We start from the raw sequence: 55,606 nt of genomic DNA, 5'->3' as shown, positions 1-55,606 counted from the left end.
CATGCAATGGTCAACCGATCATCAAGCACTGTGCCCGGCGCACCATTGCCCTCGCCCAACGTGGAGCGCTGCAATTTTACACGTTCAACCTCGCCATTGATTTCCATTTCGCACCACGCACCCGGAAACGGCGACAAACCGCGAATGGTATTGTGCACGTGCGCAGCTGGCTTCGACCAGTCGATGCGCGCTTCGGCCTTGTCGATCTTGGCGGCATAGGTCACGCCTTCTTCGGCCTGCGGCTGAAGTGTCAGACTTTCGCGTTCAAGCGCTCCCAGCGCACGCACCATCAAATCGGCACCAATCATGCTCAATCGATCATGCAATTCACCCGCCGACATATCCGGCGTGATCGCGATCTTTTCAGCCATGGCAACAGGGCCTGTATCAAGCCCCACATCCATCTTCATGATCATCATGCCGGTCTCGGTGTCGCCCGACATGATCGCGCGCTGAATAGGCGCCGCTCCGCGCCAGCGCGGCAGAAGCGAGGCATGGCCATTGTAGCAACCAAGACGCGGTGCATCGAGAATGGCTTGCGGCAACAACAGGCCATAGGCCACAACAATCGCAACATCGGCTTCGAGGCTTGCGAAAACATCCTGCTCTTCGGCACCCTTAAGGCTTTTGGGCGTGAAAACCGGAATGCCGAATTCCTCAGCCTTTTCATGAACAGGCGACTTGGTCAGTTCGAGTCCGCGACGACCTGCCGGGCGCGGCGGCTGTGTATAGACCGCCACCACTTCATAGCCATGCCCTATAATAGCAGTCAGAATCGGCACCGAGAAATCCGGCGTCCCCATAAATACGATACGCATCACAACGCCCTGTTTGACGCGCGCTGGCTGGCGAGCTTCTTGAACTTCTTGATGACCATATCGCGTTTCAGCTTGGAAATATGATCAATGAACAGCACACCATTGAGATGGTCGATCTCATGCTGCAAGCAGGTTGCCATCAGGCCATCGGCATCCATCGATTGCGGTTTGCCGTCGGCATCAAAATAATTGACCTTGATCGTCGCAGGCCGTTCAACTTCCGCATAATAATCCGGGATTGACAGACAGCCTTCCTCATAAACGCTGCGCTCGTCAGACGAAGCAACAATCTCAGGGTTTATAAAGACGTGCGGGGCCTTCGCCTCATCTTCCTTGGCAAGGTCGATGACCAGCATGCGCAAAGGTTCGCCCACCTGAATGGCGGCAAGACCAATGCCCGGCGCGTCATACATCGTGTCGAACATGTCGCCGGCAAATTTGCGCAATTGATCATCAAAGCGCTCGACGGGCTTGGACAGTTCACGAAGAACGGGATCAGGAAGAATAATAAGCGGTTTTATAGACATGAGTTTCACGTAATCGCTCGCAAAAGAATCGTCAATTGTAACTTGTAAAATGTTCCCGTTTTGATCTCACCTTTGCATGACGAATCAGCTAAGCTGGACGCATGGAAAATCAGAATCTATTGAATGAGCCGCTCCTGCAGCTCGGTGCTTCTTCGTTCTCGCTCGGAGATATTCTTCTGGCGGGCATTGTTGTGCTCATAGTTTGCCTGGCTATTTTCCTCATTGCGGCAGCGCGCTCAGCCCGTCTTCGGGCGGTGGCCGAAGCGCAGGCAGAAGATCGTGCCCGTGATGCGGAATATCGCATGGCCGAGATTCTGAAAGCACAGTCCGAGATGCAAGGCCGCATGCAGACCATGGCCGAAGTGTTTGGTTCGCGGCAGGCAGAACTTAATCAATCCATCCGCGAGCGTCTTGACGGCATGACGCACCGCATCGGCCAGACCATGACCGAACAGACACGCTCAACCCATGAGAATCTTGCCAAATTGCAGGAGCGCCTGGCCGTCATCGACACCGCGCAAAACAATATCCAGTCGCTCGCAGGGCAAGTGGTACAGTTGCAGGCGATCCTCGCCAACAAACAGACACGCGGCGCATTCGGCCAGTCGCGCATGGAAGCGATCATTGCCGATGGTCTGCCTCAGGGTGCCTATGAGTTTCAGGCGACACTGACCAATGGCACGCGCCCTGACTGTCTGGTACGCATGCCAAACAATTCACCATCGCTGGTGATCGACGCAAAATTCCCGCTTGAAGCGTGGAATTCCATGCGCGAAACGGAAAACCCGGAGGCACGCAAGGCCGCCGTTGCACAGTTCCGCCGCGACATGGAAGTGCATATCAAGGATGTGTCCGACAAATATCTCATTACCGGCGAAACGCAGGATACCGCGTTCCTGTTCGTGCCATCGGAATCGATCTTCGCGGACATTCACGAGCATTTTGAAGCGCTGATCCATCGTGCACACCGGGCGCGGATCGTTATTGTTTCACCGTCGCTGCTCATGCTGTCTATTCAGGTTATCCAATCGATCCTTAAGGACGCCCGCATGCGCGAGCAAGCCCATGTCATTCAGGGTGAAGTGGTGCGGCTGATGGAAGATGTGGGTCGTCTTGATGAGCGTGTGCGCAAGCTGCAAACCCACTTCCTGCAGGCCAATAAGGATATCGACGATATTCTGGTGTCCTCGAACAAAGTGACAAAGCGCGGTGCAAAAATCGAAGCGCTTGAATTTGGACCAGCGCCGACTGAGGAGGCCCAGCGCCCCACCCGCCAGCCAGAAACCGCCCCCACCCAAATGCGGCTGCGCGTGGTGGACGAAGACTAACAGCCCATCCAAACAAAGAAGCCCGCAAACTGCGGGCTTTTTCTATTCTGGTTTCGGCTTGCTATCTGAATGCCCAAGATCGCGATCTGGCCAGACGATATCCCGCAGGCGTTGCTTCAGAACCTTGGCTTCTGGAAAACCACCGTCACGCTTGCGTTCCCAGATAAGCTCTTCATTGCTATCGGTCATATGAACGCAAATTTCAAACACGCCACCTGTTCCGGGCCGCAGTGCCACTTCCGCCAGATCCTGCCCGAAAGTCTGCAAAAGCTCCTGCGCCAGCCACGCCGCCCGCAGCATCCAGTTGCATTGCGTGCAGTAGGTGATGGAGATGCGGGGACGTATCGACATGAACTTAACCTTTTGAACCACGGCAGGCCTTCAAGCAATTGCCCGACTTGTTAGGGTGGCGCACTTCGAGCAATATCTAGCTTCCAAAGATACGCGGGGGCAAGTCATGGAAGCAACGATTTACATTCTCAAATGTGCGGATGGTTCGTATTATACGGGCCTAACCAAGCAGGATATTGAGGCTCGGATTTGGGAGCATAACCAAGGCATCTATGAAGGCTATACCAAGAAGCGACGGCCGGTGGAGTTAGTTTTCACAGAGACTTATGACCGGATCCTTGATGCAATTGCACGCGAACACCAGATCAAAGGATGGTCGCGCGCCAAGAATGAAGTGCTTATCGCCCTCAATTACGAAGCGTAGCCTCGAAGGACAAGGGATGGCAGGGATACACCGTAGAAGCTTACTCAAAAATATTCGGCTTTTGGCGACTTCCCCCCGTCCTTCGAGACGCCGTTTTCAACGGCTCCTCAGGATGCGGGAAAGCGGTAGCGCTATCAAAATAAATATCCCAAAAGAAAAGGGACGCTAACGCGCCCCTATTTCATACAATAATCTTTCAACAGCATCGGATTGGAACAGCATCGAAAGAAGACACTTCATCCGGTGCATAGGCAAAACGTTTGATCGTCCATAGCTAATCGAAAGACCAAAAGATCAATCATCGCCCATCTTGAGAGCCTGAATGAAGGCCTCTTGTGGGATTTCCACCTTGCCGAACTGGCGCATGCGCTTCTTGCCTTCCTTCTGCTTGTCCAGAAGTTTGCGCTTACGCGAAATATCGCCGCCGTAGCACTTGGCCGTCACGTCCTTACGCAGAGCCGAGATCGTCTCACGCGCAACGATGCGCCCGCCAATGGCTGCCTGAATCGGGATCTTGAACATGTGCTGCGGGATCAGCTCCTTGAGCTTTTCGCAAAGCACACGACCGCGCTTCTCTGCAGCCGAACGGTGAACCAGCATCGACAACGCATCCACCGGTTCTTCGTTGACCAGGATCGACATCTTGACCAGATCACCTTCACGATAATCCGACAGATTATAGTCGAACGAGGCATAGCCCTTGGAGATCGACTTCAGACGATCATAGAAATCGAACACAACTTCATTGAGCGGCAGATCATAGGTGATCATGGCGCGCGGGCCGACATAGGTCAAATCGATCTGGAGACCGCGACGCTCCTGACAGAGCTTCATGATCGTGCCAAGATAATCATCTGGCGTCATGATGGTGGCGCGGATCCACGGCTCTTCAATCGCTTCGATCTTCACCACATCCGGCATATCGGCCGGGTTATGCAGCTCTTTCTGCGAGCCGTCCTGCATGTTCAGGCGATACACAACCGAAGGAGCTGTCGTGATCAGGTCGAGATCGAACTCGCGCTCAAGGCGTTCCTGAATGATTTCAAGATGCAGAAGCCCAAGGAAGCCACAGCGGAAGCCGAAACCGAGTGCCGCAGAGGTTTCCATTTCAAAGGAGAACGACGCATCGTTGAGACGCAGCTTGCCCATGGCAGCGCGCAAGTCTTCAAAGTCTGCCGCATCAACCGGGAACAGTCCACAGAACACGACCGGCTGCGCAGGTTTAAAGCCCGTCAGGGGCTTTTCGGTCGGGCGGCGATCTTCAGTGATGGTATCACCGACGCGGGTATCAGCGACTTCTTTAATGGAAGCAGTAATAAATCCCAGTTCGCCCGGACCAAGATCTTCGACCTGCACCATTTTCGGTGTGAACACACCGGTACGTTCGACCGGGTATTTTGCGCCCGTACCCATCATGCGGATGGTCTGGCCTTTTTTCAGCACACCATCGATAACACGCACCAGAACGATAACGCCGAGATAGCTGTCATACCAGCTGTCGACCAGCATGGCTTTCAGCGGCGCATTGCGGTCGCCCTCTTTCGGCGGCGGCAGCTGCTCGACGATAGCTTCAAGCACGTCAGGAATGCCAAGGCCAGTTTTGGCAGAGATCATCACGGCTTTACTGGCGTCAATGCCGATTACTTCTTCAATCTGGCTTTGAACCCGCTCTGGTTCGGCTGCCGGAAGATCAACCTTGTTCAGCACCACCACGATATCGTGATTGTTGTCGATGGCCTGATAAACATTGGCCAGCGTCTGCGCTTCAACACCCTGTGAGGCATCCACCACCAGGAGCGAGCCTTCGCACGCAGCCAGCGAACGCGAGACTTCGTAGGCGAAGTCGACATGTCCGGGGGTGTCGATGAGGTTCAGCACATAGTCCTCGCCGTTCTTCGCCTTGTAGTTAAGACGAACGGTCTGGGCTTTGATGGTGATGCCGCGCTCGCGCTCGATATCCATCGAGTCGAGGACCTGGTCCTTCATCTCACGCGTGTCCAGCCCGCCCGTCAATTGAATGAGGCGGTCGGCCAGCGTCGATTTGCCGTGGTCGATATGGGCGACGATCGAAAAATTGCGAATATGGTCAAGTGGTGTGCTCATGCGCGCGATTTACCAGTAAGCCGCGAAATCTCAAAGCGGTATTGCGCGTTTAATGCTGGAAAAGCGGTCAGTTTCGACATCGTGACAACAAGTCCCCTTTGCGTTGTTGCCAAAAGGCGATAAATCACCGCGATAAAAGCATGCCGCAATCATATCGTCTGGCGGTATAATCAGGCTTTCATGCAGGAGTTTAGGATGAAGACCGAACCGAACGAAGTCCACAACAGGCCAAAACTGGTCACCGTTTTCGGCGGCTCTGGCTTTGTCGGGCGCGCGGTTGTAGCAAGCCTCACCAAGCGCGGCTATCGCGTGCGCGTTGCCGTGCGCAAGCCGGAAGTTGCTTATTATATGGCACCCCTTGGCAATGTCGGCCAGATCCAGATGGTACAGGCCAATGTCCGCCATCGCTGGTCGGTCGAGCGCGCCATCATGGGTGCTGATCACGTCATCAATCTTGTCGGCATTCTTTCGGAAAGCGGCAAGCAACGTTTCAACAGCGTTCAGGTGCTGGGCGCCAAGAACATTGCGGAGGCCGCAAAAGCTGCTGGCGTTCCGATGACGCATCTCTCGTCGCTCGCAGCCGATGCCAATTCGAAGTCTGACTATGCCCGCACCAAGGCAGAAGGCGAAAAGGCGGTGCTTTCGGTTCTGCCGGACACCGTTATCCTGCGTCCGTCGATCATTTTTGGCCATGAAGATCGCTTCTTCAACCGCTTTGCCAATCTGGCACGTTTTTCGCCATTCCTGCCGGTCATCGGTGGTGGCGAAACAAAGCTCCAGCCGGTCTATGTCGGTGACGTCGCAGAGGCCATTGCCCACGCAGTTGATGGCAAGCTAAAGTCAGGCAGCGTTTATGAACTGGGCGGCCCGGACGCACAGTCATTCAAGCATTGGATGAAAGATATGCTCGGCGTCATCGCCCGCAAGCGCATCATCATTTCCATGCCATGGTGGGTTGCTCGTCTGCAGGCATCGGTTCTTGGCCTTTTGCCGAACCCATTGCTCACCAACGATCAGGTGACGTTACTCAAATACGATAATGTCGTGTCGGAACAGGCTGCTAAGGAAGGCCGCACGCTTCAGGGCATGGGCATTACGCCTGAAGCCGTGGATGCAATCCTTCCAGCCTATCTCTGGCGTTATCGTGTTGCGGGTCAGTACACAAAGACCGGACTGGCCTGAGTATAGTGTGAGACCAAAAACAAGGGGCCGAAAGGCCCCTTTTCTTTTACGCTTTACAGCGGTTCCGATTAATATTGAATCGTTGGAACCGCTGTAACTATTTGTTTTACGCATTTCCGAACGCAAAACCGGTTCCCATTTTTGCTGGAAACGCTTTAAATTCGACTTACCCCCAGATTAGCAGAGCAGCCATTCCAAGCGAGCCAACAATCAAACGCCACCAGGCGAACAGCTTGAAGCCATGGCGGGAAACATAGTCGAGCAGATGGCGCACGACGAACACGCCTGAAATAAATGCCATCACAAAGCCAACGATGATCAGCGCTCCGTCATTCATCGACAACATGCTGTGGCTCTTATAGAGGTCATAGGCAAAAGCGCCGGCCATAGTTGGCATGGCAAGGAAGAACGAAAATTCTGCTGCCGAACGCTTGTCTGCACCAAGTAAAAGGGCGCCAACAATCGTTGAACCAGAGCGCGATACGCCCGGGATCATGGCAAGACACTGGATAAAGCCAATGGCCAGACAGATCGGCAACGGATAATCCATTACATCGCGATAACGCGGCTTCAGCTCCAGCTGATCGACCCATAGAAGAATAAAACCACCGAGGATCAGCATAGCGCAGACCAGCATTGGCGTTTCAAAAAGCACGCTCTTGATAAAGCCATGGGCCATCGCGCCGATGACCGCTGCGGGCAGAAACGCCACGAGAATGCCGAGAACGAACCGACGCGTCCGCGCATCGCGCGGAAAATCGGTGAGAATTTTGATGAGCTTTGCCGAATAGACCGTCAGGATCGCAAGGATCGCGCCGAGCTGAATGAGCACCTCAAAGGTCTTGCCCGTCGATTCAAAGCCCAGAAAATGACCGACCAGCAATAAATGGCCTGTGGAGGAAACGGGGATGAATTCCGTCAAACCTTCGATGAGACCAAGAAAAGCGGCTTCCAGAAGATTATAAATTTCCATGAAGTCAGTACCTTAGGGAGGTGATCAGGATGAAAATGGCGTGTCTTGACGAGCTGTTAAGCATGAAAATGCAAGAATAGGCACTTAAGCGATTGCTTGTCTCCCGCAGGCATAGCCCTTATAGACTAAACATTCCGTTGAGGTGGTTCGAATCGCCTGACTGCAGAAATAACCTGCTGTCAGCGCAAATGCCAGCCGCTGGGCCTCTACGGGTATCAATTAAAGCTTGTCAGTCGAGAGTACCGCGTCGATTATGCTTACGCTTTTTCATCATCCCATGTCTTCAGGCTCGCGCTATGTGCGGCTTATCCTCGGCGAATATGATGTGGAAGCCGAACTGATTGAGGAGCGACCATGGTCGCGGCGTAAAGAATTTCTAGCGCTCAACCCGGCCGCAACATTGCCCGTTCTGCTCGCAGAACGCGACCTGCCGGTTGTCGGTGCGACAGTCATTGCAGAATATCTCGACGAGACGCGTGGCGCATTGAAGCGCAGTCGCCGCCTGCTGCCTGAAAGTCCGATGGAGCGCGCAGAAGTGCGCCGCCTTGTCGACTGGTTCCTGCTGAAATTTGAAAACGAAGTCACGCGACATATTGCACGCGAACGTGTGTTCAAGCTTCAAATGGCCGACGAAATGGGCGGTAGTGCACCTGACTCAACGGCTATTCGCGCAGCCCGTACCAATATCCGTCAGCACATGAAATATATCGATTGGCTTGCTGCAACACGGGACTGGCTTGCTGGTGGTCATCCGAGTTATGCTGACATGGCAGCAGCAGCATCAATCTCCGTGCTCGACTATCTCGGCGAAATCGAGTGGAGCGAAACCAAGGCCGCACGCGACTGGTATGCACGTATGAAATCGCGCCCAGCCTTCCGTCCTCTGCTCTCCGATCGTGTGCGCGGACTAGCACCAGTGGCCCATTATGGCGACCTCGACTTCTGAGACAAAACAGGTTTCTGGACAGGTTTCGGAGAAGGATCTCAAGCTCAAGCGCTTTCTCATTGAGGAAGCGAAAGCTGTAGGTTTCGACGCGGTCGCTTTCACTACACCCGACACTATCCCACAAGCACCGCAACGACTTCGGCAATATATCGCCGACGGCCATCACGCGGACATGCTCTGGATGGAGGAAACGGAAGACCGCCGTGCCAATCCAAGTGTATTGTGGCCGGAAGTCCGCTCGATCATGATCCTTGCCATGAATTATGGTCCGGACAGCAATCCGCTCAGCATTCTTGAACATAAAGACCGAGCGGCAATTTCGGTCTATGCGCAGAACCGCGATTACCACGACATCATCAAGGGTAAACTCAAGCATGTGGCGAGCCGTTTTGCGGCCCGCGCTGGTCAGGATGTCAAGGTCTTCGTCGACACCGCACCCGTTATGGAAAAGCCATTGGCGGAAGCTGCCGGTATTGGCTGGCAAGGCAAACACACCAATCTAGTGAGCCGCGAACACGGCTCGTGGCTTTTTCTCGGCTCAATTTTTACGACCGCAGAAATTCCACCCGATAAGCCTGACCGCGATCATTGCGGTTCCTGCCGTGCCTGTCTTGATGCCTGTCCGACGAATGCGTTTCCCTCGCCCTATCGGATCGATGCGCGACGCTGCATTTCCTATCTCACCATTGAGAATAAGGGCCCGATCCCACCCGAGTTCCGCAAATCGATGGGCAATCGCATCTATGGTTGTGACGACTGCCTGTCGGTATGTCCCTGGAATAAATTCGCTCAAGCAACCAGCGAAATGAAGCTGAAAGCCCGTGACGATCTCAAAGCCCCTCGTCTTGCCGATTTTCTGGTTCTTGACGACCCGGCTTTTCGCACGCTGTTTTCTGGCTCTCCAGTCAAACGGATTGGACGCGACCGCTTCTTACGCAATGTGCTGATCGCAGCGGGCAATTCGCAAGATCCGTCGCTACTGGCTCAGGTCGAAAATCTGCTTGGAGACACCTCCCCCGTTGTACGTGGTGCAGCAGTCTGGGCATTCAAGCAGCTCGCCACCACAGAACGTTTCACAATTTTGCAGAAACGTCTGGCCTCAAGCGAAGAGGATGATACGGTGCGCGAAGAATGGATATTGGAGGACAGCTGACATGCGCATTTTTCTGTTTGGAGCCGGTTATTCTGCTCAGGCTTTTTCCCGCCTGATGACCGGAGAGGCAGAACGCATCGATGGCACCACCCGTAACGAGCAAAACTTCCCAACGCTGGAAAAAGCAGGCATCGCGCCGATTATTTTTGATGGTGAAGGCGCCTCCCCAGAACTGATCGACCGACTTGCGAAAGCAACACACGTTGTTATCTCGATCTCGCCTCGCGAAAGCGGCGATCCTTCTTTAGCAATCGTCGAAGAAGCGCTTCGTCGTCCTGACAACACGATCCGCTGGATCGGCTATCTTTCTACCGTCGGTGTGTATGGCAATCAGGATGGCAACTGGATCGATGAAACCGCCCCACGCGGACCCACTTCGCGCCGGTCGCTTGAGCGCGTTGAAGCAGAAGATGCATGGGATGCTTTAAGCGAACGGCACGGGACACCGGTCGCACTTTTGCGTCTGTCCGGCATTTACGGTCCGGGACGCAATGCCTTTGTTAATCTGGAGCGCGGTACGGCACGACGGATCATCAAGGAAGATCAGGTCTTCAACCGTATCCATGTCGATGACATTGCCGGAACGCTACGTTTTCTGGCAGGCACCAATACAGGTGGCGCTTTCAACATCACCGATAATGAGCCTGCACCGCCACAGGATGTGGTGGTCTACGCAGCCGAGTTGATGGGCGTTGCACCTCCGCCAGAAGTTCCATTTGAGGAAGCGGACATGACGCCGATGGCGCGCTCTTTCTATGGTGAAAACAAGCGCATTTCCAACCAGCGCATCAAAGATCTCGGCTATGATTTCATCCATCCCGATTATAAAGCCGCTTTTTCCGCCATGTGGCGAGACAATAATTGGCGCTAACGCATGTCTCCCCAAAATGGGCGTCGGTTTTGGCGTGAAGACATGGGTAAAATGAGTAGTTGATTGCCGTTTTGACGAACGCAAAGCATAATCCGGCCCATCCGCTCGAATGATTCGAGCAAAAGTTTTTATGGGAAATTGCCCATGGCAAAGAGATCCAGCTCGAAATTCTGGCCGCGTCTTGTTCTGGCAACCTGTCTTGCGGCAATGATCGCCCCGGACTTTGTAACGCAGGCCTTAGCTCAGGACGCCCCTGCCAAGCAGGCATTCGGCAGCAAACAGCTGCCGGTTCTGGCGCAATCACCGCAATCCATCGGCTTTTATGCCAAGGGCTGTCTTTCCGGTGGTGTTGCCCTCCCTATCGATGGCCCCAACTGGCAGGTCATGCGGCTTTCTCGCAATCGCAACTGGGGACACCCGCGCACAATTGGCCTGCTGGAAAAACTATCCCGCGACGCAGCAAAAGACGGCTGGCCCGGTCTTCTGGTCGGCGACATTTCACAGCCGCGTGGCGGCCCAATGCTGACAGGCCATGCTTCGCATCAGGTCGGACTTGATGCGGATATCTGGTTGACGCCGATGCCAAAGAAACGCTTCACCGATGCAGAACGTGAAAGTGTGTCCGCTGTGTCCATGCTGAAAAAGGATTCGCTATACGTCGATCCGCAGAAATGGACCCCTGCCCGCACGGCACTCATCAGGCACGCAGCCAGCTATCCGGAAGTCGAGCGCATCTTCGTCCACCCCGGCATCAAGAAGCAGCTTTGCGATACAGTGACAGGCGACCGTAGCTGGCTTGGCAAAGTCCGTCCCTATTGGGGGCATTTCTATCATTTTCATGTGAGATTGCATTGTCAGCCCGGATCGCCCGACTGCAAGCCACAGCCCAAGGTGGCGGCAGGTGATGGTTGCGACAAATCGCTGGCGTGGTGGTTTACCGACGAGCCTTGGAAGCCTGCAAAGCCATCCAAAGAACCTCCGAAGAAGCCAAAGCCGGTTATGGTTTCAGACTTGCCAAAAGCCTGTGCCGCAGTGCTCAATGGTCCGTCACCAGATTCGATTGCGGACGTGATTTATGGTGCGAATTAAAGCAGTTCTCAAAAAATAGAAAACATGCTTTTCACTTAATCATGGCTTCGCTATAGGGTTTAAACGATTTAAAGTTCAAATGACAAGGTTATCAATCTCATGACAGAACGTCTGCGCATTGCTTTGATCGCTCATGACCTGAAGAAAGACGAGATGGTCGCGTTTGCGCGTACGCATGAGAAAGCCTTGTCACACTACGATATCGTTGCGACCGGAACGACAGGCGGCCTCATCCAAGAGGCCTGCCCTTCGCTCAATATCCATCGTGTCAAAAGCGGACCGCTTGGCGGCGATCAGCAGATCGGCGCAATGATTGCCGAAGGAACGGTGCAGGCATTGATCTTCTTCATCGACCCGCTATCGCCACTTCCACATGATGTCGACGTGAAAGCGCTGACACGCCTCGGCAGTGTTTATGACATCCCAATGGCGCTTAATCCCGCAACCGCTGAAAAGCTGGTAAGAGTGCTGGATTAACCAGCATATTCAGATAAGCCCGCAAACAATAAGAACAGACGAAGCAGCAAGGCAGACCATGATTGACGCTGACCAGAGTTTCAAGTTTCCCGTCCTCGTCGGCGATATCGGTGGAACCAATGCGCGCTTTGCGCTCCTGGTTGATGCCCATGCGGAACCCAAAGAGTTCCCCGTGGTCCAGACAGCTGATTATGCAACGATTGACGATGCAATCGAGAAAACGGTCCTCTATCACACGTCCTTACGCCCCCGCTCAACTATTCTGGCTGTTGCAGGCCCTGTCGATGGTGATGAAATCGACTTGACCAATTGCGACTGGGTGGTTCGCCCCAAACAATTGATCGCAAACTTAGGCTTTGAGGACGTCACCGTTCTCAATGACTTTGAAGCTCAGGCGCTCGCTGTCGTTTCGATCGGCAAGGAATATCTGCACCAGATCGGCGGTCACGACGGAGAGCTCGTCGCCACACGCGTAGTGCTTGGTCCAGGAACCGGTCTTGGCGTTGCTGGCCTTGTGCGCACTGGCAAGGCCTGGGTTCCAGTTCCCGGCGAAGGTGGACATATCGATATCGGCCCCCGCAGCGAGCGCGATTATCAGGTTTTCCCGCATATTGAACCAATCGAAGGCCGCATCGCTGCAGAGCAAATTCTTTGCGGACGCGGTCTGCGCAATCTCTATCTCGCAATCTGCGCCGCAGATATGGTAACGCCAGTTCTCGACACACCGCCGGATATCACGGCCGCAGGTCTTGATGGTAGCAATGCACAGGCAGTCGAAACACTTGATCTTTTCGTGACCTATCTCGGCAGACTGGCAGGCGACCTTGCACTGATCTACAAGGCGCATGGCGGCGTTTATCTGTCTGGCGGCATCCCGCAGCGCATTCTGCCTGCTTTGCAAGCTGGCTCGTTCCGAGCAGCCTTTGAAGACAAAGCCCCTCATACACATTTTATGTGGGATATTCCGGTTCGCGTCGTTGTGCATCCGCTTGCAGCACTGAGCGGACTTTCTGCATTTGCGCGTGCACCGTCCCGATTTGAGGTTTCCACCGATGGTCGCCGCTGGCGTATCAGCTAAGCGGCTTCGCTATCGCAGGCATGGTCAAGCGACAAAGATAACGCTATAGAAGCGCTGCAATGAAAACACTCATTGCAGCCTTTTGTCGTTTCCAGTCCAAAGAGACACGCGAAAATGCAAGATCAACGACAGCCAACGGCTGCTAGATAAAAAGCACTTTGCCCGTGAGCCTATTCAAAAAGAAAAAGAAGAAGATCGATCCGAGCGAAGCGACGCGTGTCATTCGCCGCATGCTGTCGGAAAATGCGCATCAGTATAAAACAAGCTATGCCATAGCTATTGCCGCCTCTCTTATCGTCGGCGTTTCAAATGGTGCGCTCGCCTATCTTATGAAGCCGATGATCGACAAGATTTTCTACGAACAGAAAATCGGTCTCATCTGGGTCATCTGTGGCGCGATCCTCGGCATTTTCGTGCTGCGCGGCCTTTCCAGCTATATTCAGGCGGTCGAGCTTGCAAAGATCGGTAACAATCTGGTCGCGCGCTATCAGAAGCGCATCTTCGATCACTTGCTCAGGCTTGGATTGGATTTTTACAACGACACGCGTTCGGGTCATCTAGCAGCTCAGATCAACCAGAACGTCAATGGTATTCGCGACCTCCTGAACATGACGATCACATCGATTGCGCGGGATTTCGTCGCGCTTATCGGCCTGATTGGCATGATGTTCTATACAGACCCGTTCATGTCGACTGTGGTCTTTCTGGTCGGGCCACCGCTCGTTCTCGCAGTTTCTTATATTTCTCGCCGCATCAGGTCTGTCACCCGCGATCTCGTGCACCTCAACTCCCATCTTCTGGGAGCTATGCAGGAAACCGTGCAGGGTATTTCCATCGTGAAGGCCTTCACCATGGAAGACCAGCTTCGCGGCAAGATAAGCACGCTGATCGATCAGGCAGAAAACAGAAGCAACAAGATCGCGCGCGTATCAGAACGCACCACGCCGATTGCCGAAATTCTGGCCGGTTTCGCTATCGCAGGCGTTTTGGCCTATAGCGGCTACAATGCGATCCTCAATCAGCAGCCTCCGGGCGCGATGTTTGCCTTCATCACTGCGCTACTTCTGGCATACGACCCTGCCCGCCGTCTGGCACGTTTGCAGGTCGGACTGGAACGTGCGCTTGTGAATGCACGCATGATCTATGAAGTGTTGGATATCGAACCCAATCAGGGTGACGCGCCTGATGCCATTGCGCTCAAGGCTGGTCCTGGCGAAATTGATTTCCAGAATGTGCACTTCGCCTATAGCGATATCGCACCAGTTCTGCATGGTGTGAACTTTACAGCCAAGGCAGGCGAAACCACCGCTATCGTGGGGGCGTCGGGTGCCGGCAAATCGACCCTCATCAGTCTCGTGCAACGCTTTTACGATGTCACCGATGGACAAATCTTGTTCGACAGACAAGACATCTCAAAAGTCACGAAAGAGTCGCTGCGCCATTCCGTGGCTTATGTATCGCAGCAGCCTTATCTTTTTGAAGGCACAATCGCCGATAATATCCGCTATGGACGCCCCAATGCGACGCTGGATGAAATCGTCGAGGCAGCAAAGCTTGCCAATGCGCATGAGTTCATTCTTCAACAACCGCAGGGCTATGATACTCCGGTCGGCGAAAATGGCGTAACGCTTTCCGGCGGCCAGCGTCAGCGTGTATCCATTGCTCGCGCGATCGTGCGTAAAGCACCCGTACTGCTGCTCGATGAAGCGACTTCCGCACTTGATAATGAGTCCGAGAAGCGTGTGCAGCAGGCGCTTGATCACATCATGCAGGATCGTACGACTATCGTCATCGCGCATCGTCTTTCCACCGTCGTCAATGCCGACCGCATTGTCGTGATGGAAGCCGGATATGTTGTCGAGGAAGGCCGTCACAACGACCTGATCAAGATACCAAATGGCGTCTATGCCCGCTTCTATCAGCTTCAGAGCGGCAAGGATGACATGCTCATCGGAAAGACTGACTCGGAGGAAACGTCGAATGGCTGAGAACGCTGAAATGGGCCTTGTGGTCGTGGGGGCAAATGGTCGTATGGGACAGGCTCTCATCCGCGCCATCCATGCTATCGACGGTGCGCGGTTGTCCGGTGCCATTGCGCGCCCTGGTTCCCCATTTCTTGGAAAAGATGCTGGCGAAGTTGCAGGTGTCGGCAATCTCGGCGTCGCAATCACCGACGATCCGCTGCCGGTTTTTGTCAAAGCGCAAGGTGTGCTCGATTTTACCACACCTGCAACCACAGTGAATTATGCAGCGCTCGCAGCACAGGCCCGCATCGTCCATATCATTGGCACCACAGGTGTTTCCTCTGAAGACGAAGAAAAAATTCTTGCTGCCGCGCGCCATGCGACAATCGTCAAATCCGGCAATATGAGTCTGGGCATCAATCTTCTGTCTGGTTTGATCAAGAAGGCAGCTCAAGCACTTGGTCCTGAAGATTTCGACATCGAGATCCTCGAAATGCATCACAAGCACAAGGTCGACGCGCCATCAGGCACCGCCCTTCTGTTGGGTGAGGCAGCGGCCCAAGGAAGAGCCATCAATCTTGCTGAAAAGAGCGTGCGCGTACGCGATGGTCATACGGGCCCGCGCGAGGAAGGCACGATTGGTTTTGCGACGTTACGCGGCGGCTCCGTTATCGGAGACCACGAAGTCATTCTGGCTGGCGAAGGAGAGCGTATCACCCTCTCTCACCATGCTCAGGATCGCACAATCTTTGCGCGAGGTGCTGTGAAAGCGGCACTTTGGGCGCATGGCAAGAAACCCGGCCTTTATTCCATGCTCGATGTTCTCGGGCTTAACGACTGATCTGTTATTTTCATCCCAACGGAGTGCTGCGATGTCTCGTACCCTCGTCCTGGTCCGCCACGGCCAAAGCGAATGGAACCTGAAGAACCTTTTTACTGGCTGGCGTGATCCGGGCCTTACCGAACAAGGCCATGCGGAAGCCAAAGCCGCTGGTCAGCGCCTGAAGGCTGCGGGTCTCAAGTTCGATCTCGCATACACGTCGGTCCTGTCGCGCGCGCAGGTCACCTGCCAGCACATTCTTGACGAACTCGGCCAGTCCGATCTCGAAACCATCCGCGATCAGGCTCTCAACGAACGCGACTATGGCGACCTCTCGGGACTCAACAAAGACGACGCACGTGCAAAATGGGGAGAAGAACAGGTCCATATCTGGCGCCGCTCTTATGACGTTCCTCCTCCGGGCGGCGAAAGCCTGAAGGATACGGGCGCACGCGTCTGGCCTTATTACCTGCACACCATCCAGCCACATGTGCTGCGTGGCGAAACCATTCTGGTTGCAGCCCACGGCAATTCGCTGCGTGCGCTTATCATGGCGCTTGATGGTCTGACACCGGAAGAGATTCTCAAGCAGGAACTCAACACCGGCGTTCCGATCATCTACAAACTGAACGCCGATTCGACTGTCGCTTCCAAGGAAGTGCTTTCCGCATAATGAATTTTCGGGCGCAGATGCATCTATGCACTGCGCCCGAATTCCGGTTTTAGGACCGATGCGCTAGGCTTTTTCTGCATTCGAAACAGCAATGTGAAAAAAAGCTGATTGAATCTCGAAAACGCGATTGACAGAGTGAGGCCTACCCCTTAGATCGGTCCTCGTCGCCCAGATGGCGGAATTGGTAGACGCACCAGCTTCAGGTGCTGGCGCTCGCAAGGGCGTGGAGGTTCGAGTCCTCTTCTGGGCACCATAATTTTGTTTTTCTACGTATCTACCAATACGTGGATGTGTTTAAACCCTCGGTTCTCCGGGGGTTTTTCATTTTTAGATGTGTTTCAACGTTCGCGGACGTTCGCCAGCAGCCAAGAAAAACTGTGGTAAATGGCGTGGTAAAATGTGAAATTGCCCCACACGATTAGAAACCGTTACCACGTTGACGAGCCATGGCACTCACCGACACCGCGATCAAAGCACTGAAACCAAAAGATAAACCCTACAAGGCTACCGACAGCGGCAGGCTATATTTGCTCGTGCGCCCGAACGGCTCAAAGCTGTGGCAATGGGGCTATTCATTCACCGGAAGAGCGAAAGTCCTTTCGTTTGGTGCTTATCCTGCTGTTTCCTTGGCTGAAGCACGGAAGAGAAGAGACGCGGCAAAAAAGCTTCTAGCTGACGGCGCAGATCCCGGCTTGCAAGCTAAGCTTGAAAAAGTTGCCGCAAAGGCAGGAGCGGACAATTCTTTCAACGCTCTGGCAGACGAATTCATAGCCAAGGCGAAGCGTGAAGGCTTAGCCGCCGTCACCCTGAAAAAAAAGGAATGGCTAGTCGGGCTGGCGCGGCCTGACATCGGCAACCGTCCAATAGCACAAATCACGGCGGCCGAAATACTGATACCGTTGCGAAAAGTCGAAGCCGAAGGGAACTATGAGACCGCTCGCCGGCTGCGCTCGACCATCGGACAGGTATTTCGATATGCAATCGCTACAGCCCGCGCTGAGAATGACCCAACCTTTGGTTTGCGCGGTGCCCTTACCACGCCAACCGTCACACACAGAGCAGCCGTTACCACAAAAACAGGCCTTACCAGCCTCTTGAAGGCAGTGTGGGCATATGAAGGCGAGCCAAGCACGGTGAACGCACTGAAGCTTATGGCGCTCACTTATCCACGGCCCGGCGAACTACGACAAGCCTCATGGTCAGAATTCGATTTAGATGAAGCTGTCTGGGCGATTCCAGCCAGCCGGACAAAGATGCGACGGGAGCATAGGAAGCCGCTTTCAATGCAAGCCTTAGCAGTGCTGCGCGACCAGCGCGCCTTGACCGGGGATGGAGAGCTTGTTTTCCCAGCGTTCCACTCACGCAAGCGTCCGATGAGCGAGAACACCATGAACATGGCGCTGCGCCGCATGGGGTTTTCGCAACAGGAAGCAACAAGCCACGGTTTCCGCGCCACAGCTTCGACAATCCTGAATGAAAGCGGGCAATGGTCTCCTGACGCCGTAGAGGCGGAACTAGCACACGTTGGCGCTGATCAGGTGCGTAAGGCTTATCACCGCGCCGTCTACTGGGACGAACGTGTAAAGATGCAACAAGCTTGGGCAGATGAGTGCGATTCACTCCGCACCGTTGAAAACATTGTCAAATTATTTGCCTGATCACTAAATGTTCCAATAGGAAAATTTCAAAAGTTTTTATTGGTTTTCAGGGTCGCTCACTGTTGCTGGGTGTGCGCCGACGCCGTATATATATACTAACAAAGATCGCAGCTAGGCGCTCGGCTTATCCAAAAGTCTCCCGCCAAACCTGACTGTCTTCCATAGCCTCTATACCCGCTGAATCCGTCTCGCAATCAATTGCGGCACGGGAGCAGGAATAGCCTGACCATTGATGTCGAGGCCGTATCGTTTGCCCCTTCCTCTCGAAGGGTCTCTCGTTGCGGCCTTTTTTTATTGCTTCTTCAAGGAAGGATTATCGAATGTCCGAAGGACTGAATGAAAATACAAGCCACTCTAAGGTGGCTTACACAGTGAGTGAGTTTTGTGACCTGTACGGGATCAGCCGCTCATTGACATATAATGAACTTCGCGCTGGTCGCTTGACGGCGCGTAAGATCGGCAGGCGCACCCTCATCCTTAAAACGGATGCGGATGCCTGGTTATCGTCTCTCCCGACCACGGGAGCAGCGGCATGAGTGCGCGGTCTGTTGCATGGGCAAGCCGCCAGCGTATTGAGGAGCGAGCAATGTCTCGAATCCTCAACGTGCTAGCAGGCGCAGAACAGGGCGGCGCTTGCACCCTATTGCAAGACGAGATCGCAAAGAAAGCTAGCGTTTCCGTTCGCAGCCTTCGCGACAAACTGACAGTCATGGAAGCGCTCGGCGTCATCCTGAGAACGCGGCAAACATCATGGGGGGTACGTGGGCGTGCGAACGACGTCATCCTTCTGTCCACAGAGCGAGACTTCAACCTTCCTCGTGAGATCATCCGAAATGCGACCTCAAAGGCCAATTTTGCCGCTGCGCCCAAAGGGGGATTTACCGGCAAATTTGCCGGAGCGCCCACGCACGTCCAACCAGTCGATTTATCCAATAATTCCAGCATCTTAGGAAAAGACGCTCCCTATATATACGGAGATGTAGTGGATTGTATAAACCTTGGCGCTAAAGTTTATCTGGATTCATCTCGCAATCGGTGGCGTGCACTGGTTGTTTTGGATGGAGTAGAATTCGACTGTGGGCGGCACGAATCCATGGACCTAGCTCAGGCCGAAATCATGGTGTCAATTAGTGAGATTGTACATGCTCACACTCATAAAACAGGTTCACCAATCAATCCTTCTACTCGACCTTCCCTTCTAAGCCTTTCTGGAGCTGAACTTTTCGACTTTCTCTTCGGGACCGGTGCCAAGCACAGCAATCCCCACGGGCCGCGTAGCGGACCGGTAGAGCGGGTCTGGGGGATCATCCCCCAGTGGGGTGCAGGGGCGAAGCCCCGCAACAGCAACGTAGCAGAACTTTCTGCAGGGGCACGTGCATGAGTGATCATAACAACCTGCGAGGGGGCGGCGCTGCTGTTTGCTTGACAACAATGTCCGACAGCCAGAAACCGTGCCCAAATGCCCCAGAAGTCTGCTCAGCGGCCGCACAAGCTAATTTCATTCGAACGTAGGGGATTTGAAATGATAAACACGCAAAAACATCAGAAACAGGCCCGCCGAGCACTGGAAGCGATGCTTGCAAGCGATCTGTATGCGCACACAATTGCACTCGCTTTGGCTGGCGTTTGCATCGCAGAAACGTCGACACGGCCTATCGCTGACCACTTCACTGACACAATCCGTATGGCCATTTGTGGGGAACTTTTCGAAGCAGGTATGACGAACGCGGAGGCAGTTTTCTGGTATGAAACGCTTATGAGCAGGGTCGCGCCATTTGTAGCGGAGATCGAAGCGTCATTACTTACTGCACCAAGCGGTGCCATGATCTCAGAAGAGGTGATGCAATAATGGCTAGGCCTAAGAAAAATGCGCAACGACAGATCAATGAAATGCTTAGGGCCGACCTTTTTGTTCAAGTGGTGGCGTTATCCGTTGCTGCATTAGCAGCATCCGAGAAGCGAGCCCGGCCTATTGGCGAGCTATTCAAAAGCGATCTGAAAATGGTTCTGCAAAACGCAATGAGCGCTGCGGGCGTCACCGAACCAGCAGCTTTGGCAGGCTCTAGTGAATTTATGGACCGCGTGCAGCCATTAGCCGACGATCTAGTGAGCGCTATGCACTCGGCCTTTCTCGCAAACTTAAATCATAAAGGGGAGCGCAATGAAAAAATCTAAAGGTGGCGCGCGCGAGAAGTGGCCAAACTCTAAGGTTGCAACAATTGGCTTTTGGATGGGCAGAGGACGGTCTAGCCGTGAGATTGCGGAACTCCTCGCCGATGGTACGCTTGACGGCACAATTCGTGGTCTATGCTCCCGCTGGAATCTCCCCAGACATGGGCGGGCACACCGGGCTGTGCATCTGTCAATTCCCGTATCTAGTGCTCAACGCAACGTCATTAATCGCCGCGCGAAGCGTTTAGGGTTAACGCCCGAGGTGTTCATTCAGCGCGTGGCATTTCGTGTAGCACAAGACGATCTGTACCAAGCGGTTATGGACGGAGATTGATCAGTGCCCGATCAGTTGATCTTTCATCCATCCGATCAGGTTTTCAGCCTGAAGCAAGCCGCATTCGTCTCGGGGTGGTCGTATCGCGTTGTCAGAAGCCTATGCCATAAGCATCGCATCTCCCAGCAAGCCGGACCGTGCACAGGGATAAGAGTTCACGCCACAGCGTTTTTGATGGCCATCCACGGGGACAGAGAAGCCTTGGAGCTACTCCGCGGCGGTGAGCATGGCCACCCCACAGTCGCCAGATATAAACAAGCCGCACGTGAAGCCCTGAAAGTACGACGCGCTGCCTGAAACATATGCCGAATTTGCCGGATCGGGGGAATCGCTCCCGGTTCGTCTGGCTCATATTATCTCCACAACAACAACGCATGGAGCTAAAATGCACGCTTCCGAAAAATCCTTTTTGCCGCTACGCCCGGTAACTGTCACCTCCTCGCTACGAGAGGAACTCGAGAAGCGGGCGGTGCGCTGTGGCGTTTCAATTAACGAATTATGCGTCCGATATGCCGCCGCCGTAATCGCACTTCGTGAGACCAAATTAACCGGAATCTTCCAGGAAGGCGACATGATCGACAATAGTTTAGTCATCGGCTTACCGGTGATCGAAGAGAGAATAAGCGGATGAGCGAGGAATCACGTTACAACGCTCTGAGCTGCAGATGGGAACGCTCGAAGCTAAACCTTAGGAAGATGAGACATATCCAGAATTGAAGCCCGAAAAGCCCAGAGGCGGTGCGGAAGCTTGCACGCGCCAGTTGCCACCGCTTCAGCAGCACGGCTGGCAGTGATTTACAGCCTCTGCGCACGACGATCTAAAACTTTACTGCTCAGCTCCAGCGCCAGGAAGGCCCGGCACTGTTCCGTCCTGAAATCACCCAGATTTTCGAAACTGGGGATACATCCTCAACTAATGTGGAAAATATTCTAGCCTTCCACCCCCGGACCCCGCTCCAAAGCTCAAGCTGAGACTTGGAGCGGTTTACTTTAAACGAGAATATCCGAACGAGTTCTATTGAACTGAGTATGCATCACTTTTGGAATGGTGAGTGCAAGTTGAGATGGCCGTCAGGAATAAACTCGCCACGGACAAATGAGGCCAGGACTCTTAGCCTATTTCTACTGGGTGCGGCGAAACCCTATGTGGCGGGTAGATATCCGGGCGAAGTTCATAACAAGGGATACCGGTTACTTCTTCTACCTTCAGAACGTGTTCCGATGGAATCCGCGTCCATCCATAAATGGCTGGGTGTTTGATGCCGAGTGTTCGCGCAAGAGTACTAACTCCTCCTGCGGCTTGAACTGCAAGTGCAACTTGTGATCGCAGCATCTGCTTAGTCACTGGTGGTGTAGTATCCAATATAGAAAATTCGGCGTGTGGCTGGTGATTCCTTATAGGAGATGGACTCGGCTTGTCATCCCGAACAGAAGATAGCGCCGCCGTCGACGTCACGGATTGAGATAGTCGCTCCTCTGCCCAAGCGTCGAGATCCTTTTTGTGGTAAAGAGGAATTCTACCGCTGTATTGCATGGCTGGACCGCCGCCAATACTGGCGAGCTTTCCAAGCGTGGCATACGCAATTTCGATTCCATGGACCGTAAGCAGGTATTCGGGAACGTCTTTTCTTCGTAGACGTGGACGATTTAAGAGAAAAGCCATCGGTACATGTGTGTTTTTGGTTTCGATATCCATTTTTTATTCCCTTTTTTTGAATTAACGTCAGATGTATCCAGACGCGTTTCTGAACCGCATCAGACGCCGGATTCAGCTAGGGTTCAAAACCTTCGTAATCGTTAGAATTCCTGAAAATACTAACGATGGAGGCCAGAATGGCACGGACATTAATCGGCGAGCTTTTGCTCAGGGTGAAAGCCGATACAAAAGAAGTTCAGACAGTCAGCAATGCGCTTCGACAAATCGAGCAGGATTCCAAACGCTTAAATGCCTCCCCTTGGGGTCTGGGATTGCAGCGCCAGCTTGATAAACTGAAGGCCACCCCGCGAGAGTTGGATCTTGTGCGGCGCAGCTGGGATAATTTGATTAGCGGGTTTCAATCTCGAAATCTCACCGCCGCTATGCGCAAAAACGACATCTCAGTTTGGCGTCAATCAACAGTAACCCATCTGACCGCTGTTCGGGCAGAGTGGAAACGTCTCGGGGACGGTCAAGAGTCTGCAATGCGGCGTTTCCGTGAGGCTGCTCGATTTGGCGTAGGCACGTTTGGCGTTTACAGCCTCACAAACGCAGCAGCCAGAGGTGGTCGCGCGGCATCTACTGCTTCTGCCGAGCGGCAGCGTGAATTATTCCGCCAAGAAATGGCTGGCCTGCCTGAAAAGGACCGTGCGTTGATGTCGGACAGGGCAGTAGAGCTGTCTGGGCAGTATCCATCAGCTTCTGCCACGCAGATTATGGAAATGGCGCGCATCGCCTACACCACCATGGGCAGCGCTGAGCGGGGCAATGATATCCTACCGGGTCTGGTCAAGGGGCTTGTCACGCTTCAATCAACCAAAGGCGTTGATGTCGCGACACAGACACTCGCCAGCCTGTTGAACGGTATCGACAACCTTGGCAAAAACTCTCTTGATGAGATCGGTGTCAAGAACACACTCGATATCATTGATGGTGCTATTCGCGCCGCACAGATTGAAGGTGGCGACTTCGACCCAGCTAAAATGTTTGAATTCGCTCGTCGCTCGAAGATTGCCGGACCCGGATTAAGTACCGAGTTTATTATGACGACGTCACCTGCGATGATGCAGGACATGACCGCGTCTGGCTTCGGTAACGCTCTCTCCAGTGCATATCAAGCATTTGTAATCGGCGCCAACTCCAACAGCAGCAAAATTAACGTTCAAGCCCAGCGCGACCTCGGTTTGAGGTCTGGCACTGGCAATAATGGTAAAGGTGAACTCGTTGACTCCGATCTGTTTGGCACGGATCTATATGCATGGGCGACAAAGAACTTGATCCCTGCCTTGGAAAGGAGCGGCTTAGACCTTGAGAATGATACAGCTGTTGCGAAGGCTGTTGCGCAGCTCACCAAAAACACAAACGCTTCCGGCATGCTTACGCGCATGATCACCCAGCGCGATCAAATTGACCGAAAGCGGGAGCAGTATACAGCTGCCATGGGCACAAGTGCTGCGGACTCTGCTGCGGTGAAAGATCCATTTGTCGCATGGGGAGGCTTCAAGACATCATTCGAAAACCTGTCTGCTGCTATTGGCGAAACCGTCATGCCGGTGATTGTTCCGGGTTTGAATAGTGTTTCAGGCGCTCTCAATGCTTTCGGGAAATCCCTTAAAGATGGAAACGTACTTGCGTGGTCGGGTCTGGCTGTCGGCGGGGCTGCGGTCGTAGGTGGTCCAATTGCATTGCTGGGTAAGGCTGGCTGGGATCTGATCACTGCCGGTACGGCCCTAAAAGGGTCCGCGGCTGCTCTTGATGCCGCTGCGGCCCGTCTAGGCGCTTCGGGAGGGATGCCAGGGGGGCCGGACGACAAGACCCCGCCTAAAGGAAATAGAACGTGGTCAGCCATCACTGCCGCATTGGGAAAGGCCGCCACTGTTGGGGCAGTTTTGACAACGGCGACGAGCTTATTATCCGACAGTCCAGGCGATACATTCGAAGAGCAAGCAGCTATCCAGGCTAATCGTAAAGACGGCCTGAAACGCGACTTGAATCGCTATTTCGGATGGGCGGGCGACCGTAATTTTTGGCTTGGCGACAGTTCAACTAGCATTCGCGACAAGCTCAAAATCGATACGGACGGAACTTTTGCCAGCAACCGGGCTTCGTCAGACGGGTCAATTACGCCGCAAGTCAATGGGGAGCAAGCTCTCCAGCAAGCCCATAGCACTGCAGAAGATATCCGCAATGCATTGAACGTCACCGTTGGGCCAACTGTTGATCTCGCTGGACTGAGCGCATTGCAGGCTAAATTGCAGGCGTGTGTTGCGACCCTTCAGCAGTTGGCAGTTGGTATTCCTTCGACTGTCGCTGATCTTAATAGTCAGCTCCGCAGATCGTTTGCCGATCACCAAATTACACCTTGAACCCATCGCAAACTTTATATCGAGAGTAGGTCAGTGCAACAGCTGGCCTCTTTCAACTGTGGCCAAAGGTATAAGGAGTTAATTGGCCAAGACACTCTCAAGATAGGATTATGGTATCTGATTAGTCGAAATGAATTTTCCTTTAAGCGTATCTGCTTATATTGGGTAAGATCTTGACGTGTTTCTATGAGCATGGTTAGTTGTCACTGGGGGGGATAGCGGGTCGGTCGATTCAGCACCGATTTTCAGCATCCTTAGCTTTAATTCTGGGTGGCAGCATTTAGGTGCCGGGTGGTGATTTGTGCTGCGGCGTTATCGTTATGAACATTGAAACGCACCAAACTCCTGCGCCCAAAAATACCAGCGCTAAAGTGGCTAGAAATTACAGCCAAGCAAGTCTGAAAATCTTGTTTGGCATGTCGGGTAATCAATGCGCCCATCCCGACTGTTCGGAGCCAATTATTGCCTCCGCAACAGATTATTCCGATGCAAAGGTCATCGGTCAAATAGCGCATATATATGCGCATAGCGACGGTGGACCTCGTTCAATTGAAGGATTAACACCCGCGGAACGTGACGCAGCCTCCAATCTCCTGCTCCTCTGCCCGACCTGCCACGTTAAAGTTGATGCCCAACACGAGACTTATCCCGGCGCAATGCTTCTCACGTGGAAAAGCCAACATGAGAAAAAGTTCAGTGGCAAATTAACACGAGCCATTACTGACCTTGGGTACGCCGAATTGGAAATCGCCGCCAAGGCGTTACTAACAACCCAACTAGCACCCAATTGCTCATCTTTGAAACAGATCCCTCCCAAAGATAAACTCGAGAAAAACCGTTTAGGCCCTAGTGTAGCGTTTTTGCTGACCATGGGGGCGGCGAAATCCCAAGAATGTGCAGAAGTTATCAGAAAAACGGCGCAGCTTGATGAGGATTTTCCGGATCGATTACGTGAAGGATTTGTTCAGCGATATGCCATACTAAAAAAATCTGGATATGGTGGCGATGAACTTTTTCTTCAAATGCTCGATTGGGCGGGTGCGAGCGAAGGTATCGAAAAGCCGAGAGGAGCGGCAGGTCTATGCATGCTGACCCACCTATTTATTCTATGTGATGTGTTCGAGAAATAGATGTCTGCACTTCCCACAAAATATGTTCCTCTTGATTTTTCAATCCTCGGCATTTCGGCAACAATTATTGCTGAACTGCGTCCAAACGATACTGTTTCGAGCCTCTGGGATCGCGTTTCGATTAATCCTAAAATTCGTACATTTGACCGGTATGCTTCAGCTTTGACCCTTCTTTACACAGGTTCGGTCATCGTGATTGAAGGCGGCATCTTACGGAAGCTACGCTCGGGTCAAGGTGAACTATGATTGAGGAAGTTAATTCGAGCCTGCCTCACTTTAGAACGGCGTATTTTACAAATGCGATGAACATTGTTTTAGCCGATACCGTTGCAGATTCCCACGAAACGGAGAGTACCAACGGACTCGGAAAGACAACACTAATTCGCATCATTCACTTCTGTCTTGGTGGCAGCCTGAACCGTGATCGAATTCTTAGCCACCCGTCACTGCACGGAGTGACATTCGGCTTGGTATTTAACTACAAAGGCGAGAAAATCTGCGTAAATCGAAAGGTTGGCGAAGATTCTGTAGATGTAAGCGTCGGCTTCATCGATGGCTTGGAAATTAAAGTATACGCACGAACCGGAGAGCAGGTCCGAATTTTAGCAACAGACTGGACGCGGGTTCTCTCCCATAGATTCACGGCAGACACTTTTGTACCACACTCCGCAAAGTACATTCCCAGCTTTCGAGATGTGTTTTTATATCAGGCGCGTGTCGGGAAGGATGCTTACACAGATCCACAACAAGCCTTTCGAGGGCAGTCAGGGCCGCAACGCAGAATCGTACTTTCTTACTTGCTTTATCTAAATTGGGATCAACAGCGGATCCTTTACGAAGACCAGCACAAACGAGAACAAATATCCAACGCAATAAAGGCTCTGAAAGATGCAGAAGACTCTGCTGACGAAATATCAATCGGTGAACTCGAAGCCGAGCGGGTGGTTTTAGAGAACGATATTGCAGAAAAAAGGGAAGAAGTTGCTGGATTTAATGTTCGCTCAGACTACACAAAGTTGGAAAATCGATTGTATCAAGTGGATCTGTCAATCCATGATGCCGTCAACCAAAATCACAGCGACCAGCGTTTACTGGAATACTATTTAAATAACGCGAAAGATGTTCCGTCCGCTACAGCTGAAGTACCGTTAAAAATACTCAGCGACGCTGGAGCTATTTTCCGGGAAGAAGCACTGCGTTCTCTAGCCGAGGTCGCAACATTCCATGAGCAAGTTTATCGCAACAGACGAGAGTTCTTAGCAACAGAGATTTTGCGCCTCCGCGCTGAAATTAGAGAGCGTAGTGGTTACATTGATACACTCTCAATTGAAAAAACAGAACTTCTTCGATCCCTAAAGTCTAGTGGCGCGCTCGATACCTTGATTTTGCTACAGAGAGGTTTAACTGAACTTGAAGCGGCGCATGATTCTTTGAAAGCGCGGATCGACGAAAGAAAGCGCTTTGATGTTCGTAAAGATGTGCTTAGTGCTAGTATGATCGCAACGAGAGCTCTTCTAAAACGAGACCTTGAAGATCGACGGCCTATCATTGACGAAGTTCTAGGACTTTTTTCTGAGTATACGAAATTTCTTTACGGGCGGCCAGGTAAGCTTGGGATAGATGTTAAACAAGCAGGTTATTCTCTAAGTATAACCATCGACCGAGAAGGTAGCGATGGAGTTGACCAAATGGTCGTTTTCTGTCTCGATCTCGTCATAGCGACTATTCGAGCACGGAGGAACACACCGTTCAGTGTTCTTATACATGACAGCACCATGTTCGCGGATGTTGATCCAAGGCAATATGGTTTGGCGTTGCAGCTTGCTGCTAGTACGTCGGCTAAAGAAGGCTTTCAATATATTTGCTGCTTAAACGCAGGAGCGCTACCAAAGGATCACCTTGGGGATTTTGTTATCAACGATGCGATTCGTCTACGTCTTACCGATGATGGAGATACGGGCAGACTTCTCGGTATGAAATTGCCTCCGCGGGAGCGCTGATTAACTATAGATAAGCTCCCCGAGGGCCAATGCTTCACAGCCTCGCAACACCTAATCATTTGTTTGAAGGCCAAGCAGCTTTCGCACTACCTGCTGGGCACTCTTACCAGCATCTAAAGCTGCAGTTTCTGCGCCGCCCGCATCTTTGCTAGCGTCGTAAGCGCTCTTCTGAACTGCTTTCAGAATGGCCTGAACAGTTTCCGGCTTTAATATAGTATCCTTTTCTATAGATGCATTATCCTGCTGCTCGCTAGAATCTGATTTCTGCGCTTCGAGGCAGCCGAGCAGAAGCTTCCCCGCCTTCGTTGAGCCATTTGCTGCCAGTAAGTGCGGCTTGTCCGAAATACCGTCTTGGATTGCAATTTGCTTTTTCGAAGATGCAAACGCCTTTGTAAATTTGAACGCGTGATCGGTATCAAGGTCAATGTTCACAGCAGCAAGATTGTTGCCCACTTGGGCAGTCTGGCCGTCAGCATCAAATAACCGGCTTCCATCAATAGCGAATGAAGCCGAAGGCGAGACCAGCGCCAAACTGCTCACATAATCAAAACCGGGAATAGCGCGGATCTGCATGCCTCTTTCGGCTGTATCGCAAGAAATAAGCACACCAGAGCGCAGTGTGTCCATGTAATCGACGGTCACTTTCTTGCCGCCGGAAAACGGGTCTGCCTCGCTTTCAGATGTCCACTGACGCAAACCAGCATTAGCCACGGTTGCAATAGAAAGAAACCCGGCCACCAAACAAAGAACTTTGCCCATATTCCCTACCCCCAAAATGATTCCACATTTTGAGATTGCTGCACCGCACACGCGAGTGTCAATCGAGTAAGTACAACCTGGGGGACTGAAACCACTGTGAGAGAAGCTTGCGCGACAATCCGGGCTGCCGCGCGCCGTGCGGCACGTTTTTATGATGACATCAGAAAAACGGAACCCCCTCCCTCTGATTTTGCAAAATTTTTTATATCCGCATGTTTAAAATCAATGGGTTACCTATAAAAACGAGGGAACCCCCCTAGTAATGAAAAAATTGCGTTTTATGCCGGGGAGCTGCGCCCCGCAGGCCATGCAAGACATATACGGTCCCTAAAGCTTTCTCGATGCATCGCATTTGCCCCATAGCGGGCCACATACGCATGTTTGCATCCATTCATGCGGGTGTGGATCACTCACTACAGACGCCTCTCTATGGCCTTCTATGTGGCTTTGCAGATATCGGCTTCTAGCCTTGCTTTCATGCCTATGCATCACCTCACCTATTGACCCCTCATACCATGGCCTTAGCATTGTCTCGCTTGGCTTGCATGTGTGGGTGCATGGGTAGCAGGCAAGGCATGGTTGATGCTGATCGGGATAGCGAACGGCAAAGGCATTTAGGGTTGATGTGCCTTATTAGTGTCGCGCTACACACATGTCCCATATCGGCATATGGCAAGCGACGAACCGCGCATCGCGGCAGGGGCATTGAGAGCAGCTAGCGGGTCTTTGGCGCGGCGCTCACATTCAATGAAATACTGACGTGCCTGTTTTCCCTTCTCGTTGCGCTCAACCATCGAAAGCTCTTTCGCCATGTCGAGCGAAATGGCGCACTCAACCGTTGGGCGACCTTTTTCCCCGTTTTGGGAAAAAGTCACATAGTCAGTTTCTTCGGCGAAACCATACTGCTCGATACGGTCTTTGATCCAGTCAGCAAACTTCTTACCAACTTCGAGGAAGGAATGCAGATCCCGTGCATTTACCGTCCGGATCGAGCCTTCGCCGATATACTAACGCGAAAATAACCCCGCTGAAGCAGCGGGGCCAATGCGCCTACAGCGTCTCAGCCGGTAATGGTGGAAATCTGTCTGGCGGATAGAAATCCGGGCGAAGCTCGCAGCAGGGTATCCTATCTTGGACGATATCCGCCAGCGTTCCGCGAAACTGCGCTACTCAATGGTAGCTCTCGATGAGTTGGCGGGACACCAAGTACTATTTTTGGAAAGGTGACTGGCTATAAAACTGACATCGCCCACCTGCGGACTGCAAAGCAATCATTGCTCTCGATGTTGAAATTTCTGTTAGCTGGAGGGTCGAATGAAACTAGACCTTCTTTCCGTTGCTGTCGAAATTGAGCGCTTGATCGACATGCCGGATCAGATGGACGATAATCCAGACCTTGAGCCCGAGCCGCTGGAGGAACAGCACGACGCGGAGTCCGATCTAGCTCGGGCGAATGGCTTCGCGCCCGACTGTTTTGTTATTGCTGAGCAATCCAGTCGAAAGGCTAAGGGCATTCAGTGAGGACCTATCTCGACAGCCTTCGACAATTTTGCTTTGATCTGTCTGGGGATTGGGGGATTCAAGATTGTCGAAGGCGAAAAATTGGATACTGGGGGCAGCTGTGCTATTCGTTCTTGTGAAGGTCTTCGGTAAGGACGATCCGCAGACTGTTCCAGCCTCAGCGCCTGTAGCTTCGCAACCTGTTATCAAATCTCCCGAACCTGCAATTCAACCGCTGGGCTTCGTGCAGGCGACTTCGCTACGGCAGACGGAACAGCCGCCTCCATCAACAGACCGTCATCCGCTGGTGGGTAAATCGGTGTATGCTACCGCTAACGTAAATATGAGGCAGGAACCTTCTGTTTCGGCAAAAATCATCACCTCAATCCAGCGAGGCAAAGTGGTGACAGCTCTGAACTATCGATCCGGCTGGTTCAGTGTGTCTTACGACAATCGTACTGGTTGGGTGTCTGAGCAGTATTTGGCAGAAAAGCCACCCATCGCACCGCCGAAGGCAGCTAACCCTTCTAGGTCGGTTGCACCGCCTGTTGCGGCTCGCGTTGCTCCAGCGCGTCGTTCGGGACAACCAGCGCGTTCTGCTTATGTAGGAACGTGCGATTGCCCATACGACAGAATGCGAAATGGACGTTTATGCGGACGTAATAGCGCATACAGCAAACCGGGCGGGCGCAATCCTGTTTGTTATCATTAGGGATTAATTTTCATTTGCCCAATCCGGAGTAATGCCATTTTTGCCCATGATGCCGTAAGTGCCACCCGTGTTGATGAACCAGACGGTGAGCAGCGCGCACAGCACTAAGAATACGCTGGTGGCGATTGTGAGCCGCGTCTTCGGTGGCTTGCTCCTCAGCATGAGATACACCCCAGCACTAAGCGCAGCAGAGCAGATATAGGCCGTAATCATTATGCGCAGGCTCCGTTTTATAACGGCGGATAACGGACAGACTGTAAGTTATAAGGCGTAGCTTCACAAATCGGGCTTTGTTGTTCGGGCTTTAAATTGTTTGAGCGCGTCTAAAAAAATCCGACTGAATGACACAAACGCTTCTAATTGATCTGTGTTCTCCATTTCGCGGTTAAGACATCGAAATAGGTAGAATGTTCCGGCGCCGAGATAACGAGCGATGTCAAAGCTCAGACCAAGTAACCGTTCAGCATCAGGAAATGGGCCCACAATCGTGTTCATGTTTGGGCTCATGAGAATAACGGCATTGGCCTTCATGTGTGTGCCATGTTCAGAATAAAGTTTGTATGCATCATTACGGAAAGAAAGCTCTCCGCCCTCCGGGTTATCAAATTTGTCGAGTTTTTGACGAATGCTGAGTGGGCGGAACTCGCTAAAAAGCGTTTTTTTATCAGCCGTTCGCCATTTTTCAATCTGTGATAAATCGCGCGAAAACAAATCGAGCAGAAAAGCAACTTCGATGATGTCGCGGATATTTGATGCGGCGGGTTGATAGTAGCCATTCATCGAAGAAATGCCCGCTGCTCCGGCAGAATTTATCAGCCGAATTGCTAACCGCAGCAGAGTGATGTCGTCGGCATCATCTAAAGGCAAATATGATGCGGAGCGAAGAACATCGATTGCTTTGTTTGCAAACTCGACGTTCTCCATTCCCCATTCGCTCGCCCTGAGAATTTTGTCGTTCTGGCTGAGAATTTCACTAGAATCTATAAACATCTTTGTCCCCGAAGTCACCCGCATGAAAGCATCAGCTACTAAAGCATAATATTGACGACTCACCCAGCCTTTGTCACAGATCAAGACGGGCAAAGGGGAACCTCATGAAAAAGCTTATTATTGCTGTGCTGACCGTCAGCGCGCTTTCCACTGCATGTGCAAAGCGTCCTGACGCGATTGTGCCGGTCGATATTCCAATGGCCGCTTATACCAATCTCAGCTGCCAAGGATTGGCAAGTGAACTCGTGAAAGAGCGAACGACCCTCGCAAGCTTGTCAAAGCAGCAGAATGAAGCCGCGACCGGTGACGCTGTTGGTGTATTTCTGATCGGCGTTCCAGCTTCGAGCACTTTTGGCGGCGATAAGGAAGGACAGGTTGCCGTGTCGAAAGGCAAGGTCAACGCGATTGAGAATGCCGCAAAAAGCAAGAGTTGTAAGTGAAGCTCGAGCTTGGTGTATCGACACATTTCATGACAGGCAGATAACCTGCCGCCTAATACCGGGACGGTGATATGGCTTACGAGAAGCCCAAAATGAGCATGAATCAATTAGATAAGTTCTGCAAATCAATGTTTGCGGAAGAATGCCATATTGATGACTTCCAACAAGCCATTAATCACCTTTTTAATTGGAGAAGCGCTCACGGTTATCCCTTGAACGCGCTTTCGATGACGTTAAAAAACCGTGTCCGGTCGATTGACAAGAACGCGATTGTTGCTCAACGCCTGAAACGGCTCGATTCAATCTTACGAAAACTTAGACGACGTTCGAGCATGCAGATGTCGCAGATGCAAGATGTTGGTGGGTGTCGAGCTATCCTGTCAGGTCCGCGACAACTGCGTCAATTGATGGCGCTGTATACGGAAAAGCCTCTCAATCATTCGCTAACAAAAATAGATAATTACATCTCCCACCCCAAAGAAGACGGTTATCGTAGTATCCACATGCGATATAGATTTAAAGGAAGAGCAAGCGCTTCTCCTTGGGACAGGCTACGTATTGAGATCCAAATTAGGACCAAACTGCAACACTCTTGGGCTACCGCCGTGGAGACGGTTGATGCTTTCACCGGGGAAAACTTAAAATTTGGTAACGGATCGGAAAACTGGAAACGATTCTTTTCATTAGTGAGCTCAGTACACGCAGTCTATGAAAACTGCCCAACAGTTCCTGGCACGCCGAATGATATTAAAGAACTTCACGCTGAGCTGCTGCATCTCACAAATGAGCTTAATGTTATCTACAAGTTGCGTTCATACGCACAAATTACGAAGCACATGCAGGGGTATAAAAAAGGTAAGGACTACTGGTATCTCCTAGAGTTGCGTCCGGATGAAAACAGAATTCTTTTTAAATCCTATCCGAGCCAACTATCGCGAGCTGCACGGATTGAATACGCTTCTATCGAAGAGAAGTTTTCTAAAACCACTAATCAAGCTGTTCTTGTTTCGGTGGACTCGCTTACAGACCTACAAAATGCCTATCCAAATTTTTTTGGTGACACTAGGTTATTTATTTCTTCGTTAGAACGGTTTCTTGAGCAGAATATGAATTAAATTGTACATTTTATTCAGCTACTTAAATCACAATTTAATTGTGGCAGCAAGTTGCCGGATGTATCGACTATGCCGGGAACTATCCTCAAATAGCGATCAAATCTCACCTAAAAGGTGCCACGCATTCAAATAGCCACCCCCATTCAGCTTACGTCTAAGAACGCGTCGCTTTCCGTTAAAATCCTTTTGAATGTGAATTAAATCAACGCTGGGGACGATGAACGTCTTAGGAAAGAAAGCGGTATCGTCTTTTCGATTGTCATACGGAACGAAGACTAAAAAATGCCCTGATTTTTGCAGGACATTATCGACTGGAAAAGATGAGTAACCTCTCACGGATTTCACATCTATAGATATCGCGGTCCCATCAGAAAGTATCACCGCTATATCGATGGATTTTCTTGAACCCAAAGTGATGTGAGCATCAAATCCTAAACGGTAAAGTTGTGATAAAACAAAATATTCTGCCTCAATGCCGCTGGTTAGTCGCTTGAGGGATGGTTCACTCATAGCCTCAATGTGCTCCTTCAGCACCTCGTGCAATACTCCTCAGCTTAGACACTGAGATTGGGCGCTGTCCATTTTTGCCCATTTTCCCTGCGTTCTCCCACGCAATCGACCCGCTCCCGTTATATACAATCTCTGCCTCATGAGGGGATACGACTTTCAATACGACCAGCCGCTCACAATCGGCATACATCGCTACACTTTTCCCTGCGGTCATCTTTATCTGGACGTTGCATCCATTCGCATCATACGCATCATGTGCAGGGTTTGAACTGGGGTAGAGCGTAAGTCCAAGCGCTTCAGCGGCGACTACCTCACCGATAGATCCGACAAGGTGTCCGTCAGGCGTGAACTTTCGGCCCGGATACATCCGCGATAATTCTTCTACAGCTAAATAGATAGCTGCGACTGGGGCGGGGAGTTTGACCCTCATTGTTTAACTTTCAACGCCACTCCCGGCCCGCCTGCAACCTGTCCATCTTCGAGAAATTGGACGCCTGCTGCTTCGAGTGCCAATTTCACATGCTGCACGGTAGAATCCTTTCCCGCGCCTTGATCAAGTTTGTTCAAGGTATTTCTATGCAATCCCGTCCTTTCAGCTAGCTCAGGATTGCTTAGTCCTAAGGCCGCTTTCGCCATTTTAAACTGTTCCGGCGTCATCTTGTCTCCATTATAGTGCTAATAGCACACAATATGTGTTGACAGCATATGCTGAAAGCATTACTTTTATGCTAACAGCACACACAAGAGAGAGCAAGAAAATGTTTAACCTGTCAGCCATCATGAATGAAGCATGGGCCAGCTATCGGCGCCAGTACAGCAAACGGGTTTTCAATCGCGGCACATTCAACTGGCTGTTGATACTTTCGTGGAAGCGCGCCAAGGATGCCGCTCTACGTGCCAGCAATCCGGTTCTGGCGAAAGTTGAAGCCCTCCGCGAACAAATTGAACTGCTTTCCTATAAGCCATGGCGGATCGACATAGTGGAATGCCGTCGCCAGATAGAAGCACAGATTGCACTGTTGACTACTATCTCTGCCACTCAGCAACAGTAACCCTTCCCCTTAAAATCTGGAGACGAACCAGTGACTGATTCCATTCAGGCTACCGCCGACGGTATGACCGTTTACAAGCTGGCACCGACCGGGCGTGGCGGATATGTCGTACCCGCTCTCGTATCGCTGGCAGAGGTTTTGCGCCGGTACGACATGTGCCCGGAGATCCAACACACCATGAGCCGTGAGGATGTTACGGCTTCGTACCAGCAAACCAAATAACTATGACCAAAGAAATGTGTTTGACGAGATTGTCGAAGGTCTGAAAGAAGCGGTTGCCGTTGCATGCGACGATGCCTATCCATGACAAATCTATTCACGAACAGAGGGAGACTATGACGTATACGCAATTCCTGAAAGATAGCTTCCAGCGCCAGGTCGATTATTGGCACGACCAGCGCGATAGTTCGGAAGATGAAACCTATGACGGCGCCATGCAGTCATTGGAAATGCTTCGTGACACCGTCGAAGCTTGCTCGGACGACACGATTGCAGCTTTTGAGGCGGCATATGTCAGCTTCAATGACAAGGAGGAAGCCGGCCAAGTTCTGACTGACCTGCTGATGCAGGTAGGCGACGACGACTACACCCCAGAAGATGCGGCGGAGTTCGTTAGGGATTTCGTCGAAGAAGTCAAAAGCCTCGCTCCAGCCTGAAATCTTTCAGCACCTGTTTTCCGCCCGTCGCATTGCCCGCTATACTCCTACCATGAACATACGCGAGGCAATTCGAGCGGAACTAGTAAATTACGAGCGGCGGATGGCCATACGCGTTGCGACAATGCTTGTGGCTACCGTTGCAATCATATTGAGCGTTCTTCCCGCAATATTGAATTGATCCGCGAGGAAGGTCGCACCTGACTGGAAAAGCTGCGATGCAATAGGGGTACCATTTAATTTTGTGGTAAATATTGTGGTAAAATAGAAATATGTTGATTAAATTGCCACTATAAATCAATTCATTATCATCTAAATACGAGTGCTCTTCTGGCACCATTTCCAAGTCTTCAGACCACTACCAAGGTCGAGAAGCACCCCAAAAAGCCCGCGAAAGCGGGCTTTTTTGTTGCCCAAATTTCCGCTGACAGTTTCCTTTCACCAAGAGCGTAGCAACTTTATCAACAGGCACAAAACGACCTGTGAGCACCGCTTCTTGAATATGAATGAACCCGAAAATCAACGGTTTCAAACTAGACCGGGCACGGGTGGATAGGCTTAAATCACTGCCATGTCGGGCTGATGGAAACGGGGGTGTCTTCGATCAAAAGACACGCGCCGTCTCTATCCTTTTCTCTCGCATTTCAAGCTTTCCGGCTTCCTGCTCAACGCGCAAGTTTCCCGAACGTTTGAGTTCGAAATCCAAAGAAAATGAATAACATGAAGAAGCAAGCACTCTCGCTCATCGCCGTGGTGGCAATTGCTCTGGCAGCATCGGGATGTCAGTCGACAGACCGTAAGGATCGTGATTGGGGCAATAACAAATCGGACGCCCCAAGCCGTTCCGCCCCTTCGCATTCTGCGTAACAGCTTGTCCTGCCGTACTATTGGGAAATTGAACCCTGAAAAAGAAAAAGGCCGGGCAATTAGCCGGCCTTTTTGCGCTATTGTCAGTGCTGGTACATCCGCAGTCACGACAACAGCTATGGCCCTATAGTGAGCAGGATTGGTTAATAAATAGTTAACCGACTATCGCTTCATTGCCCCACAATGCTTTGGGCCTTGCCACATGCGAGAACTCCGCGCATCCTTCGTCTGCGCAATGCGATTTGAAGGACAAATCAGATGGATCAACCTGCCTACGATCTTGAGTTTGGGGAGATAATCCGCTGGCTTAGGCAGCATGGTCTCATTCTGCAATCAGACCTCGAAGGGAATACTGAACTCTCAACGCGTGCGGAACGGATCGGTCGTAAACGTCGTCGTGAGGCTGAGCAGACAAACGAATGAAGCATTGAGCCAAAAGTGCGAAACAGCTTTGCGTGAGGCCAATGCATAAAAAATAAACAGTGAGACGCGGCCAACGATTCAATCTTAACTGGAGCCGCTCCAATTGGATCAAAAAGCTTAATAACCAGAACAATATCAGCCTGAGATAAAGCAAGAGGGGGAGAAAAATGCGTCGCAAAGGCTTGCTCGATTTCGGAAGAAATGGCCTGTTTTACCGGCTGTTTCTGGTAAGCGCGATTTGCGCCGTGTTAAGCAGCGTGCTGAGCCAGAATGGGGAAATACCCTTCTGGCGTTGGCTACATTATCTGACCAAGCCCACCGCAACATTACTGCTGCTTTGTGCGATCTGGTGCGCTCCGCGCCTCATCTCAAAAAGCTATGGATTTGCAATCGCGCTAGGGTTGGCCTTTGCCGCCACTGGTGATTTCTTTTTGATGCTGCCGGGCGATTATTTTTTGGTCGGGCTGATCTGTTTCCTCATCACCCACTGCATTTACATTTATGCATTGTGTCGCAAGACGCGCTTTGCTGAAAACAAACTCGTTTTCCTGATTTTCGCCGTCCTCGCAATTGCAATTATCGCAGGCCTGTGGACTTCTCTGCCGTCGGCAATGAAAGTTCCGGTTGTCATTTATGCAACCGCAATTGGCGTGATGGCCGCGCAGGCCGTTAGTCGTGCACTTTCAGACAAACTCTCACCCACCTTGCGCTATAGCGCGACACTCGCGGCTGCGGGTGGTCTGTTCTTCATGGTAAGCGACACGCTGCTCGCCTTTAACCGTTTCTATACATCAATCCCCCTCGCCGGGCTTTGGGTGCTCAGCACCTATTATGTGGCACAATTCCTTTTTGCACGCTCAACGGAGAACTTTGCCTATGAGCGCTGATCAAGCCGTTTCATCACAGCAAACATTGCAAACGACTTTCCAACACCTGCGGCAAAACTGGATCGATCATCGCCCACCTTTTGAACAGCGCATTGATGACCTGCGTCGCCTGCGTAAGCTGCTTCATGAACGTCTCGATGATATGGCAAAAGCCATCAATGCGGATTTCGGAAACCGTTCGATTCATGAAACGCTGTTGGGTGAAGCAAGCGTCGTGTTCGCCGAGATTGACCACACACTTCATCACCTCAAGCGATGGATGAAACCACAGCATCGCAAGGCTGGCTGGAAACTCTGGCCAGCAAAAGCAGAACTGCGCTTTGTGCCTCTTGGCGTGGTTGGTATCATTTCGCCGTGGAATTATCCGGTCAATCTTGCACTCGCGCCCCTTGTGGCGGCAATAGCTGCGGGAAACCACGTGTTCCTGAAACCCTCAGAGCACACGCCACATACGTCCGAATTCCTGCAAAAACTGATTGCCGACGCTTTTCCGGATGATCGGGCAACGGTCATTCTTGGTGACGCTGGTCTTTCAGCAGAGTTTTCCGCCCTGCCCTTCGATCACCTGTTCTTCACAGGATCGACGGCTGTCGGTCGCAAGATCATGAAAGCAGCTGCAGAAAACCTCACACCCGTAACGCTGGAGCTGGGTGGCAAATCGCCCGCAATCATCAGCGATCACAGCAACCTTAAACGTGCGGCCAGCTCTATCGCAACGGGCAAATACTTCAATGCAGGTCAAACCTGCATTGCTCCCGATTACGTACTGATCCATCAAAGCAAACGCGATGCATTCATTGCTTTGCTACGAGAAGAAACACAGAAGCGTTATAATGGCGCATCGGCTGAAAACGACCGCACGACTATCATCAATGATATGCAATATGCGCGTCTTTCCAATCTGTTGCATGATGCGGAAGATAAAAGCGAAGCCATCATCCCGCTTCTGAATGCCTCTGCCGCTGCAAGCCATCCACGCCTGATGACACCAGCCGCAATCCTTGAGCCAGCGCCGACCAGCGCAATCATGAGCGAAGAGATTTTTGGCCCCTTATTGCCGATCATCAGCTATCGATCAATTGATGAGGCAATCGCTTATGTTTTGGGGCAGGAGCGACCACTGGCGCTTTATTGCTTCAGCGACAATACCGCTGAAATCGACACTGTACTTTCTCATGTCGTTGCAGGCGGCGTCTGTATCAATGACACCCTCTACCATTTCGCCTGTGGGGATTTACCTTTTGGTGGCGTGGGCCATAGCGGCATAGGACACTATCACGGCAAAGACGGCTTCCTCACCTTTTCCAAGGCTATGCCGGTTCTGACGAAATATAAGCCTGCATCAACGGACATGATCAAGCCGCCTTATACCGGGCTTGTCGACCGGATTGTCCGCTTCATCACACGATAGACCAAGTGGAAAAACAAACTTCTCAGCAATCTGTGATCCGCAAATACTGTTCAAACTGCAAAATGCCCTATTTATATGGGTATCCAGACAGTTCTAGAGCATGCCTCCCAAAGCGGGAACCGATTTTGGGATAAAGACATGCGTAAAAACAAATAGATAGAGCATTTCTAACGATTCATCTTAGATAGGAAATGCTCTAGCTAACCACATGGGGCAGCAAGCGGGTGCAGAAGAAAAAAGACCCAGGTCGAATTTCCAAAAAGATACTGACGGCCATCCGGAATCGACCGGGTTTCAGGCCGCTTCACACCAACGTCACTGAAGGCGATATCGTTATTGCGTCCTATAACGTGCACAAGTGCATTGGTGTCGACAAGATCTTCGACCCTCAGCGCACTGCCGATGTCATCAGTGAAATCGACGCAGACGTGATTGCCTTGCAAGAGGCAGACAAGCGCTTTGGCGAGCGTTCCGGTCTGCTTGATCTTGGCCTGCTCGAAAAACGCCACGGCCTCGTCCCAGTACCAATTACCTCAACCATGCCGAAAGGCCATGGCTGGCATGGCAACGTGCTGCTGTTTCGCGAAGGCGTGGTCCGCAATGTCCGTCAACTGTCGCTTCCAGGTGTAGAACCGCGTGGAGCGCTCGTCGCGGACCTGCAATTTGCATCAGGCCCCTTGCGAGTCATTGCCGCCCATCTCGGGCTTTTGAAACGCTCACGCGAACAGCAGGCAGAAAGCATTCTTTCAGCCCTGCAGGAAGCCGATACATTACCGACACTATTGATCGGTGATCTCAATGAATGGCGCGTTGGCAAGCGTTCGTCGCTGGCCTCGCTCATGCCAATGTTCAACCATGTGGCGACGGCAGTACCAAGCTTTCCCTCGCGCTTTCCGGTGTTTGCGCTCGATCGGGTTCTCGGTACGCCACATAATCTGGTAACAGCTGTTGAAGTCCATAATACGCCACTGGCGCGCACGGCCTCTGACCATCTGCCAATCAAGGCGCATCTTGATCTCAAGACAGCCGCGCAGCTTCTGGAAGAGTTCAACCCTTCTCTATTGACGAGTAACTCGAGTTCGGACAGCTAGTGGTCTGATTCCGACATTTGCATACCTCGGATACAGGCATCGGACAAATGTCGGAATCAAGCAGACCACTAGCAAATTTATGAACCTAGTGGATTTTTCAAATTTGACGTTTGAAACAGCGTGTGTGTCAATTGGGATTCAAACGTCAAATTCAATCCACTAGAGCAGTCCGGTTGGGATTGAACTTTGGAACGGCTCCAGAGCACATCGCCCAAAAGTGGGAGCCGGTTATTGGATAAAAACATGCGTAAAACAAATAGTGAGACGCATGTCTAACGATTCATCTTAAACAGGAAATACTCTAGAGATAAGGCGAGCCGAGCCAGATAATCCGGTCAATGAGGCGCTCATAGAAGGGGCGGTTTTTGAGCCGTGTCAGGTTCACTTCACGGCTCACATCAATCACCTTGCCGATACGTTCTTCCACCTGCAGCGCGATATCGCGATCAAGGATTTCCATGTCGACCTCGAAGTTCAGTCGCAAGGAACGCGCGTCGAGATTGGACGAGCCGACATAGGACCATGCGCCGTCAATCGTCATCAGCTTGGAATGATTGAAGGCGCCGCCCGCCCGCCATATACGGCAACCACCTTTAAGCAGCTGATCGAACTGCGCTCGCATGGCGCGATCCACGAGTTTCAGGTTATTAACGCCAGGAACAACGACATCCACCGACACACCGCGCCGCGCCGCAGTGACCAGCGCACTGATGAGTTCACGATCTGGCAGAAGATAGGGCGACATAATCAGGATATGCTCCTGAGCAATCGAAAATGCGCCCATCATCATGCGGTGATTGGTTTCAATGTTCTTGTCCGGCCCTGAACCAACCACACGGATCAGCTTACCTGTGCCAGGTGGATCCTTTGGTGCAGCAATGCTCCAGGCGTCGCCCGTCAGCAATTCACCAGTCGCAAAGCGCCAGTCCTCGGATGCAACATGGAAAAGATCGGCGATTGCCGGGCCTTCAACGCGAAAATGCGTGTCAAACGCAACCGCATCACCCGCAATGGCTTTCACAAAGCCAGCACGGATATTCATGCCGCCCGTGAATGCCAGCTTGCCATCGACAATCAGAATTTTACGGTGCGTGCGCAAATTGGCATAAGGCAAACGTAGTCCCATGATGATGTTGCCATTGAACACATCAACAGAAATGTCTTTTTCTTTCAGCAAGTTGACAATGCTTGGAATGGAATAACGCGCGCCGACCGCATCCACTAGAACCCGCACTTCCACACCGCGTTTGACCGCCTCACCCAAGGCATCGGCAAACTGCTCGCCAATGGCGTCACGGTCAAAAATATAAGTCTCCAGCATGATGCTGCGCTCGGCCTTACGGATGGCTTCGAGCATTTCGGCATAGGCTTCGTCGCCGGTCTCCAGCATCCTGATGTTGTTGCCGCTCGTGAAATCATAAAGGCTGACAGTGTCGCCAAGGATTTTCATTGCTCCGAACTGCCGACCAAAAGCAGCGCGCACAAGATCATTCGTCGTGTCAAAATGCGAGAGATGGTAAAGCGCAATATTCCCCATATTGTCGCGCTGATGGCCGAGCGTGCTGCGTCGGATGCGATTTACACCCGCCAGCGCATAGACCACCGCTCCAACGATTGGGGAAAGTACGATGACGCCGACCCAGCCAAGTGCCGTTCGCACCTCATCTTTAGTCATCGTCGCGTGAATAGCTGCTATCGCTCCGAGAACGATCGACAGGACCGCCAGAATATGTGGCCAATAGTGTGAAACCAGATCAAACATCGGACCGACTTTAGAGCATTTCCGGCAAAACTGCGAAGCGGTTTTGCGTGGGATAATGCATAAAAACAAACAATTAGAGCGGTTCGAAAGATTCACTCTTAACGGAATCCGCTCGAGCCAAACAAGTTATTACAGCAAAGACATATCGTGTTCCTGACTTTACTCCAACAGGAGATTTGTCACCCTTTTAGGGAGCGATTCACATCTCTGGCTAAATCTGCTGATTGCCTTATATTGTTGATCGGGAATGCAAATTGAGGGACATCTTATGGCAACTGCACAGAATGACTTTAATCGCTCTACCCTTCCAGCCGAAGTTTCAGCCAAGTGGGGCTGGTTCATCGCACTCGGCGTCGCACTTCTGATCCTTGGCGGCATCGCTCTCGGCAATCTCGTGCTGGCGACAGTCGTTTCCGTCTACTATGTGGGCATCATGATGCTGGTTGCAGGCGTCATCGAAATCATCCACGCCTTTGGTGTGAAAACATGGGGCGGCTTCTTCTTCTGGCTCCTCAGTGGTCTGCTTTATGCGGCCGCAGGCATCGTGGCTTTCGTCAATCCGATTCTGGCTGCTGGCGTTCTGACCTTCCTACTGGCGGCAGCACTTCTGGGCGCGGGCGCATTCCGCATCTGGTTAGGCTTTAAGTCTAAACCCGCAGCCGGTTGGGGCTGGATTGTAGCAGCGGGCATTATCACGGTTTTGGCGGGTCTCGTCATTGCACTGCAATGGCCCGTCAATAGCCTGTTTATCCTTGGCCTGTTTCTGGCTATCGATCTTATTTTCCAGGGTTGGTCGTTCATCGCTTTCGGCCTTGGTATCAAGAGCCGATAAAGGACCTTAAAAGCGGCGTGCTACACGCCGCTTTTTCATTTCAACTCGACCTTTTGACTAATGACTGCTAGATGCTGCGCAACATCTTCGCGGCGCGTGTTTTTGCGCAGCCCATCACTTCGCAATTACGAGTTTCTTTATATGCCCGCTCAAGACCATCCAGTTTCCAAGCGCCGCACATTCGCGATCATCGCGCACCCGGACGCCGGTAAGACCACGCTCACCGAAAAATTGCTGCTGTTTGGCGGCGCTATTCAGCTTGCCGGTGAAGTGAAGGCCAAGAAAGACCGCATCCAGACCCGTTCGGACTGGATGAACATCGAACGCGATCGCGGTATCTCCGTCGTCACCTCCGTGATGACGTTTGAGTACAAGGATTGCATCTTCAACCTGCTCGATACGCCAGGCCACGAAGACTTTGCCGACGACACCTATCGCACGCTGACCGCAGTCGATAGCGCGGTCATGGTGATTGATGCCGCCAAGGGTATCGAACCACGTACGTTGAAGCTCTTCGAAGTGTGTCGTATGCGCGATATTCCTATCGTCACCTTCATCAACAAGATGGACCGTGAAGCACGCGACCCGCTCGAAATTCTTGATGAGATCGAAGAGAAGCTGGCGCTCGATACCGCCCCAATCACCTGGCCAATCGGTTCGGGTAAAAGCTTTGCTGGCACCTACGATCTGCACAACAACACTGTGCGTCAAAAAGATGCCGAAGAGCAGCCAACCAAGGTTAGTGGACCAGAGGAAGCAGCCAAGCTTCTGCCGGAAAATGAACGTCAGGCGTGGATCGACAGCCTCGAACTGGCGCAGGGTGTTTGTCGCCCGTTCGATCTCGAATCCTTCCGCGAAGGTCATATGACGCCGGTTTATTTCGGCTCGGCACTAAAAAATTATGGCGTGCGCGATCTAATCGAAGCCTTCTGCGATTTCGGCCCTTCCCCGCGTGACCAGCAGGCCGATAGCCGCATGGTGGGTGCGACCGAAGCAAAAATGACGGGCTTCGTGTTCAAGATTCAGGCCAATATGGACCCGAACCATCGCGATCGTATCGCATTCCTGCGCGTTTGCTCCGGCACGCTTTCACGCGGGATGAAGGCCAAGCTGGTACGCACCGGCAAGCCGATGAGCCTTTCGGCACCGCAATTCTTCTTTGCCCGTTCGCGCCAGATTGCGGACGAAGCTTTTGCAGGCGATGTGGTCGGCATTCCCAACCACGGCACCTTACGCATTGGCGATACGCTGACCGAGGGCGAGGACATTCTGTTCCGCGGCGTACCGAACTTTGCGCCAGAAATCTTGCGTCGTGTGCGTCTTGATGATGCCATGAAGGCCAAGAAGCTGCGTGAAGCACTTCAGCAGATGGCGGAAGAAGGCGTCGTCCAGCTTTTCGTACCAGACGATGGTTCTCCAGCAATCGTCGGCGTTGTCGGTGCGCTTCAGATCGACGTTCTGACCGAACGCCTCAAGATCGAATATTCGCTGCCGGTCGGATTTGAAATGTCGCGCTTCTCGATTTGTCGATGGATCACGGCAGACGATCCGGCGGAACTGGATCGCTTCATTGCATCCCATCGCGCAGATATCGCACACGATCTTGACAATGATCCGGTATTCCTCGCGCAGAATGGTTTCTCGCTGAATTATGAAGCTGAGCGCTGGAAGGCGATCCGCTTTGCCACAATCAAAGATTATCAGGTGCGCGATAACGCCTGACGTCATGGTGAGTTATGACCGATCCTGTTTTGGCTGCCCTAAGCCTGCCTAATGTACTCACGCAGTATCTGGTAGATTATCGCAGCCAACAGGACGAACTGGGGCGTTCAACGGCCACAGTTCTGTTCCTCAACCACCCTGAAAAAGAACCGCTGGTTCTGAAGACCGAGCCGACAAGCCCCGTTGGTGAACTGGCTGATGAAGCAGCCCGACTTGAGTGGCTTGCCAGTCAGCAAATCATTTGTCCAAGCATCGTTTGCTTTGAGCAGGAGCAAGATCGTAGTTTTCTCCTGATGACGCGGCTTCCCGGCGCGGACCTTGCGTCTTGCGTTGGAAACCTCCCACCCGAGCGCATCGTCGAAATTCTCGCCAAAGCACTAAAGCGGATGCACGCGAGTGATCCGGCGTCATGTCCATTTGATCATCGGCTCGACATCCGTATCGAAGATGCCCACAAGCGGGTGATTGTGGGCGCTGTCGATGAAGACGACTTTGATGATGACCGTGCAGGGCAATCTGCCAAGGACTTGTTTGTAGAACTTTGCAGCCTCAAACCCGCAAGTGAGGATATTGTCGTTACCCATGGCGACGCTTGTCTGCCCAATTTCATGGCAGACGGTGATGTTTTCGCCGGCTACATCGACTGTGGCCGACTAGGCCTTGCCGATCGCCATCAGGATCTGGCACTTGCCTGCTGGAGCATACATTATAATCTTGGCGAGCAATGGATTAAGCCATTCCTCGACATCTATGATGGTCCGGCAATAGACGAAACAAAGATCACCTTTTATCGTCTGTTGGATGAGTTCTTTTAGACGGCCAGCCTCACGTTCCCGACGAGACGTTTGGGATGGGCTCTAATGCCCAGTCTCGGCCCGTTCACCAATTTTCAGATGGTGCAACTTCTGCGGATTGCGGATCAAATAAATCCCCCGGATCAGTCCATCCTCAATTTCCAAAGCTGCCACTTGCGGCAAGCCATCCGCTTCCAGACTCATATGACCCGGCAGTCCGTCAAACAGTGCAAAATGACGAATGGCTGGCACAAGACCGTCGGCCTTGCGAGCGATGCCGTCATAGAAACGCATGATCTTCTCGCGACCGAAAATCGGGTTGAGCGCTGCATTACGAATACCGCCACCATCCGAATACATCACGACATCTTCCGCTAACAGGCTCTGCAGCGTTGTCATGTCGCCGCTGCGGGAAGCCTGAAAGAAAGCCTCTGCAATCGTTCGGCCACGATCTTCCGCCACAGCATAACGTGGGCGACCGCTGCGTACATGGTCGCGCGCACGGCTCGCAAGCTGCCGACATGCCGCCGCATCGCGATCAAGCACCCGCCCCACTTCATCAAAGCCGACATCGAAAACATCATGCAGAAGGAACGCCGCACGCTCCAGTGGCGACAGCCGGTCGAGAGCCAGCATCAGCGTCAATGTAATATCGTCGCTGCGATCTTCTTCTTCCTCGACAAGCGGCTCTGGCAGCCAGGTGCCCGGATAGGTTTCGCGACGCACGCGAGCCGATTTGAGATGATCCAGTGCAAGACGGCTCGTCACCTGTACCAACCAACCTTCGGGCTCGCGGATTGCTTTCCGATCGGCAGCGCTCCAGCGTAACCATGCATCCTGCACAATATCTTCGGCTTCGGCATGCGTGCCGACCATGCGATAGGCGATGCGGGTGAGACGAGGCCGTAAGGCCTCGAACACATCCGCATCTTTCATTTGTGGCTCAAGCGGCTGCTGCATCAGACTTGACCGGGTGCACAAGACGCAAACCAACCGCGATGCGGTTCCACGCATTGATGGTGGTGATCAGCATGGTAAGATTCACAATCTCCTCGTCAGTGAAATGCGCTTTCAATGCATCGAAATCCTTGTCTGGCGCACCCGTCTGGGCGAGCAGCGTGAGTGCATCTGTCCAGGCAAGCGCTGCCCGTTCACGTGCATTATAAAGCGGCGACTCCCGCCATGCAGCAACCAGATAAAGACGTTCTTCAGTTTCACCAGCCTTACGGGCATCGCTCGTATGCATATATATGCAATAAGCACAGCCATTGATCTGAGAAGCGCGGATTTTCACCAGTTCATAGAGGCTATATTCAAGCCCGCTGGCCGCAACGCGCTTTTCCAGTTCCACCATTGCCTGCATGATTTGCGGGGCGAATGTATAAGGGGCAAGTCTCTGTTCCATGATGTCTTCTCCTTGAAGTTGACGACCGCTTTTGTCGTTCATCATCAAGACGAGATAGCCCTATGCAATTGTGACATGCTGCGTAAAAAAAATCAGCGCTTTGTTTCAAGAAGTGCGCCCGCAATCTTTTCTGCAAGCTTTTCAGCGACTTGTTCTTTGCTCATTTCCGGCCATTCTTCGATACCGGTGCGGCTCAGAATGCGTACGCGATTGCGATCCCCACCCATCACATCGCCAGAAACGTCATTGGCAACGATCCAGTCCGCACCTTTCTTTTCCAGCTTGCGTCCGGCATTGGCGAGCACATCCTGTGTTTCCGCCGCAAAGCCAACCACAAGACCGGGACGTTTGGCACTATGACCAACACCTGCCAGAATATCCGGGTTCTCGACCATGCTAAGCGTCGGCGCACTTTCACCGGGCTGCTTCTTAATCTTCTGATCTGCCGCATTGGCCGTCCGCCAATCAGCAACCGCTGCCACCATCACGGCAGCATCAGCAGGAAAATGGCTTTCCACTGCTGCCTGCATTTCACGCGCTGTTTCAACATGGATGACTTTGACGCCTTGCGGATCAGGGATCGTAACGGGACCCGAAACCAGATGCACCGTGGCACCCAATTTCGCGAGCGCGGCGGCAATGGCATGCCCTTGCTTGCCGGACGAACGATTGGCGATATAGCGCACCGGATCAATCGGCTCATGGGTCGGTCCAGACGTCATGACAATTGTCTTGCCCGAAAGCGGTTTTGCCCGTGGCGCAAGCAGAGTTTCAACAGCTGCAACAATAGCCAGTGGCTCGCTCATGCGGCCAGTGCCAGCCTCACCACTTTCCGCCATCTCACCTTTTTCAGGACCAATGAACCGCACGCCATCATTTACCAGGGTTAGGCGATTGCGCTTTGTTGCCGGATTTTCCCACATGGCCGGGTTCATCGCTGGCGCAACCAGCACCGGAATTTTTCGCGCAAGCAGCACGGCACTTGCCAGGTCATCCGCCAAACCATGTGCCATCTTGGCCATAAGATCAGCAGTCACAGGCGCGACAACGATCAGATCGGCATCCCGTGCGAGCCGAATATGCCCGACGTCCTGCTCGTCCTCACGTGAAAACAGATCAGTGAACACATGATCGGCGGACACCGCACCAATGGTTAACGGCGTTACAAATTGCTGTGCAGCTGATGTCATCAAAGGGCGCACATGCGCGCCGCGTTCACGTAGGCGGCGAATGAGATCAGGCGCCTTATAAGCGGCAATCCCGCCGCCAATAATGAGAAGAATACGTTTGCCCTGCAATGTGCCCGCGGCCGGAACAGAAGCTGGCGTGACAGCGCTCACTCCGTCAACCCCGCCAAGCAGCAACCGAGCTTCCTCTTCCATCGACCGCCCGTTTTGCGCTGCGCGAACGCGCAGCCTTTCTTTAGCGGCATCGTCAAGATTGCGGATTGTAATACTGGCCATTTGATTGCACCGGTCTAATGCTGATGCAATCAATGAAATCACTGTTTTGCTGATTAATCAACAATGCGTTGAATTAAAGCTCGATATAGAGCTTAATCGCTATCGCTGCGAGCGAAATTGCAATCACAATCTGTGCGATCCGACCCCAGCGCGAATGCCGTGCTTCGGCGCGTCCGATGGCTTCAGCTGTAGCCTCATCAAAGCGCAGACCGTTGAGCGCCATCTCATCAAGTGCCACCGATGCACGCTCGACACGCGCCACCAGTTCAGGTGTTTTGCGTGTGAAATGCAGCAGTGCATAAGCGCTGTCTTTTGCATCAAGCAACATGCCCTGCGGCCCGAGATTCTTACGAATCCAATCCCCAACCACCGGTTCGGCTGCCTTCCACATATTGAAATGCGGATCGAGCGTACGCGAAACACCTTCCACCACAACCATTGTCTTCTGAAGCATCAGAAGTTCTGGCCGCGTTTCCATGTCGAAAAGCTCGGTCACTTCAAATAGCAGCGTCAGCAGCTTGGCCATGGAAATGGTTTCAGCTGGCTGACCGTGGATCGGCTCGCCAATGGCCCTGATTGCCTGCGCAAAGCTCGCCACATCATGTGTGTGCGGCACGTAACCAGCTTCAAAATGCACTTCCGCCACACGCATATAGTCTCGCGTGATGAAGCCATAGAGAATTTCAGCGAGGAACCGCCGCTGCTGCTTGTTGAGCCGCCCGGTAATGCCAAAATCGACCGCAACAATCATGCCTTGCGGATCAACGAACAGATTACCCGGATGCATGTCGGCATGGAAAAAACCGTCGCGCAACGTATGACGCAGGAAGGACTGGATCAGCGTTTCGGCGATCTTTTTGAGGTCGAACCCTGAAGCACTTAGTGCTTCCACGTCCGACATTTTGATGCCGTCGATCCATTCAAGCGTCAGGACATCACGCCCGGTACGTTCCCAATCGACATTGGGAACACGGAAGCCTGTATCATCTTTAATATTCTCGGCGATTTCGGAAAGTGCTGCCGCCTCAAGCCGCAGATCCATCTCGATACGCGTGGTCTGATGCAGCGTTTTCACCATCTCGACGGGACGCAAACGCCGCGTAAAAGGAACATGGCGCTCCTGCATACGGGCGACCATGAAGAAGCTCTCCAGATCGCGTGCAAAGCGTTGGCGCACGCCGGGGCGGATGACCTTGACCGCAACCTTGTGTGGCGCGCCATCCTTCATCACATAAGCCGGATGCACCTGAGCCATCGATGCTGCCGCAATCGGCGCGTCAAAGCTCACAAATAGATCATCGATCTTGCGGCCAAGAGAATTCTCGACTGCCGCAACTGCTTCAACCTGCGGGAAGAAATCGAGCCGGTCCTGCAGCAGTTCAAGATCAGCCGCCACATCCTTCCCGACAATATCGGGACGCGTTGCCAGAAACTGGCCAAGCTTCACATAAGACGGGCCAAGCTTGTTCATCGCACGCGAAATACGCTCGGAACGAGCGGTATTTTTCGCACGTTTGCGCGCAAGCAGCTTGGCAACCTTATGCCCCAGAGCAGGCAATCCAGCCGCATCATCGACAGGCAGTGAACTCAACACGCCTTCGCGCGCCATAATCCAGCCAGCACGCATCAACCGTAGGGCCGCAGAAATATTGCTCATATCGGACTCAGAGCTTCCAGCCGGAATGAAGTGCTGCGATACCGCCCGTGAAATTGCGATAGCTTACCCGCTCGAAACCCGCATCGCGGATCATGCGTGCAAAGTCTTCCTGCTTTGGGAACTTGCGGATAGATTCCACCAGATAGCTGTAGGAATCGGCATCACCCGTGATCATCTTGCCAATCTGCGGGATAGCCTTAAACGACCACTGATCGTAAACCTTGTCGAGAAGCGGGAGTTCGACCTCGGAGAATTCGAGACACATGAAACGGCCACCCGGTTTCAACACCCGATAGGCTTCAGACAACGCCTTATCGATATGTGGGACGTTACGGATGCCGAATGAAATCGTGTAGGCATCGAAACTTGCATCTTCAAACGGCAGCTCTTCTGCACTGGCTTCAACAAATTCGAGGTTTTCAGCAAGCCCCTTCTTGATCGCGCGCTCACGACCCACACCAAGCATGGAGCCATTGATATCGAGGATGGTGACATGCGCCTGACGACCAGAAGCTTCAACAATACGGAATGCGATATCACCCGTACCACCTGCAACATCAAGCGAAGTCCAACCCGGGCGCTTGGACGGTGCCAGCCAGCCGATCATCGCATCTTTCCAGACGCGATGCAGCCCACCGGACATAAGATCGTTCATCACATCGTAACGCTTGGCAACCTTATGGAAAACGTCGTTGACCAGCCCTTGCTTGGCATCTTCATCGACCGCTTTGAAGCCGAATGAATGCTCCATGCCACCCTGCGCGCCCACGCGGTCCGCATTGCCGTTCTGCTGGCTCATAACTCATCCTGCCGGTTCATGTGCGAAACGAAGACGATCTCCGTTTTCCGTTTGCTTGATGCATATAAAGCTTGTACCGGACGATACAAGCACAGACCGCCAGCCGATACCCCTTTTGTGATCTACTGGTCAGATTCAATCAGATAGAGACGCGCTCCAGACTTGCGGAACTGTGTAAAATGGTCGAAGACAGAGAAAACTGTGCGTGTGCGCTTGCCACGCGTTTTCTCCGGCATCATTCGCCGCTAAAGCATTTCCAATAAAAGTGCGAAGCGGTTTTTCGTTGGATAATGCGTAAAAATAAATAGAGCGGTTCCAACGATTCAGTCCTAACTGGAACCGCTCTAAGGTCAAAAAAGATAACAAGAAAAGTGGAAAGAACATGGGCGTTATTGTCGTCAGCCACCCGCTTGTCCAGCACAAGCTCACCATTATGCGCAAGCGCGAAACCTCAACAGCAAGCTTCCGGCGTTTGCTGAAAGAAATATCGCTGCTGCTTTGCTATGAAGTGACGCGCGATCTCGAACTGACCACCATGCACATCGATACACCGATGATGCCAATGGAAGCACCTATCCTTGAAGGCAAAAAGCTGGTCTTCGCTTCCATCCTGCGCGCAGGCAATGGCCTGCTTGAAGGCATGCTGGATCTGGTGCCTGCTGCCCGCGTGGCACATATCGGCCTCTATCGTGACCACGACACGTTGCAGCCGATTGAATATTACTTCAAGGCGCCGGAAGATATTGTCAATCGCCTCATCATCGTGGTCGATCCAATGCTCGCCACCGGTCATTCTGCGATAGCAGCTATCGACAAGCTGAAAGAGCGCGGCGCAACCAACATCCGCTTCCTCTGCCTGTTGGCAGCCCCGGAAGGCATCGAACGCTTCACCGCAGCCCATCCGGATGTCGAAGTGTTCACGGCTTCGATCGATGAACGCCTTGATGAAAAAGGCTATATCGTGCCGGGCTTGGGTGACGCTGGCGACCGTATGTACGGCACGAAGTAAGTTTCAAATCGTACAATAGAAAACAAGTTAATCCGCGCTGGCTGCTCGATAATTGGTATTGAGCAGCCAGCGCGGATTTTTTATCTTCTCAACATCAAAAGAGACGGAAGATTGATCATGTCCACGGAAACGCGCCTGATGGAACTTGAGATAAGGGTTGCTGAACAGGAAAAGACCATTGAAGAGCTTTCATCTGTCCTCGCCGAGCAGTGGAAGACGATTGATCAATTAAACAAAAAGCTGTCCGCGTTAACCGATCGTTTTCTGACACTAGAGGGACAAACAGCTCCTGAAATCCCTGTCACCAAGCCCCCACACTGGTAAAATCATGATTGAGATTATAACGCTTGCTGATCGTGCCGACCTTGCAGCAACCTGCGCTAAATGGAACCACACACAGTGGGGATATTTGTCGGGCGCAACCGAAGAAGACATCGTTTCCGGGTTGCAGGAGATCATCCACTCCACTGACGGGCAGGCTGTCCGTGCGGCACTCTGGAATGGCGAACTCGCAGGATTCGTCCTTTTGATCCACAATGATCTGGACAGCCACCCTCATCTCAAGCCGTGGGTTGCGAGCCTGCTCGTTGCACCGGAATACCGTGGGAGAGGAGTTGCGAAAGCTCTTATGGCCGCAATTGAAGGCGCTGCCCACCAGCTCGGCTATAGCGAAGCCTATCTTTACACGGACAAGCCCGACCTTTACCGCAAAATTGCCTGGGATGACTTCGATGAGCTCAAGGGCGACGATGAAGGCATGCTGATCATGAATAAGAAAATCGCGCGGTCATAGCCGCGCGATCTTTCCACTTTTATGACGCCGCCGGTATCGGGCAGCTCACGCCAGTTCCACGCAGGCCGCAATAGCCGTTCGGATTCTTGGCCAGATATTGCTGATGATAATCTTCCGCGTAATAGAACGTCGGAGCATCTGCAATCTCCGTCGTGACGGGTCCGAGACCGCGAGCAGCAAGTGCATCCTGATATGCGCCCCTGCTCTTTTCCACAATTTCACGATCGGCCTGATCGAAGGTATAAATCACAGACCGATAGGTTGTGCCGATATCGTTGCCCTGTCGCATTCCCTGTGTCGGATCATGCTCTTCCCAGAACAGTGACAACAGCTCTCCGAGGCTCACAACATTCGGATCGTAAACCACCAAAACCACTTCAGCATGCCCGGTCAGACCAGTGCAGGTTTCCTCATAGGTCGGGTTCGGCGTAATTCCGCCTGCATATCCAACGGCGGTAACGTAAACACCACGAACCTGCCAGAAAAGCCGCTCTGCCCCCCAGAAACAGCCCATACCAAACATGGCCTGCTTCATGCCCTCAGGCCATGGACCTTTAAGCGGCTGACCCGACACAAAATGCTTCAAAGCCGTAGGAATAGCATCCCTACGACCCGGCAAGGCGTCGTTCTGCGAAGGCATTTCAATCTTCTTGCGATAGCTGTCTAGGAAACCCATTCAACACCTCCTGAGACGCACGGGATATGTGCGCACAATCCTCTTGGATAAAGCCGCCTCCAGTCATCATTCTCTTCCGAACGGCTTTAGGCTCAAGCACTGAAAATGCCTAATGGCTTCTTACGTCGATGACCGGCTATGTAAAACAGAAGCGCAAGAACACCGAAAACGAGCCAGCCGGGCTGTTCAAGCACGGGAAGCAACAGCCTGTCCCACACTGCAGACCCTATATAGTGCGTCACGAGCGCTTCTACATCCCCCAGCGTCTCGGGCGCACCACGTGCCCAAATATCAAGAAGCGATTTGGTCACCAATTCCGAGGCACCCACAGAACGCGCACCATCAAGAATGGCGAAAATGACACCTATCGCCAGAAACAAAACCGCGAAACTACGCAAAACAAAACGAAACACGATTCTCTGCCTTTGAATTTATCCATAAGCATCATGCAAAAATGTGCGCTATTTGCCATTCAATCTATGCGTTACCAGCCGCTAAATTATACCACAAACCGACTAATGCACTCAAATCGAAGAAATTTCCGAAACAAACTCAGAATAATATTCTGTAAAAACAATATCTTATGCTTATATTCATGGACATTGCATAGGCCACAATAAATTAAAGCGAAAACTGGCAAATAGCAGTTGAACATATGTGTATTCTGGCTATATTGCGCGCCGCAGCACCTGTTTTGGCAACTAACCAATGCCTGATGTGAAAAGTGGTGGTGCGTTTGCAAGAGTTCTTACCGCACTGCGGATTTCAAGACAGCAAATCAGACGGAGAGGTGGCCGAGTGGTTGAAGGCGCACGCCTGGAAAGTGTGTATACGGGGAACCGTATCGCGGGTTCGAATCCCGCTCTCTCCGCCAGTTTAGCTTAATCATCTCTTTATATATATAATTCAACCGCTTAGTATCTAAGCACCCTTCCATTTAGACTAATTGTTTAGACTCCTACCCACAACAAAAAGTGCCCGTGAGCTTGAACCCACGGGGAACCTTCTACCTACCCTATCGTGCGTCTTTCGGCCCGTACTTCGGCAAATCGCCAATCATCACATTCGCGAAGACAACGGCAGGGAGCGCATTCCCGAATGGAAGGACACGCAAGATTGCCCTCGCCTCTTGCTGGAACCATTCCCCTTCTGGAAGCAAGCGAGACAATGAAATGCCAGCTTTGTAGACATCATCAATGCCACCCGTTGTTGGGTTTCCTAATGCCGTGTCTGTGACCTGTCCTGAAGTTTGGTTACAAGTGAACTGCTGGGGAATTCCGGCGACAGGCAAAACCGTGTCGATTAGCATAGGCAGTACAGAAGCCCACCCGGCACGGGAGAAACTAGCGGCGACTGTTTCCTCCCACGACAGACGCTTATCAAGCCATGCATCCCGGTCGCTTCTACCAATAGCCTGCACCGGCTCAGCCGGAGGTCATGATGATGGATGTCAATGCCGCTCCATCGCGCATGTTAAGGTTCCTGAGCGTCTGCGTTGTGTACGCCCCGGAAACAAACGTTCTGAATTGCATAAGCATCTATGCAGTAGGGAAGAGACACACGGGGTCTTTCATGGTCACGACATCATTTATGCGCAAAGAGACAATTGAGGCCTCGGCCGTTGTTTCGCGTTTGCTGACTGAAGAAGCCGCAACGATCGCGGCAATCAAACGTCTCTATGAAGAGCGTAAGCCACGTGTGATTACGACGGCTGCCCGCGGCTCATCGGATCACGCTGCATCCTTCTTCAAATATCTGTTCGAGATCAGCGTTGGCTTGCCGGTGGCTTCAATAGGTCCTTCGGTGACATCGGTTTATAACAGCCGCTTGCAGCTGCAGGATGGGTTGCACTTTACGGTTTCGCAGTCCGGCACCAGCCCCGGCCAACAATTGTTGCCGGGGCTTTTCTTTATGGTGGCGGGGGCCTGTTTCCTCAGACTGCCATCATTGTCGGCGTTGATATTTTGGCATCTGGCGCTCTAGAGACAGTAACCTTTGTTACATGGGGGCTTGGAGTTGACCCTTTTCCCTCCCACATGATTTTCAGTATTCGGTTTAAGATCCGTTGCGTGCTAGCGTTTTTTTATTGATTAGCGGGCTTTAGATTTGGTTTGCTTTAAACGCAAAAAGCCCCGTCGGAGACGGGGCTATTTCTGATTTGGTTGCGGGGGCAGGATTTGAACCTGCGGCCTTCAGGTTATGAGCCTG

Annotated in this window: 60 protein-coding genes, 2 tRNA genes and 2 pseudogenes (1 of these 64 cut by a window edge); 43 read left to right on the top strand and 21 right to left on the bottom strand. The window is 52.3% G+C overall.

What is annotated here, in order from left to right; translation table 11 throughout:
- Both fmt and def read right to left on the bottom strand, forming a co-directional pair.
- A protein-coding gene (fmt, locus tag QBD00_RS00315) for a methionyl-tRNA formyltransferase (RefSeq protein ID WP_318578403.1) crosses the window boundary here: on the bottom strand, nt 1-818 show its 5' portion. Its footprint begins 103 nt before the window's first position; the window shows 818 of its 921 coding nt (coding positions 1-818); it begins with the start codon at nt 816-818; its stop codon lies off the left edge, out of view.
- Complete coding sequence (def, locus tag QBD00_RS00310; RefSeq protein WP_024899246.1) at nt 818-1,345, bottom strand: peptide deformylase; 528 nt, start codon at nt 1,343-1,345, stop codon at nt 818-820. The genes fmt and def overlap by 1 nt, the downstream gene beginning before the upstream one ends.
- Nucleotides 1,346-1,446: 101 nt before the next feature.
- On the opposite strand from def, the gene QBD00_RS00305 reads away from it, so the two are divergent.
- Nucleotides 1,447-2,673, top strand: a complete 1,227-nt coding sequence (locus QBD00_RS00305; RefSeq protein WP_095447253.1) for a DNA recombination protein RmuC — start codon at nt 1,447-1,449, stop codon at nt 2,671-2,673.
- Nucleotides 2,674-2,715: 42 nt separating this feature from the next.
- On the opposite strand, the gene QBD00_RS00300 is transcribed toward QBD00_RS00305, so the two are convergent.
- Nucleotides 2,716-3,024 (bottom strand): SelT/SelW/SelH family protein, encoded by a 309-nt coding sequence (locus QBD00_RS00300; RefSeq protein WP_318578402.1) that lies wholly within the window; start codon nt 3,022-3,024, stop codon nt 2,716-2,718.
- A 37-nt stretch (nt 3,025-3,061) separates the two neighbouring features.
- Between QBD00_RS00300 and QBD00_RS00295 the strand changes: the two genes are divergently transcribed.
- The gene (locus QBD00_RS00295) at nt 3,062-3,388 is read left to right on the top strand and encodes a GIY-YIG nuclease family protein (RefSeq protein WP_318578651.1); all 327 of its coding nucleotides are present in this window, start codon (nt 3,062-3,064) and stop codon (nt 3,386-3,388) included.
- Between the two features lie 294 nt (nt 3,389-3,682).
- Here the strand turns inward: QBD00_RS00295 and lepA are convergent, their stop codons facing one another.
- Entirely contained in the window at nt 3,683-5,491 is a 1,809-nt protein-coding gene (gene lepA, locus QBD00_RS00290; RefSeq protein ID WP_191793554.1) for a translation elongation factor 4, read from the bottom strand.
- A gap of 195 nt (nt 5,492-5,686) precedes the next feature.
- Here lepA and QBD00_RS00285 point away from each other — a divergent pair, with 195 nt between their 5' ends.
- Nucleotides 5,687-6,673, top strand: coding sequence for a complex I NDUFA9 subunit family protein (locus QBD00_RS00285; protein ID WP_318578401.1), 987 nt, complete (start codon nt 5,687-5,689; stop codon nt 6,671-6,673).
- Nucleotides 6,674-6,839: 166 nt separating this feature from the next.
- On the opposite strand, the gene QBD00_RS00280 is transcribed toward QBD00_RS00285, so the two are convergent.
- Nucleotides 6,840-7,646, bottom strand: a complete 807-nt coding sequence (locus QBD00_RS00280) for an undecaprenyl-diphosphate phosphatase (protein ID WP_095447257.1) — start codon at nt 7,644-7,646, stop codon at nt 6,840-6,842.
- A 253-nt stretch (nt 7,647-7,899) separates the two neighbouring features.
- Here QBD00_RS00280 and QBD00_RS00275 point away from each other — a divergent pair, with 253 nt between their 5' ends.
- The 16 genes from QBD00_RS00275 (at nt 7,900) to QBD00_RS00200 (ending at nt 21,512) form a co-directional block, all read left to right on the top strand.
- Nucleotides 7,900-8,592: a glutathione S-transferase family protein gene (locus QBD00_RS00275; protein ID WP_024899239.1), complete on the top strand. Its 693-nt coding sequence runs from the start codon at nt 7,900-7,902 to the stop codon at nt 8,590-8,592.
- Nucleotides 8,573-9,745: a tRNA epoxyqueuosine(34) reductase QueG gene (gene queG / locus QBD00_RS00270; protein ID WP_095447258.1), complete on the top strand. Its 1,173-nt coding sequence runs from the start codon at nt 8,573-8,575 to the stop codon at nt 9,743-9,745. The genes QBD00_RS00275 and queG overlap by 20 nt, the downstream gene beginning before the upstream one ends.
- A gap of 1 nt (nt 9,746) precedes the next feature.
- Nucleotides 9,747-10,616 carry an SDR family oxidoreductase gene (locus tag QBD00_RS00265; RefSeq protein WP_318578400.1) on the top strand — a complete coding sequence of 290 codons (870 nt, stop codon included), beginning with the start codon at nt 9,747-9,749 and terminating at the stop codon, nt 10,614-10,616.
- 144 nt (nt 10,617-10,760) lie between these two features.
- Complete coding sequence (mepA, locus tag QBD00_RS00260; RefSeq protein ID WP_095447260.1) at nt 10,761-11,705, top strand: penicillin-insensitive murein endopeptidase; 945 nt, start codon at nt 10,761-10,763, stop codon at nt 11,703-11,705.
- A 99-nt stretch (nt 11,706-11,804) separates the two neighbouring features.
- Nucleotides 11,805-12,182 (top strand): methylglyoxal synthase, encoded by a 378-nt coding sequence (locus tag QBD00_RS00255; protein WP_064320996.1) that lies wholly within the window; start codon nt 11,805-11,807, stop codon nt 12,180-12,182.
- Between the two features lie 58 nt (nt 12,183-12,240).
- Nucleotides 12,241-13,260 (top strand): glucokinase, encoded by a 1,020-nt coding sequence (locus QBD00_RS00250; protein ID WP_318578399.1) that lies wholly within the window; start codon nt 12,241-12,243, stop codon nt 13,258-13,260.
- Between the two features lie 164 nt (nt 13,261-13,424).
- Nucleotides 13,425-15,248, top strand: coding sequence for an ABC transporter ATP-binding protein (locus tag QBD00_RS00245; protein WP_318578398.1), 1,824 nt, complete (start codon nt 13,425-13,427; stop codon nt 15,246-15,248).
- Nucleotides 15,241-16,065, top strand: a complete 825-nt coding sequence (dapB, locus tag QBD00_RS00240) for a 4-hydroxy-tetrahydrodipicolinate reductase (protein WP_095447263.1) — start codon at nt 15,241-15,243, stop codon at nt 16,063-16,065. The genes QBD00_RS00245 and dapB overlap by 8 nt, the downstream gene beginning before the upstream one ends.
- Before the next feature lie 31 nt (nt 16,066-16,096).
- Complete coding sequence (locus QBD00_RS00235; protein ID WP_095447264.1) at nt 16,097-16,717, top strand: 2,3-bisphosphoglycerate-dependent phosphoglycerate mutase; 621 nt, start codon at nt 16,097-16,099, stop codon at nt 16,715-16,717.
- 166 nt (nt 16,718-16,883) lie between these two features.
- Nucleotides 16,884-16,970, top strand: a tRNA-Leu gene (locus QBD00_RS00230).
- 193 nt (nt 16,971-17,163) lie between these two features.
- Nucleotides 17,164-18,375, top strand: a complete 1,212-nt coding sequence (locus QBD00_RS00225; protein WP_318578397.1) for a tyrosine-type recombinase/integrase — start codon at nt 17,164-17,166, stop codon at nt 18,373-18,375.
- A gap of 320 nt (nt 18,376-18,695) precedes the next feature.
- Nucleotides 18,696-18,911: a helix-turn-helix domain-containing protein gene (locus tag QBD00_RS00220; RefSeq protein ID WP_318578396.1), complete on the top strand. Its 216-nt coding sequence runs from the start codon at nt 18,696-18,698 to the stop codon at nt 18,909-18,911.
- Between the two features lie 50 nt (nt 18,912-18,961).
- Nucleotides 18,962-19,756: a hypothetical protein gene (locus QBD00_RS00215; RefSeq protein ID WP_318578395.1), complete on the top strand. Its 795-nt coding sequence runs from the start codon at nt 18,962-18,964 to the stop codon at nt 19,754-19,756.
- 141 nt (nt 19,757-19,897) lie between these two features.
- Entirely contained in the window at nt 19,898-20,224 is a 327-nt protein-coding gene (locus tag QBD00_RS00210; RefSeq protein ID WP_318578394.1) for a hypothetical protein, read from the top strand.
- The gene (locus QBD00_RS00205) at nt 20,224-20,550 is read left to right on the top strand and encodes a hypothetical protein (protein WP_318578393.1); all 327 of its coding nucleotides are present in this window, start codon (nt 20,224-20,226) and stop codon (nt 20,548-20,550) included. The genes QBD00_RS00210 and QBD00_RS00205 overlap by 1 nt, the downstream gene beginning before the upstream one ends.
- A gap of 716 nt (nt 20,551-21,266) precedes the next feature.
- Complete coding sequence (locus tag QBD00_RS00200; RefSeq protein WP_318578392.1) at nt 21,267-21,512, top strand: hypothetical protein; 246 nt, start codon at nt 21,267-21,269, stop codon at nt 21,510-21,512.
- Nucleotides 21,513-21,992: 480 nt separating this feature from the next.
- On the opposite strand, the gene QBD00_RS00195 is transcribed toward QBD00_RS00200, so the two are convergent.
- Entirely contained in the window at nt 21,993-22,577 is a 585-nt protein-coding gene (locus tag QBD00_RS00195) for a transcriptional regulator (RefSeq protein ID WP_318578391.1), read from the bottom strand.
- A 137-nt stretch (nt 22,578-22,714) separates the two neighbouring features.
- Between QBD00_RS00195 and QBD00_RS00190 the strand changes: the two genes are divergently transcribed.
- The 4 genes from QBD00_RS00190 (at nt 22,715) to QBD00_RS00175 (ending at nt 28,073) form a co-directional block, all read left to right on the top strand.
- The gene (locus tag QBD00_RS00190) at nt 22,715-24,943 is read left to right on the top strand and encodes a hypothetical protein (RefSeq protein ID WP_318578390.1); all 2,229 of its coding nucleotides are present in this window, start codon (nt 22,715-22,717) and stop codon (nt 24,941-24,943) included.
- 320 nt (nt 24,944-25,263) lie between these two features.
- Nucleotides 25,264-26,073, top strand: coding sequence for a hypothetical protein (locus QBD00_RS00185; RefSeq protein WP_318578389.1), 810 nt, complete (start codon nt 25,264-25,266; stop codon nt 26,071-26,073).
- Nucleotides 26,074-26,319: a hypothetical protein gene (locus QBD00_RS00180; RefSeq protein WP_318578388.1), complete on the top strand. Its 246-nt coding sequence runs from the start codon at nt 26,074-26,076 to the stop codon at nt 26,317-26,319.
- Entirely contained in the window at nt 26,316-28,073 is a 1,758-nt protein-coding gene (locus tag QBD00_RS00175; RefSeq protein ID WP_318578387.1) for a DUF2326 domain-containing protein, read from the top strand. Before QBD00_RS00180 ends, QBD00_RS00175 begins: the two co-directional genes overlap by 4 nt.
- Nucleotides 28,074-28,124: 51 nt before the next feature.
- Here the strand turns inward: QBD00_RS00175 and QBD00_RS00170 are convergent, their stop codons facing one another.
- Nucleotides 28,125-28,832, bottom strand: a complete 708-nt coding sequence (locus tag QBD00_RS00170; protein ID WP_318578386.1) for a hypothetical protein — start codon at nt 28,830-28,832, stop codon at nt 28,125-28,127.
- A gap of 644 nt (nt 28,833-29,476) precedes the next feature.
- Nucleotides 29,477-29,821: an antA/AntB antirepressor family protein gene (locus QBD00_RS00165; protein WP_318578650.1), complete on the bottom strand. Its 345-nt coding sequence runs from the start codon at nt 29,819-29,821 to the stop codon at nt 29,477-29,479.
- Between the two features lie 325 nt (nt 29,822-30,146).
- On the opposite strand from QBD00_RS00165, the gene QBD00_RS00160 reads away from it, so the two are divergent.
- Together QBD00_RS00160 and QBD00_RS00155 are read left to right on the top strand one after the other, a co-directional pair.
- On the top strand, nt 30,147-30,353 hold the full coding sequence (locus tag QBD00_RS00160; RefSeq protein WP_318578385.1) for a hypothetical protein: 207 nt from the start codon (nt 30,147-30,149) through the stop codon (nt 30,351-30,353).
- 322 nt (nt 30,354-30,675) lie between these two features.
- The gene (locus QBD00_RS00155) at nt 30,676-31,044 is read left to right on the top strand and encodes an SH3 domain-containing protein (RefSeq protein WP_318578649.1); all 369 of its coding nucleotides are present in this window, start codon (nt 30,676-30,678) and stop codon (nt 31,042-31,044) included.
- Between the two features lie 3 nt (nt 31,045-31,047).
- Here the strand turns inward: QBD00_RS00155 and QBD00_RS00150 are convergent, their stop codons facing one another.
- Nucleotides 31,048-31,206 (bottom strand): hypothetical protein, encoded by a 159-nt coding sequence (locus QBD00_RS00150; RefSeq protein WP_318578384.1) that lies wholly within the window; start codon nt 31,204-31,206, stop codon nt 31,048-31,050.
- Nucleotides 31,207-31,320: 114 nt separating this feature from the next.
- Complete coding sequence (locus QBD00_RS00145; RefSeq protein WP_318578383.1) at nt 31,321-32,127, bottom strand: hypothetical protein; 807 nt, start codon at nt 32,125-32,127, stop codon at nt 31,321-31,323.
- Between the two features lie 11 nt (nt 32,128-32,138).
- Here QBD00_RS00145 and QBD00_RS00140 point away from each other — a divergent pair, with 11 nt between their 5' ends.
- Both QBD00_RS00140 and QBD00_RS00135 read left to right on the top strand, forming a co-directional pair.
- Nucleotides 32,139-32,474, top strand: coding sequence for a hypothetical protein (locus QBD00_RS00140; protein ID WP_318578382.1), 336 nt, complete (start codon nt 32,139-32,141; stop codon nt 32,472-32,474).
- Nucleotides 32,475-32,545: 71 nt separating this feature from the next.
- Nucleotides 32,546-33,589, top strand: a complete 1,044-nt coding sequence (locus QBD00_RS00135; RefSeq protein ID WP_318578381.1) for a RelA/SpoT domain-containing protein — start codon at nt 32,546-32,548, stop codon at nt 33,587-33,589.
- A 96-nt stretch (nt 33,590-33,685) separates the two neighbouring features.
- Here QBD00_RS00135 and QBD00_RS00130 read toward each other — a convergent pair whose 3' ends face one another.
- The 3 genes from QBD00_RS00130 to QBD00_RS00125 are packed head-to-tail and all read right to left on the bottom strand — an operon-like array spanning nt 33,686 to nt 34,756.
- On the bottom strand, nt 33,686-34,099 hold the full coding sequence (locus tag QBD00_RS00130) for a hypothetical protein (protein WP_318578380.1): 414 nt from the start codon (nt 34,097-34,099) through the stop codon (nt 33,686-33,688).
- 4 nt (nt 34,100-34,103) lie between these two features.
- A complete protein-coding gene (locus QBD00_RS23595; protein WP_412534973.1) occupies nt 34,104-34,529 on the bottom strand; it encodes a DUF6998 domain-containing protein in 426 nt (141 codons plus the stop codon).
- Nucleotides 34,526-34,756 carry a helix-turn-helix domain-containing protein gene (locus QBD00_RS00125; protein WP_318578379.1) on the bottom strand — a complete coding sequence of 77 codons (231 nt, stop codon included), beginning with the start codon at nt 34,754-34,756 and terminating at the stop codon, nt 34,526-34,528. The genes QBD00_RS23595 and QBD00_RS00125 overlap by 4 nt, the downstream gene beginning before the upstream one ends.
- Nucleotides 34,757-34,857: 101 nt before the next feature.
- Between QBD00_RS00125 and QBD00_RS00120 the strand changes: the two are divergent.
- From QBD00_RS00120 to QBD00_RS00085, 8 genes and pseudogenes are all read left to right on the top strand, one after another.
- Nucleotides 34,858-35,049 (top strand): annotated as a pseudogene (locus QBD00_RS00120) (hypothetical protein); the annotation flags it as partial.
- Between the two features lie 132 nt (nt 35,050-35,181).
- Nucleotides 35,182-35,373 carry a hypothetical protein gene (locus QBD00_RS00115; RefSeq protein WP_318578378.1) on the top strand — a complete coding sequence of 64 codons (192 nt, stop codon included), beginning with the start codon at nt 35,182-35,184 and terminating at the stop codon, nt 35,371-35,373.
- A gap of 113 nt (nt 35,374-35,486) precedes the next feature.
- Complete coding sequence (locus QBD00_RS00110) at nt 35,487-35,807, top strand: hypothetical protein (RefSeq protein ID WP_134157835.1); 321 nt, start codon at nt 35,487-35,489, stop codon at nt 35,805-35,807.
- A gap of 720 nt (nt 35,808-36,527) precedes the next feature.
- On the top strand, nt 36,528-36,674 hold the full coding sequence (locus QBD00_RS00105; RefSeq protein ID WP_191793549.1) for a hypothetical protein: 147 nt from the start codon (nt 36,528-36,530) through the stop codon (nt 36,672-36,674).
- Between the two features lie 258 nt (nt 36,675-36,932).
- Complete coding sequence (locus QBD00_RS00100; protein WP_157743471.1) at nt 36,933-37,097, top strand: hypothetical protein; 165 nt, start codon at nt 36,933-36,935, stop codon at nt 37,095-37,097.
- Nucleotides 37,098-37,264: 167 nt separating this feature from the next.
- Nucleotides 37,265-37,984: a lysoplasmalogenase gene (locus QBD00_RS00095; RefSeq protein WP_318578377.1), complete on the top strand. Its 720-nt coding sequence runs from the start codon at nt 37,265-37,267 to the stop codon at nt 37,982-37,984.
- Nucleotides 37,974-39,395, top strand: coding sequence for a coniferyl aldehyde dehydrogenase (locus QBD00_RS00090; RefSeq protein ID WP_318578376.1), 1,422 nt, complete (start codon nt 37,974-37,976; stop codon nt 39,393-39,395). Before QBD00_RS00095 ends, QBD00_RS00090 begins: the two co-directional genes overlap by 11 nt.
- Before the next feature lie 224 nt (nt 39,396-39,619).
- Nucleotides 39,620-40,486 carry an endonuclease/exonuclease/phosphatase family protein gene (locus tag QBD00_RS00085; RefSeq protein WP_095447267.1) on the top strand — a complete coding sequence of 289 codons (867 nt, stop codon included), beginning with the start codon at nt 39,620-39,622 and terminating at the stop codon, nt 40,484-40,486.
- Between the two features lie 301 nt (nt 40,487-40,787).
- On the opposite strand, the gene cls is transcribed toward QBD00_RS00085, so the two are convergent.
- Nucleotides 40,788-42,248, bottom strand: coding sequence for a cardiolipin synthase (cls, locus tag QBD00_RS00080; protein ID WP_095447268.1), 1,461 nt, complete (start codon nt 42,246-42,248; stop codon nt 40,788-40,790).
- A 268-nt stretch (nt 42,249-42,516) separates the two neighbouring features.
- Between cls and QBD00_RS00075 the strand changes: the two genes are divergently transcribed.
- The 3 genes from QBD00_RS00075 (at nt 42,517) to QBD00_RS00065 (ending at nt 45,617) form a co-directional block, all read left to right on the top strand.
- Nucleotides 42,517-43,080: an HdeD family acid-resistance protein gene (locus tag QBD00_RS00075; protein ID WP_095447269.1), complete on the top strand. Its 564-nt coding sequence runs from the start codon at nt 42,517-42,519 to the stop codon at nt 43,078-43,080.
- Between the two features lie 141 nt (nt 43,081-43,221).
- Nucleotides 43,222-44,802 (top strand): peptide chain release factor 3, encoded by a 1,581-nt coding sequence (locus tag QBD00_RS00070; RefSeq protein ID WP_095447967.1) that lies wholly within the window; start codon nt 43,222-43,224, stop codon nt 44,800-44,802.
- A gap of 14 nt (nt 44,803-44,816) precedes the next feature.
- Nucleotides 44,817-45,617, top strand: a complete 801-nt coding sequence (locus QBD00_RS00065; RefSeq protein WP_318578375.1) for an APH(3')-II family aminoglycoside O-phosphotransferase — start codon at nt 44,817-44,819, stop codon at nt 45,615-45,617.
- 42 nt (nt 45,618-45,659) lie between these two features.
- Here the strand turns inward: QBD00_RS00065 and QBD00_RS00060 are convergent, their stop codons facing one another.
- The 5 genes from QBD00_RS00060 to ubiE all read right to left on the bottom strand — a co-directional run bounded on the left by QBD00_RS00060 (nt 45,660) and on the right by ubiE (nt 50,920).
- Nucleotides 45,660-46,556 (bottom strand): sigma-70 family RNA polymerase sigma factor, encoded by an 897-nt coding sequence (locus QBD00_RS00060; RefSeq protein ID WP_318578374.1) that lies wholly within the window; start codon nt 46,554-46,556, stop codon nt 45,660-45,662.
- Nucleotides 46,540-47,001, bottom strand: a complete 462-nt coding sequence (locus tag QBD00_RS00055) for a carboxymuconolactone decarboxylase family protein (protein WP_264231655.1) — start codon at nt 46,999-47,001, stop codon at nt 46,540-46,542. The genes QBD00_RS00060 and QBD00_RS00055 overlap by 17 nt, the downstream gene beginning before the upstream one ends.
- A 92-nt stretch (nt 47,002-47,093) precedes the next feature.
- Nucleotides 47,094-48,464, bottom strand: a complete 1,371-nt coding sequence (gene coaBC, locus QBD00_RS00050) for a bifunctional phosphopantothenoylcysteine decarboxylase/phosphopantothenate--cysteine ligase CoaBC (RefSeq protein WP_318578373.1) — start codon at nt 48,462-48,464, stop codon at nt 47,094-47,096.
- A gap of 73 nt (nt 48,465-48,537) precedes the next feature.
- Complete coding sequence (gene ubiB / locus QBD00_RS00045; RefSeq protein WP_095447274.1) at nt 48,538-50,121, bottom strand: 2-polyprenylphenol 6-hydroxylase; 1,584 nt, start codon at nt 50,119-50,121, stop codon at nt 48,538-48,540.
- A gap of 7 nt (nt 50,122-50,128) precedes the next feature.
- Nucleotides 50,129-50,920 carry a bifunctional demethylmenaquinone methyltransferase/2-methoxy-6-polyprenyl-1,4-benzoquinol methylase UbiE gene (gene ubiE / locus QBD00_RS00040; protein ID WP_095447275.1) on the bottom strand — a complete coding sequence of 264 codons (792 nt, stop codon included), beginning with the start codon at nt 50,918-50,920 and terminating at the stop codon, nt 50,129-50,131.
- 382 nt (nt 50,921-51,302) lie between these two features.
- Between ubiE and upp the strand changes: the two genes are divergently transcribed.
- The 3 genes from upp (at nt 51,303) to QBD00_RS00025 (ending at nt 52,722) form a co-directional block, all read left to right on the top strand.
- The gene (gene upp / locus QBD00_RS00035; protein ID WP_095447276.1) at nt 51,303-51,929 is read left to right on the top strand and encodes a uracil phosphoribosyltransferase; all 627 of its coding nucleotides are present in this window, start codon (nt 51,303-51,305) and stop codon (nt 51,927-51,929) included.
- 117 nt (nt 51,930-52,046) lie between these two features.
- Nucleotides 52,047-52,253: a SlyX family protein gene (locus QBD00_RS00030; protein WP_095447277.1), complete on the top strand. Its 207-nt coding sequence runs from the start codon at nt 52,047-52,049 to the stop codon at nt 52,251-52,253.
- Nucleotides 52,254-52,257: 4 nt separating this feature from the next.
- The gene (locus tag QBD00_RS00025; protein ID WP_318578372.1) at nt 52,258-52,722 is read left to right on the top strand and encodes a GNAT family N-acetyltransferase; all 465 of its coding nucleotides are present in this window, start codon (nt 52,258-52,260) and stop codon (nt 52,720-52,722) included.
- 19 nt (nt 52,723-52,741) lie between these two features.
- Here the strand turns inward: QBD00_RS00025 and msrA are convergent, their stop codons facing one another.
- Nucleotides 52,742-53,398: a peptide-methionine (S)-S-oxide reductase MsrA gene (gene msrA, locus QBD00_RS00020; protein WP_318578371.1), complete on the bottom strand. Its 657-nt coding sequence runs from the start codon at nt 53,396-53,398 to the stop codon at nt 52,742-52,744.
- Between the two features lie 92 nt (nt 53,399-53,490).
- Nucleotides 53,491-53,811: a hypothetical protein gene (locus QBD00_RS00015; protein ID WP_191793544.1), complete on the bottom strand. Its 321-nt coding sequence runs from the start codon at nt 53,809-53,811 to the stop codon at nt 53,491-53,493.
- Nucleotides 53,812-54,182: 371 nt separating this feature from the next.
- Here QBD00_RS00015 and QBD00_RS00010 point away from each other — a divergent pair.
- Both QBD00_RS00010 and QBD00_RS00005 read left to right on the top strand, forming a co-directional pair.
- A tRNA-Ser gene (locus QBD00_RS00010) sits at nt 54,183-54,272 on the top strand.
- A 698-nt stretch (nt 54,273-54,970) separates the two neighbouring features.
- Nucleotides 54,971-55,279: pseudogene (locus tag QBD00_RS00005) on the top strand (SIS domain-containing protein); the annotation flags it as partial.
- Nucleotides 55,280-55,606: the final 327 nt, after the last annotated feature.

Source organism: Ochrobactrum sp. AN78, from assembly GCF_029909885.1.
Taxonomy (GTDB): Bacteria; Pseudomonadota; Alphaproteobacteria; order Rhizobiales; family Rhizobiaceae; genus Brucella; species Brucella quorumnocens.
The sequence above is the reverse complement of the archived record's forward strand: the minus strand, read 5'-3'. Positions and strand labels throughout refer to the sequence as shown.

Bases quoted from the DNA above. Each gene is read 5' to 3' on its own strand.
- QBD00_RS00100 (WP_157743471.1), top strand. From the start codon at position 36,933: ATGGATCAACCTGCCTACGATCTTGAGTTTGGGGAGATAATCCGCTGG.
- QBD00_RS00235 (WP_095447264.1), top strand. From the start codon at position 16,097: ATGTCTCGTACCCTCGTCCTGGTCCGCCACGGCCAAAGCGAATGGAAC.
- QBD00_RS00155 (WP_318578649.1), top strand. From the start codon at position 30,676: ATGAGGCAGGAACCTTCTGTTTCGGCAAAAATCATCACCTCAATCCAG.
- QBD00_RS00070 (WP_095447967.1), top strand. From the start codon at position 43,222: ATGCCCGCTCAAGACCATCCAGTTTCCAAGCGCCGCACATTCGCGATC.
- def (WP_024899246.1), bottom strand. From the start codon at position 1,345: ATGTCTATAAAACCGCTTATTATTCTTCCTGATCCCGTTCTTCGTGAA.
- QBD00_RS00030 (WP_095447277.1), top strand. From the start codon at position 52,047: ATGTCCACGGAAACGCGCCTGATGGAACTTGAGATAAGGGTTGCTGAA.
- lepA (WP_191793554.1), bottom strand. From the start codon at position 5,491: ATGAGCACACCACTTGACCATATTCGCAATTTTTCGATCGTCGCCCAT.
- QBD00_RS00095 (WP_318578377.1), top strand. From the start codon at position 37,265: ATGCGTCGCAAAGGCTTGCTCGATTTCGGAAGAAATGGCCTGTTTTAC.
- QBD00_RS23595 (WP_412534973.1), bottom strand. From the start codon at position 34,529: ATGAGGGTCAAACTCCCCGCCCCAGTCGCAGCTATCTATTTAGCTGTA.
- QBD00_RS00060 (WP_318578374.1), bottom strand. From the start codon at position 46,556: ATGCAGCAGCCGCTTGAGCCACAAATGAAAGATGCGGATGTGTTCGAG.
- upp (WP_095447276.1), top strand. From the start codon at position 51,303: ATGGGCGTTATTGTCGTCAGCCACCCGCTTGTCCAGCACAAGCTCACC.
- mepA (WP_095447260.1), top strand. From the start codon at position 10,761: ATGGCAAAGAGATCCAGCTCGAAATTCTGGCCGCGTCTTGTTCTGGCA.
- QBD00_RS00175 (WP_318578387.1), top strand. From the start codon at position 26,316: ATGATTGAGGAAGTTAATTCGAGCCTGCCTCACTTTAGAACGGCGTAT.
- QBD00_RS00280 (WP_095447257.1), bottom strand. From the start codon at position 7,646: ATGGAAATTTATAATCTTCTGGAAGCCGCTTTTCTTGGTCTCATCGAA.
- QBD00_RS00025 (WP_318578372.1), top strand. From the start codon at position 52,258: ATGATTGAGATTATAACGCTTGCTGATCGTGCCGACCTTGCAGCAACC.
- QBD00_RS00190 (WP_318578390.1), top strand. From the start codon at position 22,715: ATGGCACGGACATTAATCGGCGAGCTTTTGCTCAGGGTGAAAGCCGAT.
- QBD00_RS00255 (WP_064320996.1), top strand. From the start codon at position 11,805: ATGACAGAACGTCTGCGCATTGCTTTGATCGCTCATGACCTGAAGAAA.
- QBD00_RS00125 (WP_318578379.1), bottom strand. From the start codon at position 34,756: ATGACGCCGGAACAGTTTAAAATGGCGAAAGCGGCCTTAGGACTAAGC.
- ubiB (WP_095447274.1), bottom strand. From the start codon at position 50,121: ATGAGCAATATTTCTGCGGCCCTACGGTTGATGCGTGCTGGCTGGATT.
- QBD00_RS00180 (WP_318578388.1), top strand. From the start codon at position 26,074: ATGTCTGCACTTCCCACAAAATATGTTCCTCTTGATTTTTCAATCCTC.
- QBD00_RS00225 (WP_318578397.1), top strand. From the start codon at position 17,164: ATGGCACTCACCGACACCGCGATCAAAGCACTGAAACCAAAAGATAAA.
- QBD00_RS00130 (WP_318578380.1), bottom strand. From the start codon at position 34,099: ATGAGTGAACCATCCCTCAAGCGACTAACCAGCGGCATTGAGGCAGAA.
- QBD00_RS00250 (WP_318578399.1), top strand. From the start codon at position 12,241: ATGATTGACGCTGACCAGAGTTTCAAGTTTCCCGTCCTCGTCGGCGAT.
- cls (WP_095447268.1), bottom strand. From the start codon at position 42,248: ATGTTTGATCTGGTTTCACACTATTGGCCACATATTCTGGCGGTCCTG.
- dapB (WP_095447263.1), top strand. From the start codon at position 15,241: ATGGCTGAGAACGCTGAAATGGGCCTTGTGGTCGTGGGGGCAAATGGT.
- QBD00_RS00075 (WP_095447269.1), top strand. From the start codon at position 42,517: ATGGCAACTGCACAGAATGACTTTAATCGCTCTACCCTTCCAGCCGAA.
- QBD00_RS00300 (WP_318578402.1), bottom strand. From the start codon at position 3,024: ATGTCGATACGTCCCCGCATCTCCATCACCTACTGCACGCAATGCAAC.
- QBD00_RS00185 (WP_318578389.1), top strand. From the start codon at position 25,264: ATGAACATTGAAACGCACCAAACTCCTGCGCCCAAAAATACCAGCGCT.
- QBD00_RS00150 (WP_318578384.1), bottom strand. From the start codon at position 31,206: ATGCTGAGGAGCAAGCCACCGAAGACGCGGCTCACAATCGCCACCAGC.
- QBD00_RS00055 (WP_264231655.1), bottom strand. From the start codon at position 47,001: ATGGAACAGAGACTTGCCCCTTATACATTCGCCCCGCAAATCATGCAG.
- QBD00_RS00215 (WP_318578395.1), top strand. From the start codon at position 18,962: ATGTCTCGAATCCTCAACGTGCTAGCAGGCGCAGAACAGGGCGGCGCT.
- QBD00_RS00065 (WP_318578375.1), top strand. From the start codon at position 44,817: ATGACCGATCCTGTTTTGGCTGCCCTAAGCCTGCCTAATGTACTCACG.
- ubiE (WP_095447275.1), bottom strand. From the start codon at position 50,920: ATGAGCCAGCAGAACGGCAATGCGGACCGCGTGGGCGCGCAGGGTGGC.
- QBD00_RS00090 (WP_318578376.1), top strand. From the start codon at position 37,974: ATGAGCGCTGATCAAGCCGTTTCATCACAGCAAACATTGCAAACGACT.
- QBD00_RS00110 (WP_134157835.1), top strand. From the start codon at position 35,487: ATGACGTATACGCAATTCCTGAAAGATAGCTTCCAGCGCCAGGTCGAT.
- QBD00_RS00220 (WP_318578396.1), top strand. From the start codon at position 18,696: ATGTCCGAAGGACTGAATGAAAATACAAGCCACTCTAAGGTGGCTTAC.
- QBD00_RS00135 (WP_318578381.1), top strand. From the start codon at position 32,546: ATGGCTTACGAGAAGCCCAAAATGAGCATGAATCAATTAGATAAGTTC.
- coaBC (WP_318578373.1), bottom strand. From the start codon at position 48,464: ATGGCCAGTATTACAATCCGCAATCTTGACGATGCCGCTAAAGAAAGG.
- QBD00_RS00305 (WP_095447253.1), top strand. From the start codon at position 1,447: ATGGAAAATCAGAATCTATTGAATGAGCCGCTCCTGCAGCTCGGTGCT.
- QBD00_RS00265 (WP_318578400.1), top strand. From the start codon at position 9,747: ATGCGCATTTTTCTGTTTGGAGCCGGTTATTCTGCTCAGGCTTTTTCC.
- QBD00_RS00210 (WP_318578394.1), top strand. From the start codon at position 19,898: ATGATAAACACGCAAAAACATCAGAAACAGGCCCGCCGAGCACTGGAA.
- QBD00_RS00205 (WP_318578393.1), top strand. From the start codon at position 20,224: ATGGCTAGGCCTAAGAAAAATGCGCAACGACAGATCAATGAAATGCTT.
- QBD00_RS00105 (WP_191793549.1), top strand. From the start codon at position 36,528: ATGAAGAAGCAAGCACTCTCGCTCATCGCCGTGGTGGCAATTGCTCTG.
- QBD00_RS00200 (WP_318578392.1), top strand. From the start codon at position 21,267: ATGCACGCTTCCGAAAAATCCTTTTTGCCGCTACGCCCGGTAACTGTC.
- QBD00_RS00195 (WP_318578391.1), bottom strand. From the start codon at position 22,577: ATGGATATCGAAACCAAAAACACACATGTACCGATGGCTTTTCTCTTA.
- QBD00_RS00285 (WP_318578401.1), top strand. From the start codon at position 5,687: ATGAAGACCGAACCGAACGAAGTCCACAACAGGCCAAAACTGGTCACC.
- QBD00_RS00140 (WP_318578382.1), top strand. From the start codon at position 32,139: ATGAAAAAGCTTATTATTGCTGTGCTGACCGTCAGCGCGCTTTCCACT.
- queG (WP_095447258.1), top strand. From the start codon at position 8,573: ATGGCGACCTCGACTTCTGAGACAAAACAGGTTTCTGGACAGGTTTCG.
- QBD00_RS00160 (WP_318578385.1), top strand. From the start codon at position 30,147: ATGAAACTAGACCTTCTTTCCGTTGCTGTCGAAATTGAGCGCTTGATC.
- QBD00_RS00275 (WP_024899239.1), top strand. From the start codon at position 7,900: ATGCTTACGCTTTTTCATCATCCCATGTCTTCAGGCTCGCGCTATGTG.
- QBD00_RS00170 (WP_318578386.1), bottom strand. From the start codon at position 28,832: ATGGGCAAAGTTCTTTGTTTGGTGGCCGGGTTTCTTTCTATTGCAACC.
- msrA (WP_318578371.1), bottom strand. From the start codon at position 53,398: ATGGGTTTCCTAGACAGCTATCGCAAGAAGATTGAAATGCCTTCGCAG.